Source organism: Gordonia sp. ABSL11-1, assembly GCF_030315685.1.
GTDB lineage: Bacteria > Actinomycetota > Actinomycetes > Mycobacteriales > Mycobacteriaceae > Gordonia.
This window is the reverse complement of record NZ_JASXSI010000017.1, coordinates 1-57,671: the sequence shown is the minus strand read 5'-3', so window position 1 is coordinate 57,671 and position 57,671 is coordinate 1. Positions and strand designations below refer to the sequence as shown.

The following is a 57,671-nucleotide window of genomic DNA, read 5'->3' as shown; positions in this document are numbered from 1 at the left end:
GGGACTGGCCGGCCGGATCGAGGTCCAGGTCGCCTACGCGATCGGCAAGGCCGCCCCGGTCGGTCTGTTCGTCGAGACGTTCGGAACCGAGCGTGTCGACCCTGCGGTCATCGAGAAGGTGATCTCGGAGGAGTTCGACCTGCGCCCACTGGCCATCATCCGCGACCTCGACCTCCTGCGGCCGATCTACGGTCCGACCGCTGCGTACGGTCACTTCGGCCGCACCGACGTCGATCTCCCATGGGAGCGCACCGACCGCGCCGAGAAGCTGCGGGCGGCTGCAGGTCTCTGATCTGCCCGAGCCGACCACCGCTGTGTCCCCCGGGGCTGGTTCCCGTGTGCGTGCGCCGCAGCTCCCCATCGGCAAGGTGCTGCCGATGCTCGGACTGGCGCATCTCGATCGGCCCTTCGATTACCTGATCGACAGCGGTCAGGACGAGGCCGCCGTACCGGGAGTCCGTGTCCGCGTGCGGTTCTCCGGCCGCCTGGTCGACGGGTTCCTGCTCGACCGTGTCCAGGAGAGTGATCACGCCGGGAAGCTCGGCTGGCTCGAACGCGTCGTCTCACCGGAACCCGTCCTCGGCCCGGACCTCGCGGCGCTCTGCCGTGCGGTCGCCGATCGTTACGCCGGCACGATGTCGGATGTCATCCGTCTGGCCGTACCGCCCCGGCATGCGCGCACCGAGAAGGAGCCCCCGCCAGACCGCGACACCACCGAGTCCCCGTCGCCGGATCTGTCCGCGTGGCAGGCGTATCCGGCCTCGGACTCGTTCTTGACGTCGCTGCGGACGGGTCAGCCGCGCGCGGTCTGGCAGGCGACGGCGGGGGAGGATTGGCCCGCGCGGCTGGCCGAACTCGCCGCCACCACGGCTGCTGCCGGGCGCGGATCGATCATCGTGGTCCCGGATCAGCGTGATCTCGATCGCCTCGAACGGGCCTGTGCGCCGCTGCTGGGCGACCGGTGCGTCACCCTCGCCGCCGGACTCGGGCCCACCGCTCGCTACCGACGATGGCTGGCCGCACGCCGGGGCGCCGCCGACGTCGTGCTCGGCACCCGCAGCGCTGTCTTCGCGCCGGTCAACGACCTCGGTCTCATCGTGGTGTGGGACGACGGTGACGACAGCCTGAACGAACCGCGGGCGCCCTATCCGCATCCCCGCGAGGTCGCGGTCCTGCGCTCCCACCTGCAACGCAGCGGTCTCGTGATAGGCGGATTCGCCCGGACGACGGAAGCGCACTCGCTCGTCACCGCCGGGTGGGCCCACGACCTGGTCGCCGCCCGCACGACGGTGCGTGCACGCACCGCGCGCGTGGTCGGGCTCAGTGCCGAGGACCGGCGTGTGGCCGGGGACCCGCTGGCCCGATCCGCTCGGATACCCGGCATCGCCTTCGCGGCCGCGCGGTCGGCGGTGGCTGCGGACACGCCGGTGCTGTTCAGCGTGCCGCGACGCGGCTACATCCCGTCGGTGGCCTGCTCGCGATGTCGAGCCCACGCCCGGTGCCGGGCCTGCCACGGTCCGCTGCAGCTCGATTCCGCCGGTGCGTTGTCGTGCCGATGGTGCGCCCGCCCCGAGACGTCGTTTCGCTGTGCCGAGTGCGGGGGGACCGAGGTCCGTGCGCTCACGACCGGTGCCCGCCGCACCGCCGAGGAACTCGGCCGGGCGTTCGCCGGGGTCCCCATCACCACGTCGGGTGGCTCCACCATCGTCGACGAGATCGAACCCGGCGCACGGGTGGTCGTCGCGACACCGGGTGCCGAGCCACTCGCGCCGGGCGGCTACGGTGCGGCCGTCGTACTCGACACGTGGGCCCAGCTCGATCGCGCCGATCTGCGCGCCGGGGAGGACGCGGTCCGACGATGGATGGCCGTCGGATCCCTGGTACGACCGCACGCCGACGGCGGCGCCCTGGTCATCGTCGCTGACGCCGGACTACTGCCGGTGCAGGCGGTGATCCGCTGGGACCCGGTGGCTTTCGCCGATCAGGAGCTCGCCGAACGGGCACAGCTGGCGTTCCCGCCGGCCGTCACGATGGCATCGGTCGACGGGGCGCCCGCCACGATCACTCACTTCGTGGACGCGGTCGAGCTGCCCGCCGGCGGGGAGAAGCTGGGTCCGGTCCCGTTGCCGCCCGGTGTCCGTCCGCCTGCCGGTTCCGGCGACGCGTTCGGCGACGACGTCGAACGCGTGTTGCTGCGGGTCGACCGCCGCGACGGCCGGAAGCTGGCCGCGGCACTGGTCGCCGCCCAGATCGGTCGCACGACGCATCGCGAGACCGGGCCGATCCGGGTACAGGTGGATCCACCTACGATCGGATGACACGGACAACCGTCGTCCGGGACGAAAGGGTCGCATGAGGGTCGTATTCGCCGGAACCCCGGAGGTCGCGGTGCCGTCGCTGCAGCTGTTGCTGTCGTCTCCACAGCACGACGTCGTCGGGGTCATCTCCCGTCCGGACGTCGCAGCGGGACGTGGGCGGTCGCTGGTCCGCTCGCCGGTCGCGGCCCTCGCCGACGAACACGAGATCGAGGTCATCACCCCGCGCCGACTCTCCGATCCCGGTGTTCTCGACCGGTTGCGGTCGTGGCGCGCGGACTGTGGCGCGGTGGTCGCCTACGGCGGGCTCGTCCCGCCGGGTCTGCTGGACCTGCCCACCCATGGCTGGATCAATCTGCACTTCTCGGTGCTACCGGCCTGGCGAGGCGCCGCCCCGGTGCAGCACGCTATCGCCGCCGGTGACGAGATCACCGGCGCCAGTACGTTCCGGCTGGAGGAGGGACTCGACACCGGGCCGGTCTATGGCGTGATCACCGAGACCATCGGCCCGGGTGACACCAGCGGTGACCTGCTGGCCAGGCTGTCCGACACAGGCGCGCACCTGCTGGTGTCGACCCTCGACGGACTCGAGTCGGGAGATCTGACACCAGTCGCCCAGACCACACACGGTGTCAGTCACGCACCGAAGATCGACGTCGATGAGGCCCGAATCCGGTGGGATCTGCCCGCCCACATCGTCGATCGCCGGGTCCGGGCGCACACCCCGGCGCCCGGAGCGTGGACGACGTTGGACGGGGCCCGCATCAAGGTCGGTCCGGTCACGCCGCTCGCCGGCGACGACCCGCCGGCCGGTGCCGGGTCGGCGGATGTCCGGGCACCGGGCTCCCTCACGGTCGCGAAGAAGTCGGTCGACGTGGTCACCGCCACCCGCCCGGTCCGATTGTCGTGGGTGCAGCCACCCGGCAAGAAGGCGATGCCGGCCGCCGACTGGGCGCGCGGAGCCCGCCTGACCGACGGGACGGTGCTCAGGTGAAACGTTCGTCGAAGACCCGCGACAAGGCCGTCGACGCCGCTCGCGCCGCCGCGCGGGACACGCTGCGCGCCGTGCGTGAACGCGACGCCTACGCGAACCTGGTGCTGCCGAAGATGTTGCGGGACCGGGGAATCACCGGACGCGACGCCGCATTGGCGACCGAGCTGGCCTACGGTACCGCGCGAGCACAGGGATTGCTGGACGCGGTGATCTCGGCGGCGGCCCAGCGGCCCATCGACGAGATCGACGGCGCCGTCCTCGACGTCCTGCGACTCGGTACCTATCAATTGCTGCGCACCCGCATCGGCGCGCACGCCGCGGTCTCCACCTCGGTCGATCTCATCCGTTCCGAGATGGGCATGGGACCGGCAGGATTCGTGAACGCGGTGCTGCGCAAGGTCTCCCAGCGCGACGAAGACCTGTGGATCGACGAACTCGCGCCGCCGATGGCCGAGGACCTGATCGGCAACCTGGCGTTCCGCTACGCACATCCGCGATGGATCGCCGAGGTGTTCGCCGATGCCCTCGGTGGATCCGCCGGCGCGCTGCAGGCCGCGCTCGCCGCCGACGACGAGCGACCCCCGGTCCATCTCGTGGCACGCCCGGGACTGATCACCGCCGAGGAACTCGCGCTGTCGTGTGGCGGTGACGTCGGCCGCTATTCGCCCTATTGCGTCTACCTGCCGGGCGGGGATCCGGGCGACCTCGCCGCGATCCGCGACGGGTATGCCGGCGTCCAGGACGAGGGCAGCCAGTTGGTCGGCCGCGCGCTGACCGTCGCCGATGTGGGTGACGACGGCGGCCGGTGGCTGGACATGTGTGCCGGACCGGGGGGCAAGGCCGCGCTGGTCGCGGCGATCGCCGACATCGACGGCGCACACCTCGACGCCGTCGAGGTCTCCGATCACCGGGCCGAGCTCATCCGGAAGGTCGTGCGGGATCTGCCCGTCGACGTGCTCGTCGCCGACGCTCGATCGGCTGGTCTGGAACCCGGCTACGACCGCATCCTGCTCGATGCTCCCTGCAGCGGACTGGGTTCCCTGCGGCGTCGGCCCGAGGCGCGGTGGCGGCGTGATGCCGGCGACGTGGCCGACCTCGTCGTCCTGCAACGCGAATTACTCACGGAGGCACTGCGACTGGTCCGGCCGGGCGGCGTGGTCATCTACTCGACGTGCTCGCCGCATCCGGCCGAGACCACCGGCGTCGTCGCCGAGGTGCTGGCCGCACATCCGGACTGCGAGCAGATCGACGCGCGAGGTCTCGTCCCCGCAGACGATGTCGGCGACGGTCCGCACGTCCAGCTCTGGCCGCATGTGCACGGCACCGATGCGATGTTCCTGGCGGCCCTGCGGCGCTGAGTGGCCTGCCGCGGGCCCTACAATCTGTGGTCATGCATGCCCCCGGTGCCCCGATGATCGCCCCGTCCATCCTCGCCGCGGACTTCGCCAACCTCGCCGCAGAGGCGCGGGCCGTCGCGGGCCCCGGGGTCGACCGCGCCGACTGGCTGCACGTGGACGTCATGGACGCGCACTTCGTGCCCAACCTGACACTCGGCCTGCCGGTCGTGGAGAGCCTGCTCAAGGCCACCGACATCCCGATCGACTGTCACCTCATGATCGAGGATCCGGGTCGTTGGGCTCCGCCCTACGCCGAGGCCGGGGCCTACAACGTCACGTTCCATGCCGAGGCCACCGACGATCCGACCGCCGTTGCGCGCGACATCAGGGCGGCCGGGTCCAAGGCCGGACTCAGCATCAAGCCGGGTACCCCTCTTGATCCGTACCTCGAGATCCTGCGTGACTTCGACACCCTGCTGATCATGAGTGTCGAACCCGGGTTCGGTGGTCAGAAGTTCATGCCGGAGGTGCTGGCGAAGGCACGAGCCATCCGGACGGTGATCGACAACGATGATCTGCGGCTGCTGGTCGAGATCGACGGCGGCATCAACGCCGACACGATCGAGGAGGCGGCCGAGGCGGGTATCGATTGCTTCGTGGCCGGCTCGGCGGTGTACGGCGCCGAGGACCCGGGTGCGGCCGTCGCGGCCCTGCGTGATCAGGCCGCGGCGGCACGCGCGACCGCCGGCTGAGATCGTGTCCGACGACCGGGCGCCAGACATCGTGCGGGCGATGCACCTGGCGATCGACGAGTCCCGGCACGCCCAGGGGATCAGTTCACCGAATCCGCCGGTCGGTGCAATCATCCTGGCCGCCGACGGCACGATCGTGGGTCGCGGCCACACCCAGCCGCCCGGGGGTCCGCACGCCGAGGTGATCGCGATCATCGATGCCGGACCCGCGACCCGCGGCGCGACAGCCGTGGTGACGCTCGAGCCCTGCGACCACACCGGTCGCACCGGCCCGTGCAGCACGGCCCTGATCGACGCCGGCATCGCGGAAGTGCACTACGCGTCGGACGATCCGAACCCCGCCGCGGCCGGGGGCGCGCAGACGTTGCGCGACGCCGGGGTGGTCGTCGTCGGGGGAGTCGAGTCGGCGGCCGCCGAGGCCGGCCCGCTGCGGGCCTGGCTGTTCCGGCAACGACACGGTCGACCGTTCGTCACCGCGAAACTCGCCGCGACAGTCGACGGGCGGATCGCGGCGCCGGACGGGACGAGTCAGTGGATCACCGGTGTCCCCGCGCGGCGACGCGCCCACCGACAACGCGGCGCACTCGACGCGATCGTCGTCGGGACCGGGACGGTGATCCGCGACGACCCCGCGCTCACGGCCCGGTACGACGACGGCACGTTACGTCCGCACCAGCCGACCCGCGTGGTGATGGGTCTGCGCGACATCCCCTCCGGCGCACGGGTCACCGACGATTCCGCCCCGCTGCGGCATGTTCGCACGCACGACCCGACACAGGTCCTCGACGCCCTCGGCGATGCCCTGTGGGTGCTGGTGGAGGGGGGCCCGGGGATCGTCGGCGCGTTCCTGGACGCCGGTCTCGTCGACGAGGTCGAGGCCTACGTGGCGCCGGTGGTGCTCGGTGCAGGGGCGTCCTCTGTCGACATCGGCGGGGTGCACACGCTGACCGATGCCCGTCGGTTCTCGCTCACCGCGGTCGAAACGCTCGGCGACGACGTGTTGCTGCGTCTGTCCCGCTGACCGGCCCGCCAGGTGCGGCCAGTGACCCAACTCTCATCGCTGAGGACGGCACCCGATGCCGCGACGTGTGCGGGCGTGCTAATTTCGATGGCAGAGTTCTCGGGGCGGGGTGTAATTCCCCACCGGCGGTGATGGTGTTCTCACGACCTGTGAGAGCGTCGAGCCCGCGAGCGCCTGCCTCCCGGCAGGGACAGCAGATCCGGTGTGAATCCGGAGCCGACGGTCATAGTCCGGATGTGAGAGAACCGGGCACCACCGACGGGCGCCCATGTCCCTCACATCGCTGCATGCACCGAGCCAGTGGTGAGGAGAGCGCACCGTGTTCACCGGGATCGTCGAGGAGCTCGGCACGATCGTCCGCCGGGACGATCTGTCCGATGCGGCCCGTCTGACCGTCCGTGGCCCCCTGGTCACCAGTGATGCGAGATTCGGCGACTCGATCGCCGTCAACGGCGTGTGTTTGACCGTCGTGGAGCAGGGCCCCGACGAGTTCACCGTCGACGTGATGGCCGAGACCCTCCGACGAAGCTCTCTCGCCGACCTCACCGCGGGCAGCGCCGTGAACCTCGAACGCGCAATGGCCGCGGGCGGGCGGTTCGGCGGACACATCGTGCAGGGTCATGTGGACGGCGTCGGTCGGGTCGTGTCGATCACACACTCTGAGCACTGGACGGTCGTACGGATCGCGGTACCCGCGGATCTCGCCAGGTACATCGTCGAGAAGGGCTCGATCACCGTCGACGGCGTCTCCCTCACGGTCGCAGCACTCGGCGACGACGCGGACGGCACGTGGTTCGAGATCTCGCTGATCCCGACGACACTGCAGGAGACCAACCTCGGATCCACAATCGTGGGCAACCCGGTGAATCTCGAGGTCGACGTGATCGCCAAGTATGTCGAACGCCTCCATCCCGTTCTGCGGGATCGGGAGGGTGCGAGGGTGGCGGGCGCAGATGACGATGGCGTGCAGGGCACGTCGGAAGTGAAGTGAGGACGATGGCGGTGACGACGACGATGACAGGCGGTGGCGAGATGACCGGACCGGCGGAACCCACGGTGCGAGAGGACGTGCGCTTCGACTCGGTCGAGCGCGCAATCGCCGACATCGCGGCCGGCAAGGCGGTCGTGGTGGTCGACGACGAGGACCGCGAGAACGAGGGCGACCTCATCTTCGCGGCCGAGAAGGCGACCCCTGAGCTCGTGGCGTTCATGGTCCGCTACACCTCGGGCTATCTGTGTGTGCCGCTGGCGGGTGAGGACTGCGATCGGCTCGGTCTGCCGCCCATGTACTCGATGAACCAGGACAAGCACGGGACGGCCTACACCGTCACGGTCGACGCCCGCGAGGGCATCGGCACCGGGATCAGTGCCGCGGACCGCGCCACCACGATGCGCCTGCTCGCCGACCCGCAGAGCAGCGCCGTCGATTTCACGCGGCCCGGCCACGTGGTGCCGTTGCGTGCGAAGGAGGGTGGCGTGCTGCGGCGCCCCGGCCACACCGAGGCCGCGGTGGATCTGTCCCGGCTGGCCGGTCTGGCGCCTGCCGGGGTGATCTGCGAGATCGTCAGTCAGAAGGACGAGGGCTCGATGGCCCAGACCGACGAGCTGCGGGTGTTCGCCGACGATCACGACCTCGCGCTGATCTCGATCGCCGACCTCATCGCCTGGCGTCGACGGCACGAGAAGCACGTCGTCCGCGTCGCCGAGGCGCGGATCCCGACGCGGCACGGCGATTTCCGGGCCGTCGGCTACTCGAGCATCTACGACGACGTCGAGCACGTCGCGCTCGTCAAGGGTGATCTCAGCGGCCCCGACGGTGCGGGCCACGACGTGCTGGTCCGGGTGCACTCGGAGTGTCTCACCGGAGACGTCTTCGGGTCACTGCGATGCGACTGCGGACCGCAGCTGGACGCCGCGATGGAGATGGTGGCCGCCGAGGGACGCGGGGTCGTGCTCTACATGCGCGGGCACGAGGGCCGCGGGATCGGGCTGCTGCACAAGCTGCAGGCCTACCAGCTCCAGGATTCGGGCTCCGACACCGTCGACGCCAACCTGCAACTCGGACTGCCGGCGGATTCGCGTGACTATGGAATCGGGGCGCAGATCCTCGTCGACCTGGGCGTGAGCTCGATGCGGTTGCTCACCAACAATCCGGCCAAGCGCGTCGGGCTCGACGGGTATGGGCTCCAGATCGTCGACCGTGTCCCGATGCCCATCCGGGCCAACGCCGAGAACCTGCGTTACCTGCGGACCAAGCGCGACCGGATGGGACACGACCTCATCGGCCTGGACGACTGGGCCGAGAGCGATCCGGAGGCCGGCCCGGCATGAGCGGACACGGCGAACCGGCCCTCGATCTCCAGGACGCCGGCGGGCTGCGCCTCGCGATCGTCTCGTCGCAGTGGCACACCACGATCTGCACCGCGTTGCTCGACGGCGCCGTCCGCGCGGCCCAGGCGAACGGCGTCACCGATCCGACGGTCGTGCACGTCGCCGGCGCGATCGAGTTGCCCGTCATCGTGCAGGCGCTCGCTCGCAATCATGACGCCGTGGTGGCGCTCGGGGTGGTGATCAAAGGGGAGACACCGCATTTCGAGTATGTCTGCGATGCCGTCACGGCCGGGCTCACCCGGGTCTCACTCGACGAGTCCACACCGGTCGGCAACGGGGTGCTCACCACTCTCACCGAGGAACAGGCACTCGCCCGTGCCGGGTTGCCGGACTCGAAGGAGGACAAGGGAGCGCAGGCGACGACGGCCGCGCTCGCGTCGGCGCTCACCCTGCGTGCGCTCGCGCGGGGCGAACTGCGGTGAGCGTCGACACCGCCGTGGAGTGGGATCTGGTCTACCGGCCCCGTCGTATGCCGCGGGTGGCGGTGGTGGCCGCGATCGTGGTGCTGGCGATCCATGTGACGTTCGGCGCGCTGCTGACGATCTCGGACACCGGTGCCCGCAACATCGGTCTGTCGGACCAGTTGGCGATCGGCCTGATCGGCGTCATCATCACCGGCGCCGTGTTGCTGCTCACGCGCGCCCGGTTGCGGGTCGGGCCGACCGGCGTGGGTGTGCGGAACCTGGTCGGCGAGCGGGTGTTCGAGTGGGACCGGGTCCAGGGCATGACCTACCCCGACAAGGGTTTCTCGGCGCGCCTGCTGCTGCCGGCCGACGAGCACGTCCCCGTCCTCGCGGTGCAGGCATGGGACTCCGATCGCGCCGTCGCGGCGATGACCGCGTTCCGCGAACTCGAGGAGCGCTACCGGCGGTGACCGCCGCTGTCCGGGGCCTCGACTAGCCTGGGATCCGTGGCAGACCCGACTACCTATCGTCCCGCCGCGGGCACGATCCCCACCGATCCAGGGGTCTACAAGTTCCGCGATGCGCACAGCCGGGTCATCTACGTCGGCAAGGCCAAGAACCTCCGGTCGCGGCTGACGTCGTACTTCGCCGACATCGCATCGTTGCACCCGCGGACCCGGCAGATGGTGACGACCGCGGCCGCGGTGGAGTGGACGGTGGTCGGGACCGAGGTCGAGGCCCTGCAACTCGAGTACAACTGGATCAAGGAATTCGATCCACGGTTCAACGTCCGCTACCGCGACGACAAGACCTACCCGGTCCTGGCGGTGACCCTCAACGAGGAGTACCCGCGGTTGTTCGTCTATCGCGGCCCCCGACGACGCGGCGTCCGCTACTTCGGCCCATACGCTCACGCCTGGGCCATTCGCGAGACGGTCGACCTGCTCACGCGGGTCTTTCCCGCACGGACCTGCTCGACCGGGGTGTTCAAACGACACCGCCAGATCGACCGGCCGTGTCTGCTCGGCTACATCGACAAATGTTCGGCACCGTGCGTCGGACGTGTGTCCGCCGACGAACACCGTGAGATCGTCGAGGATTTCTGCGACTTCCTGGCCGGCCGGACCGACCAGATGATCCGCAAACTCGAACGGGAAATGGTTTCGGCGGCAGATGATCTCGATTTCGAGCGGGCGGCCCGCCTGCGCGACGACGTGGGCGCCATGCGGCGCGCGATGGAAAAACAGGCGGTGGTCCTCGGCGACGGCACCGACGCCGATGTGGTGGCGATGGTCGGCGACGACCTCGAGGTGTCCGTCCAGGTGTTCCATGTGCGTGACGGGCGTGTGCGCGGTCAACGCGGCTGGGTCGTCGAGCGCTCGGACGACGGATCGATGGGGGACCAGGTGGCCCAGTTCGTCACCCAGTTCTACGGCGCCCAGGTCGATCTGGACTCCTCGGTGCAGGTCGACGACGGTCGGGTCCGGGGGGAGTCGATCCCGCGCGAGGTGCTCGTGCCGGAACTGCCCGACGATCACGAGGAACTGCAGCACTGGCTCTCCGACCTCCGGGGCAGCCGTGTCGCGGTGCGGGTGCCCCAGCGCGGGGACAAGAAGGCTCTCTTCGACACTGTGGCGCGCAACGCCTCCGAGTCGTTGGCGCAGCACAAGTTACGTCGCGCGGGCGATCTGACGACGCGGTCGGCAGCGCTCACCGAGTTGCACGAGACGCTCGGTCTGGATGCCGCGCCCCTGCGCATCGAGTGCATCGACATCTCGCATGTCCAGGGAACCGATGTCGTGGCGTCGCTGGTGGTGTTCGAGGACGGCCTGCCACGCAAATCCGACTACCGCCACTATGCGATTCGTGAGGCCGCGGGCGAGGGCCGGTCCGACGACGTGGCGTCCATCGGTGAGGTGACCCGCCGCCGATTCCTCCGCCACCGTCAGGACCAGGAGGCCACCGACCGCCCGCCGGTCGATCCGGACTCGGGGAGGCCGCGTAAGTTCGCTTATCCGCCAAACCTCTTCGTCGTCGACGGCGGGGCGCCGCAGGTACACGCCGCGGCGTCGGTGCTCGACGAACTCGGTGTCACCGACGTCGCCGTCATCGGTCTGGCCAAGCGTCTGGAGGAGGTGTGGGTGCCGGGCGACGACGAGCCGGTCATCCTGCCACGCACCAGCGAGGCCCTCTTCCTGCTGCAGCGCATCCGCGACGAGGCCCACCGCTTCGCGATCACCTTCCACCGCAGCAAACGCAGCAAGCGGATGACGGAGTCGGTGCTCGACGGCGTACCGGGCCTCGGCCGCACCCGGCGCACAGCGCTGGTCACCCACTTCGGTTCGGTCGCCCGGTTGCGCGAGGCCACCATCGAGGACATCTCCGGTGTCCCGGGCATCGGAATGGCGACGGCGCGCGCGGTCCGCGCGGCCCTGGCCGAGGATTCCGCCCCGGAACCCGCGGTTGCGGGATCGCCCGCCGAGGTGGAATCCTCCGATCGAGTGGAGGAGACAACCGGTGATCGATAGTCCCGATGCGATGCCCGGCGACGCCCCACCCGACGGGCGGTCGCCGCTGACCGTGTTGTTCGTCGCGGGGATGTCCGGGGCGGGCAGGTCGACGGCGGCCAACGTCCTGGAGGACGACGGCTGGTACGTCGCCGACAACGTCCCGCCGACACTCATCTCGACGATGACCGACCTCGTCCGGGAGAGCGACCCCGAGATCTCGCGGCTGGCCATGGTGATCCGCGCATCCGACGAGACCATCGGACGCCAGCTCGACGACGTCCGCAAGGCATTGGAGGCTTCCGGCGCGCGGACCAAGGTGCTGTTCCTCGATGCCAGCGACCACATCCTGGTCCGGCGCTTCGAGCAGGTCCGCCGACGACATCCGTTGCAGGGCGGCGAGACCCTCGTCGACGGGATCGCACGGGAACGGGCGATCCTCGCACCGATCAAGAGTGCGGCCGACCTCGTCGTCGAGACGTCCGCGCTGACCGCCGCGAAACTCCGGGAGGTCGTCGAGGGCGTCTATCCGCACGAGACGGACAACCGGCTGAGTGTCGCCGTGCAGTCGTTCGGGTTCAAATACGGACTGCCGATCGACTCCGATCTGGTGGCCGACGTCCGCTTCCTGCCGAATCCCCACTGGGTGCCCGAGTTGCGCGAGCAGAACGGTCGCGACGCCCCCGTCCGCGACTACGTTCTCGGGCAGGACGGGGCGACGCGCCTCGTCGAGCTGTATCTCGATCTCGTCGACCTGGTGTCGACGGGATATCTCCGGGAAGGTAAGCGGTACATGACGATCAGCATCGGCTGCACCGGCGGGAAACATCGCAGCGTCGCGATCTCCGAGGAGATCGGACGCCGGCTGCGCACACAGACCTCGTCCGACGGCACCCCCCGATTCGATGTGCGGGTCATCCACCGAGACCTGGGGCGCGAGTGACCGCGGGGGCAGCGGCCGGCGACGGGGTGCCGGGCGAGCGGCCGGCACGCATCGTCGCGCTCGGTGGCGGTCACGGCCTGTACGCGACGCTCACCGCGATGCGGTACCTGAGCCCGGACATCACCGCGGTGGTCACCGTCGCCGACGACGGCGGGTCGTCGGGTCGTCTCCGCGCGGAACTCGGCGTCATCCCTCCTGGAGATCTGCGGATGGCGTTGTCCGCGTTGATGTCCGCGCCGACCGCACTCGAGGAGCGGGCGGAGCGGACGCAGGGACGCCTCGACGACTCACGGCACGAGCTGTGGACCGACACGTTCCAGCATCGCTTCGGTGGTCGCGGTGCCCTGGCGGGCCACCCCATCGGCAACCTGCTCCTCGCCGGCCTCACCGAGGTGACGGGGAGCCCGGTGGCGGCACTCGACGAGCTGATCGACGTGTTCGACATCGACGGACGCGTTCTGCCGATGTCGACGACGCCCCTGGAGATCGAGGCGGACGTGTCCGGCCTCGAGAGCGATCCCCGGATCAGTCGGTGCATCCGCGGTCAGGTGGCCGTGGCGACGACACCCGGAAAGGTCCGTCGGGTGCGTCTGCTCCCGACGGATCCGCCGGCATGTGTGGAGGCGATCGAGGCGATCGGCTCGGCGGACCTGGTGGTCCTGGGCCCGGGCTCGTGGTTCTCCAGCGTCATCCCGCACGTCCTGGTGCCCGCCCAACTGAATGCGTTGCGCGAGACGGACGCCCGCAAGATGCTGTTCGTCAACCTGGCTCCCGAGCCCGGTGAGACGACCGGGTTCTCGGTGGAGCGCCATCTCCACGTCCTGCACGCGCACGCCGATGTCCTCCGGGTGGATGACATCGTCGTCGACGCGGCGTCCGTACCGGCCGGGCGTGAGCGGGATCACCTGATCCGGGCGGCTGCGCTCTTCGGCGCACAACTGCATGTGGGCGACCTCGCGGTTCCCGGGCGGCACGTCCATGACCCGCAGAAAGTCGCCACCCTGGTGAACGAACTGTGCGAAGGTGAATTGAGTGGATACGCTGTCCGAGCGCAAGAATCTCCGGTGAGTCGTGAGCACCACGGGTAACACGATGACGACGACATGGGAATGACGCGGCAACACATGAGCACGGTCGAGGATCGTGCTGCGCCTGCGGCTCGTGGCGACCGGTCTGGTCGAGATGGGCCGGATCGTGATCGGTGGTGACGCGGAGACATGGGGACCCGCTCCTGGTGAGCCATGGCGCGACCCAGGACAGGAGGACCGTGACAGGAGGACAGGGACCGGTGGCGATGACCGCGGCGGTGAAGGATGAGCTCTCGCGGCTGACCGTGACCCAGGTGAGTTGCCGCAAGGCCGAGGTGTCGGCCCTGCTGCGGTTCGCCGGCGGACTGCACATCGTGGCAGGCCGTGTGGTCGTCGAGGCCGAGGTGGACATGGGGAACGTCGCGCGTCGGTTGCGTCGCGAGATCTTCGATCTGTACGGCTACGGCTCGGACGTCCACGTCCTGCGCAGCGGTGGCATCCGCAAGGGTGCGCGCTACATCGTCCGGGTCACCAAGGACGGCGAGGGTCTCGCCCGGCAGACCGGACTTCTCGACCTCCGCGGCCGACCCGTGCGCGGTCTGCCCGCACAGGTCGTCGGCGGCAGCGTTGCCGATGCGGAAGCCGCTTGGCGCGGTGCGTTTCTCGCGCACGGGTCACTCACCGAGCCCGGCCGCTCGTCGGCCCTCGAGGTCAGTTGCCCCGGACCGGAGGCGGCGCTCGCGCTCGTCGGTGCTGCCCGTCGCCTCGGGGTCTCGGCGAAGGCGCGCGAGGTCCGCGGCGCCGACCGCGTCGTCATCCGCGACGGCGAGGCCATCGGCGCGCTGCTGACGAGGATGGGAGCCCATGACACCCGGCTCGTCTGGGAGGAACGGCGGATGCGTCGCGAGGTGCGGGCGACCGCCAACCGGCTGGCCAACTTCGACGACGCCAACCTGCGTCGGTCCGCGCGTGCTGCCGTCGCCGCAGCAGCACGGGTGGAGCGCGCGCTGGACATCCTCGGCGACGAGGTGCCCGATCACCTCGTGGCCGCGGGGCAACTCCGGATCACCCATCGCCAGGCATCGCTCGAGGAACTCGGCCAACTCGCCGATCCGCCGATGACCAAGGACGCCGTCGCGGGTCGTATCCGTCGGCTCCTGTCGATGGCGGACAAGAAGGCCCGGACCGACGGCATCCCGGACACGGAATCGGCGGTCACCTCCGACCTACTCGACGAGGCGTGAGACCTGCGCGTGCAGCGCAGACCGGAAACGCACCCTTTGGATGCCCTTCCGGGGTCCTCCTACTAGGCTGAAGTGGGCCGTGGGCTCGTCCACGACCGTGGACGTGCCACGTTCGGCGGCCGCAGGCCTTGATGATGAATACCGCTAAGGAGCACAACAGTGACTGTTCGCGTAGGCGTTAACGGATTCGGCCGGATCGGCCGCAACTTCTTCCGCGCCATCGAAGCACAAAAGGCTTTGGGAACCACCGACATCGAGATCGTCGCCGTCAATGACCTGACCGACAATGCGACTCTCGCGCACCTGCTCAAGTTCGACTCGATCCTCGGCCGACTGCCGCAGGACGTCAGCCTCGACGGCGACTACATCGTCGTCGGCGACCAGCGGATCAAGGCCCTCGAGGTCAAGGAGGGTCCGGCCGCACTGCCGTGGGGAGACCTCGGCGTCGACGTGGTCGTCGAGTCGACCGGCATCTTCACCGCCCGCGCCAAGGCCCAGGGCCACCTCGACGCCGGCGCCAAGAAGGTGATCATCTCCGCGCCCGCGTCCGACGAGGACATCACGATCGTGATGGGCGTCAACGACGACAAGTACGACGGCAGCCAGAACATCATCTCCAACGCTTCGTGCACCACCAACTGCCTCGGCCCGTTCGCGAAGGTCCTCAATGACGAGTTCGGCATCGTCTCGGGTCTCATGACCACCGTGCACGCCTACACCCAGGACCAGAACCTACAGGACGGCCCACACAAGGATCTGCGTCGCGCCCGCGCCGCCGCCATCAACGTGGTCCCGACCTCCACCGGTGCGGCCAAGGCCATCGGCCTCGTGCTCCCGGAGCTGAAGGGCAAGCTCGACGGTTACGCACTGCGCGTGCCGATCCCGACGGGCTCGGTCACCGACCTGACCGCGATCCTCGACAAGACCGCCACCGCAGACGAGATCAACGCCGCGATGAAGGCCGCCGCCGACGGTCCACTCAAGGGCATCCTCAAGTACTACGACGCCCCGATCGTCTCCAGTGACATCGTCACCGACCCGCATTCGTCGCTGTTCGACGCCGGGCTGACGAAGGTCATCGGCAACCAGGTCAAGGCCGTCTCCTGGTACGACAACGAGTGGGGTTACTCCAACCGTCTCGTCGACCTGACCGGCCTCGTCGGCAAGTCGCTCTGATCGAATCCCCGAACCGCTAGGAGCAACGCCATCATGGGCGTACCCACACTGAAAGACCTTCTCGCCGAAGGAGTTTCGGGGCGGGGAGTGCTGGTCCGGTCGGATTTCAACGTTCCGCTCGACGGATCGACGATCACCGACCCGGGCCGCATCCTGGCCTCCGTACCGACCCTGTCGGCCCTGATCGAGGCGGGCGCGAAGGTGATCATCACCGCGCACCTCGGACGTCCGAAGGGCGAACCGGATCCGAAGTTCTCACTGGCGCCGGTGGCGGCGCGACTGGGCGAGGAACTCGGTCGCAACGTCCAACTCGCCGGGGATGTCGTCGGGAGCGACGCCCTCGCTCGGGCGGAGGGCCTCACCGATGGCGACGTGCTCCTGCTGGAGAACGTTCGCTTCGACCCCCGCGAGACCTCCAAGGACGACGCCGAGCGCGAGTCGCTCGCCGCGGCGCTCGTCGAACTCGTGGGGGAGGACGGGGCCTTCGTCTCCGACGGCTTCGGTGTGGTGCACCGCAAGCAGGCGTCGGTGTACGACGTCGCCAAGCTGCTGCCGCACTTCGCCGGCACCCTGGTCGAGGCCGAGGTGGACGTGTTGTCCAAACTCACCCACGAGGTGTCGCGGCCCTACGCGGTGGTGCTCGGCGGCTCCAAGGTGTCGGACAAGCTCGGCGTGATCGAGGCGCTGGCACCGAAGGTCGACACCCTGGTGATCGGTGGCGGTATGGCGTTCACCTTCCTTGCTGCACAAGGGCATTCGGTGGGGACGTCGTTACTGCAGGAAGGCCAGATCGACGTGTGCAAGAACCTGCTCGAGCAATTCGGGGACGTGATCCGGCTGCCGGTCGACGTCGTCGTGGCCGATGCGTTCGCCGCGGACGCCGAGGCGAAGACCGTTCCGGTCGACGAGATCCCGGACGGCTGGATGGGTCTGGACATCGGTCCGGAGTCGGTCAAGCGGTTCGCCGCGGTGCTCTCTGGCGCAGAGACCATCTTCTGGAACGGCCCGTCGGGTGTCTTCGAGTTCGAGAAGTTCTCCGCGGGCACCCGTGGGGTCGCCGAGGCCATCGCGGCCACCACCAAGGGCGGTGCCTTCACGGTGGTCGGCGGCGGCGATTCGGCCGCCGCGGTGCGTACTCTGGGAATTCCGGATTCCGATTTCTCGCACATCTCGACCGGCGGCGGCGCGTCGCTGGAGTATCTCGAGGGCAAGGAATTGCCCGGACTGAAAGTGCTGGAGAGCTGATGGCGCGCAAACCGCTGATCGCGGGCAACTGGAAGATGAACCTGAATCATCTGGAGGCGATCGCGCTCGTCCAGAAGATCGCGTTCGCGTTGCCGGCGAAGTACTTCGACAAGGTCGATGTCACGGTCATCCCGCCGTTCACCGACATCCGGAGCGTGCAGACCGTCGTCGACGGCGACAAGCTACTGCTCACCTACGGTGCGCAGGACGTGTCGGCCCACGACTCGGGCGCGTACACCGGGGAGATCAGCGGTGCGTTCCTGGCCAAGCTGGGATGCACCTACGTGGTCGTCGGACATTCGGAGCGCCGCACCATGCACGGTGAGACCGACGAGGTCGTGCTCGCCAAGACCAAGGCGGCACTGAAGCACGGTCTGACACCGATCGTGTGCATCGGCGAGGGACTCGACATCCGCGAGGCCGGGGAACACGTCGATCACAACGTCACCCAGCTGAAGGGCTCCCTCGCAGGTCTGTCGGCTGAGGAGATCGGCAAGGTCGTCATCGCGTACGAACCGGTGTGGGCCATCGGCACCGGCCGGGTGGCGAGCGCTGCTGACGCCCAGGAGGTGTGTTCGGCGGTCCGCGGCGCGATCGGGGAGATTGCCGACGCGGCGACCGCGGCGTCGGTACGTGTTCTGTACGGCGGATCGGTGAACGCCAAGAACGTCGGCGACATCGTCGGACAGACTGACGTCGACGGCGCGCTCGTGGGTGGGGCCTCACTGAAGTCCGACGAGTTCGCGAGCCTGTCGGCCATCGCGGCCGGCGGCCCCCTCCCGTGACGATTCACCCGGCTCCCTGAGCCTGGTCGAAGAACGCGTAGACTGTGGCAGGTTGTGCCCGAGGCGGTAGTCGTCCAGACGCCCCGTAGCGGCATGACCTGCCACAGTTGCATGCACCGACGAACAGGACTGACTACACGTGAAGCTCGCACTCGACATCGGATTGGTCATCACCAGTGTGTTGATGGTGGTGCTGGTGTTGCTGCACCGCGGCAAGGGCGGAGGTCTGTCCTCCCTGTTCGGTGGCGGTGTCCAGTCGAGCCTGTCCGGCTCGAGCGTCGTCGAGCGCAACCTCGACCGGCTCACTATCTTCGTCGGACTGATCTGGTTCATCTTCATCATCGGCATCGGGATCGACATCAAGCTCTCCTGAGCCACTCGCCGACCTCTCGGGGCATCATGGGCTGCCGGTGACCCACGCAGGGTGCGTCGCGGACGCCGTCCGGCAGTGCTGACACATCGGGCCGGATCGAGCGCTCGGGCGGTGCAGTTGCGCCTGGATCGGCGGGCGCGTACGACAATCACGGTCGACGGCCCCGAGATGCTACAGCCCGGGTATGCCGGGATACTGGACCCATGAGCGATTCGATCCCGGCCCCGTCCGTCGGTGCCGCTGACTGGCGACCGTCGATCTCCATCGTCGATCACATCACCGTCGACGACGAGGGTCGTGCACTGACCGAACCCTTGCGCGAGGACATCCGGCTCCTCGGCGGCATCCTCGGTGACGTCGTGCGGGAGCATTCGGGGGCCGAGGTGTTCGACCTCGTGGAGAACGCGCGCGTCGCTGCGTTCCGGATCCGTCGCTCCGAGATCGACCGCGATGACCTCGCCGATCTCTTCGCCGACCTCGAGATCGGTGTCGCGCTGCCGGTCATCCGGGCATTCACCAACTTCGGTCTGCTGGCGAACCTCGCAGAGGACATCCATCGTGAGCGTCGCCGAGCGATCCATGTACGCGCCGGGGATCCGCCGCAGGACAGCAGTCTCGCGGCGACGTACGCCAAGCTCGCAGCCGCCGGGCTGTCGGATGCCGAGGTGGGTGACGCGCTGGCGGATGCGGCGGTGGTCCCGGTCATCACCGCCCATCCGACCGAGACACGCCGCCGGACGATCTTCGAGGCGCAGAACCGCATCACCGAGCTGATGCGGTTCCGCGGCCGGACCGAGCTGACTCCCGACGAGGATGCCGAGGTCACCGAGGGTATCCGGCGTCAGATCCTCACCCTGTGGCAGACCGCGCTTATCCGCCTGGAGCGCCTGACCATCCAGGACGAGATCCGGTCGGGCCTGAGGTATTACGATGCCTCGTTCTTCGAGGTGGTCCCGCGGATCAACACCGCGGTGCGGGCGGCCCTGCGCGCCGCGTATCCGGAGGCCGGACTCGCCGACGACCCGATGCTGCGGATGGGTTCATGGATCGGCGGCGACCGTGACGGCAATCCGTATGTGACCGACGAGATCGTCGCGATGGCGACGACGCTCGCCGCCGAGACGGCGGTCGGTCATCACCTGGCCGAACTCGAGAACCTGGCCGAGGAATTGAGCATGTCCTCGCGGCTGATCGACACCTCGGACGCCCTGCTGGAATTGGCCGACGTCACCGCCGACGACCCGGCCGCCGACGAACCGTTCCGGGCGGCACTGCGCCACATCCGATCCCGACTCGCCGCGACCGCCAACCGCATGTTCGACGCCGACTTCCTGTCGTCGAACGACCTGTTCCTCGTCGACGGCCGGACACCGTACGCGGCGGCCGGCGAGCTGCTCGGCGACCTCGACATCATCGACACCGCATTGCGGGACAACCGCGACGACACCATCGCCGACGATCGGCTGCTGCGTCTGCGGGAGAGTGTGCGGACCTTCGGGTTCAATCTGTCCGGGCTCGACATGCGGCAGAACTCCGACATGCACGAGGAAGTGATCGCGGAGTTGCTCGCCTGGGCCGGTGTCCATCCGGACTATGCGTCCCTCGATGAGTCGGAGCGGGTCGAGATACTCACGGCCGAACTGGGTGCGCGGCGCCCGCTGACCCGCCCGGACGCGACACTCAGCGAACTCGCGACGAAGGAGCTGAACATCGTCCGTGCCGCCGCACGCGCGGTCGACACCTTCGGGCCGCAGGCGGTGCCGAACTACGTGATCAGCATGTGTACCTCGGTCAGCGACATGCTCGAACCGATGATCCTGTTGAAGGAAGCCGGTCTGATCGACATCGACGGCGACACCGGCAGGCTGACGTCCACGGTGCGGATCGTGCCCCTGTTCGAGACGATCGAGGACCTGCAGCAGGGCGCCGAGACGTTGCTCGCCGCGCTGGACATCCCGCTCTACCGCGATCTCGTCGACGGGCAGTCCGGCATGCAGGAGGTCATGCTCGGATATTCGGACTCCAACAAGGACGGCGGCTACATGGCCGCCAACTGGGCGCTCTATCGCGGTGAGCTCGATCTCGTCGAGGCCGCGACGAAGGCAGGCATACGACTGCGGCTGTTCCACGGACGCGGCGGGACCGTCGGCCGCGGTGGCGGACCCAGTTACGACGCCATCCTCGCCCAGCCGCCCGGTGCCGTACAGGGTTCGCTACGGATCACCGAGCAGGGCGAGATCATCGCCGCGAAGTACGCCGAACCCGTACTGGCCGAACGCAATCTGGAGACGTTGCTGGCCGCCACCATCGAGTCGTCGCTGCTCGACGTGGAGGGTCTCGGTGACGACTCCGAGGACGCCTACCGGATCATGGACGAGATCGCGGCGCTCGCACGCGCCGCCTACAGCGCTCTGGTCCACGAGACGCCCGGGTTCGTCGAGTACTTCACCACCTCGACGCCGCTGTCGGAGATCGGTGCGCTCAACATCGGCAGCCGACCGGCATCACGCAAGCAGACCGAGAAGATCTCGGATCTGCGAGCGATCCCGTGGGTGCTGTCGTGGACCCAGTCGCGCGTCATGCTCCCTGGCTGGTACGGCACCGGCGCCGCGTTCGAGCAGTGGGTCGGTGACGACGAGCAGCGCCTGGAGACGCTGCGCCGCTACTACGAGGAGTGGCCGTTCTTCCGCACGGTCATGTCCAACATGGCACAGGTGCTCGCCAAGTCCGACATGGGTCTCGCGCATCGCTATGCACAGCTCGTGCCTGACGAAACGTTGCGGGACACCGTGTTCGGGATGATCGTCGAGGAGCACGAACGCACCATCGGGATGTACTCGAGGATCACCGGCACCGACGATCTGCTCTCCGACAACGCCGCGCTCAAACGCTCCGTGTACAACCGCTTCCCGTACCTGGAGCCGCTGAACCTGCTGCAGGTGGAGTTGCTGCGACGATTCCGCGCCGGCGACGACGAACCCCGCGTGCGTCGCGGCATTCAGCTGACCATGAACGGCCTGGCGACCGCCTTGCGGAACTCCGGCTAGCGCCAATGCCGTTCATTTAAGGGTGACTGCCGGGTAATCCGCAGTGCTGCAACGAAACTGACTCGGTCAGGGTCGTGGCCGGCGTGGTCGGCGGCCTCGACCATGAGCGACCGGATCGCGTAGTGACAGCACAGGTGCCCCCAGATCTCTTGCAGTACCAGATCGGGTGATTTCGACCGCAGCACGGTGCGTGGTCCGCGTTGGTGGGTTTTGAGTTCGTCGAAGGCGATCTCGATCTCCCATCGCTCGGTGTAGGCGGCAGCCAGGTCGACCGCACTGACCTCGTCCGGGTCGAGCAGCGTGGTCAGCAGCCGGTACTGCTCAGGATTATCGCGCCCGTCGTCAATGGTGTAGTCGATGACCCGCACCATCATCGGTTCCGCGTGCCGCGCCTGGGCTGAATGTGTCTGCCGCAGCTCGGCGAGCCAGGATCGGTCCGGCAAATCCTTGACATGGCGCGGATTCGGCCCCGTCTGGTCGGTCCGCACCCGCCACAACAGATCTGCGCCGGTAGCTATGGCCTTGCGCCACAATGCATACGAGAACACTCCACGATCGGCGGTGACCAGCATCCCCGGCTGCAAACGAGGTAGAAGGGTGTCGATCAGCACCGCCTCGGACTGAGAGTAGGTGCCCACCGCGGCCGCGAAGATCCCATGCGTGCCACATTCGGCGAGCGCCACCATCCGCGCCATCGGGAACGCCGATCGTTCGCCCTTGCTCACCCCCGGCCGGCCGAAGTACTCGTCGTTGACCTCGGTATCAGCCACGTCCAGGCACGTGCCATCGACGGCGACCAGCCGCCGTCCCGCCAACCACACCCCCGGCGTCGTCGCCGTGCCCAACGGCCGTGCGACCCGCTCGAACAACGCCTTCACCGGCGCCGATCCCAACCGGGTCCGGGCCTGAAAGATCGCCGACTTACTCGGCGGACGATACGTCTCCCGCCACCCCGACGCCCACGACAAACCATCGGTGAGCTGGGACAACACATCCTCATACGAGCCCTCGGCATACAGCGCCATCCCGATCGAGAAGTACGCCATCACCCGCGCGGGCAACGCCCGCGAACGCACCTCGGTCCGACCCGCCTCCGCAACCACCTCATCCACCAGACCCGGCGGAAAAGTCCGCGTCAACACCCCCACCGACACCACATCCGACAACCGACGATCCGACTCAGGCTTCACCCACCCAGCACGAGGCATACATCCAAACTACACCCTTGCAAGCTTAACTGAACGGTATTGCGGCTAGCGCTCGGCTAGCGCCGTCGTCGCAGACCCCGGGATGCGGACCTCGGGACCCCGGGATGCGGACCCCGGGACGCGAGCCCGCGAGCGGGTCACCCGGTGAAGCGATGTGCGGCATTGCCGCTCGCGCCCACCGACACCTCCGGGCAGAGCCGGATCGAGTGATCGTAGTAGCGCTCGTCGAGTGGTAGGTAGGGGATCGGGGATTCGTCGGCGACACCGGCGAGACGATCGGCCAGCCGCTGTTCGACGTCGCCGACCTTGGTGCTGTCGACATCGCGCGCCCGGGTGATGAGATGTGGGCGCAGCGCCTGCATGCCCGTGTACCACAGGGTGCCGTGCAGCGTGGTCCACAGCACGTCCTCGACATCGCCGCTGATACCCCGTGGGCCGAGGCTGCCGGGCCGGTCTCCGGCGGTCACGATCGTCAGCGCGCGTCGGCCGACGAGTCCGCCGTCGCCGTACTTCCGGGCCCGACCGGTGTCGGGATCGATGACGTCATAGGCGAAACCGGCTTCGAAGACCCGGTCGACCCAGCCCTTCATGATCGCGGGCATCCCGTACCACCAGAGCGGGAACTGCAGGACGACGAGATCGGCGTCGAGGAGTTTTCGCTGCTCGACCTCGACGTCGGGGCCGCCCTCGTCGCGCAGGATCGGATCCCAGTCCATCGCATACAGATCCGAGGACTCGACATCCCATCCGTGCGTACGCAACAGGTCACTGCCGAACCGGTACAGGTGATGATTGAGGGACCCCTCGTCGGGGTGCGCCACGACCCAGAGTGCTCGCATGGCCGGTGCAACGCGACCATGGGCGCAGATCATTCCGACGCCACCGTCGTCGCAGGTCAGCCGCAGTGTCGGCGGCGTCAGAGACGCGCGGCGGCACCGCGGTCGAGGAACCAGACGGTCTCGTCGGTTCCGTGGGCGCCGGCGCACGGCCAGTCGGCGGCATGCGCCCCGGTGTGGGCCGCCGACACGGCCTCCGCCTTGTCGTCACCGGCCACGAGGAACCAGACCGCCTTGCTGCGATTGACCACCGGCAGGGTGAGGGTGATCCGACGCGCGGGTGGTTTGGGTGAATCCTCGACGGCGACAACGGTCTTCTCGGTCTCGGCGGTGGCCGAGCTGTGCGGGAAGAGGGAATTGATGTGTCCCTCGCCGCCCATGCCCAACAGGTGGAGATCGAAGTGCGGCACTCGTCCGGCGCCGAATCGTTCGAGGACACCGGCGTAGTCGGCGGCCGCGGCGTCGATGTCGTCGCCGAACTCGCCGTCGGACGGCGCCATCGCATGCACACGTGATGGATCGACCGGGACGTGGTCGAGGAGGGCGTCACGGGCCTGCCCGTAGTTGCGTTCCGGGTCGTCGGCCGGCACGAACCGGTCGTCGCCCCAGAACAGGTCGACCCGGCCCCAGTCGATGTCGCCGCTGTCCTCGGCGAGGGCGCGCAGGATCGCGATACCGTTGCTCCCACCGGTCAGCACGACCGAGGCCACACCGTGGTCCGACTGCGCACGCGTCACCAGATCGACGAACCGCCGCGCGGCGGTCGTCACCAGTTCGCCTTTGTCGTCGAAGACCAGTGTCTCCGGGGTCATCACGCCACCTCTCCGTCGACCTCGATCTCGGTCACCCCGCTCAGCGCCTGTTCGTACACCTCGTCGATGTCGAGCCGCCGCAGTTCCTCGGCGAGTAGAAGCGGCAACTCGCGTCGCGACATCGCCACGCGCCCATCGGGTTTGCCGGGCATGGTGAGCACCGCGTTGTTGTTCTGGTCGACCGCCAGTACGGTGGGGCCGTCCTCGCGGATCAGTCGCACCTCGAAGCTTCCCAGGCGGCGGGTCGTCGGCACCTGCAGCGAGGACCGCAACCATCCGGCGAGCAGATCGACGCCGGGGGAGTCGCCGGGACCGGTCACCTCCACCGCGGTGATGGCCGAGTGCGGCGGTCGGTCGACGGCCGATGCCAACAGTGCCCGCCAGTGGGTGATCTGGGTCCATGCGAGGTCGGAGTCACCCGGCGCATAGGTGGCGAGCCGACGGGCGAGCACCGTCCGCGGATTCGCCGACCGGCTCGCATCGAGGATCCGTCGACGCCCGAGGGTGCCCATCGGATCCCGCGCCGGGTCCTCGGGCGCGTTGCCCGGCCACCAGGTGACCACCGGGGTGTCCGGCAACAGGAACGGGGTGACCACCGATCGCGGATGATTCGCCAGATCTCCCTGCAGGGTGAGCACCACGACCTCGGACGCACCCGCGTCACCACCGACCCGGATCTCGGCGTCGAGCCGCGACTCGGAGTCCCGGGCGCCGCGGCACACCACGATCACGCGACTCGGATGCTCGCTGCTCGCGCCGATCGCGGCCTCGATGGCGCCCTCGGTGGGCTCACCGTGATCCGCACAGACCACGAGCGTCAGGACGCGTCCGAGACTGATCGCACCGCCCGATTCACGGACCTCGACGATCTTCTTGGCCACGACATTGGTGGAGGTGTCCGGGAGTTCGACGATCATCGTGGCTCATCCTGTCGGTTGTTCTCACGCCGTACGGTCATGGTCGCCGCCAACTGCGACCCACCCGCTCCATCATCTCGTCGGCCGAGCCGGGTCCCCAGGTCCCCGACTCGTAGGTGTCCGGCCGACCCCTCTCCGCCCACGCCTCGATCACCGGATCGAGGATGCGCCACGACAATTCGACTTCCTCGTTCACCGGGAACAACGACGGCTCACCCAGCAGCACGTCCAGGATCAGACGCTCATACGCCTCGGGTGACGCCTCGGTGAACGCCGTGCCGTAACTGAAGTCCATGTTGACGTCGCGCACTTCCATGCTCGACGCCGGCACCTTCGACCCGAATCGCAGGGTGATGCCCTCGTCGGGCTGGACCCGGATCACCAAGGCGTTCTGGCTCAGTTCCTCGGTCATGGTCTTGTCGAACGGTAGATGGGGCGCACGTCTGAAGACCAGTGCGATCTCGGTGACCCGCCGGCCGAGACGTTTCCCGGTCCGCAGATAGAACGGCACGCCGGCCCAGCGCCGGGAGTCGACCTCGAGGGCGATCGCGGCATAGGTCTCCGTGGTGGAGTCCTTCGCGAAACCCTCCTCGTCGAGCAGGCCGGACACCTTCTGGCTGCCCTGCCACCCGGGGCCGTACTGGCCACGGGCGGTGTTCTCGTCGAGCGGCAGGATGTTGCGTGTCGCGGCCAGGACCTTGATCTTCTCGGCCTGTAATTGCTTGGGCTCGAAGGAGATCGGCTCCTCCATCGCCACCAGCGCCATCAGTTGGAGCAGGTGGTTCTGGATGACGTCGCGGGCCGCGCCGATGCCGTCGTAGTATCCGGCACGACCGCCCAGCCCGATGTCCTCGGCCATCGTGATCTGGACATGGTCGACGTAGTGGGAACTCCAGAGCGGGTCGAACAACTGGTTCGCGAACCGCAACGCCAGGATGTTCTGCACCGTCTCTTTGCCGAGATAGTGGTCGATGCGGAAGACCGACGACTCGGGGAACACGCTGTTGACGATCGCGTTGAGTTCCTTCGCCGACTCGAGGTCGTGCCCGAAGGGCTTCTCGATGACGACGCGCCGCCAATTGTCCTCGTCCTCGGTGGCCAGACCGCTCCGGTGCAGCTGCTCGCAGACGGTCGGGAAGGCCTTCGGCGGGATCGACAGATAGAAGGCGTGATTCCCGTCGGTGCCGCGTTCCTTGTCGAGGCGGTGCAGGGTTTCCTTCAAGCGGTCGAACGCGTCATCGTCGTCGAACGAGCCCTGCACGAACCGGAAGCCCTCGGCGAGCCGTTCCCATACCTCCTCGCGGAACCCGGTGCGTGCGTGATCTCGCACCGCGTCGTGGACGACGGTGGCGAAGTCCTCGTCGTCCCAGTCCCGGCGGGCGAAGCCCACCAGCGCGAACGACGGCGGCAGCAGGCCCCGGTTCGCGAGGTCGTACACCGCCGGCATCAGCTTCTTGCGTGCGAGATCGCCGGTGACGCCGAAGATGATCAGGCTGCACGGTCCCGCGATGCGCGGCAGTCGCTTGTCGCGGGGATCGCGCAGCGGGTTGGTCCAGTCCGAAGCGGTGCCGGCCACCCGGTCAGCCCTTCGCGGCGGAGAGCTGCTCGGCCGTGGCGTCGAGCAACTCGTTCCACGCATCCTCGAACTTCTGGACACCCTCGTCCTCGAGAACCGCGAAGACATCGGCGACGTCGATGCCCGCCGCGGCGATCTTGTCGAAGATCTCCTGCGATTCGGCGGCGAGTCCGATGATCGAACCGGTGTTGACCCAGCCGTGATCGGCGAACGCATCCATCGTCTTGCCCGGCATGGTGTTCACCGTGTTCGGGGCGACGAGCTCGCTGACGTAGAGCGTGTCGGGGTAGTCGGGATTCTTCACGCCGGTCGAGGCCCACAGCGGGCGCTGCGGCCGGGCGCCCTGTGCCAGCAGGTCCGGGAACCGCGACTCGACCTCGAACACCTCCTGGTAGGCCTGATAGGCCAGGCGGGCGTTCGCCAGGGCGGCCTTGCCCTTCAGGTCGGTGGCTTCCGGCGTGCCGATCGCATCGAGGCGCTTGTCGATCTCGGTGTCCACGCGGGAGACGAAGAACGACGCCACCGAATGGATCGTCGAGAGATCGTGGCCTGCCTGGGCTGCGGCGTCGAGGCCGTCGAGGTAGGCGTCCATGACGCCCTTGTAGCGCTCGACCGAGAAGATCAGGGTCACGTTGACGCTGATGCCTTCGGCGAGGGTGCGCGTGATCGCCGGCAGACCTGCCCGGGTGGCCGGGATCTTGATCAGCAGATTCGGGCGGTCGACGATCTTCCACAGCTCGACCGCTTGGGCGACGGTGCCGTCGGTGTCGTGGGCCAGTCGGGGATCCACCTCGATGGACACACGGCCGTCGACACCGTGGGAGGCCTCGAAGACCGGCGCGAGGACGTCGCAGGCGTTACGGACGTCGTCGGTGGTCACGGTGCGGATGGTGGCATCGACGTCGGCGCCGCGGGCGGCCAGCTCGTTGACCTGGGCGTCGTAGCTGGTGCCCTTGGACAGCGCGGCCTGGAAGATCGACGGGTTGGTGGTGACGCCGACGACCGACTTGGTCTCGGTCAGCCCCTTGAGGTCACCGGAGCCGATGAGGTCTCTCGACAGATCGTCGAGCCACACGGACACACCGGCTTGGGACAGTTCGGCCAATTTCGGATTCTGCGACATGCTTCTATCCCTTCACGTTGGCGATCGAACGCTGTGCTGCGGCAACGGTGGCGTCGGGAGTGATCCCGAACTCCTTGTACAGCGTCTTGTAGTCCGCGGATTCCCCGTAATGCTCGAGCGATACACATTCGCCGAATCCGCCGACGATCTTGTGCCACGACATCGCGATGCCGGCCTCGACGGAGACCCGGGCCTTCACGGTCGGCGGCAGCACCTGGTCGCGGTAGTTCTGGTCCTGGCTGTCGAACCACTCCATACACGGCATCGACACCACCCGGGTACCGATGCCCTGCGTTTCGAGGGTCTCGGCCGCGGCCACCGCGATCTCGACCTCGGAACCGGTGGCGATGAGGATCACGTCGGGTGCGGGAGTCGAGGACTCGACCAGAACGTAGCCACCCTTGGCGACGCCCTCGGCGGAGGTGTTGGCGAGCACGGGGACCTTCTGCCGGGTCAGGCAGAGCCCGACGGGCCCACTGCTGCTGGATTTGCCGAGCACGGTCTTCCAGGCGGCAGCGGTCTCGTTCGCATCGGCCGGGCGGACCACACTCAGGTTCGGGATGGCCCGCAACGCGGACAAATGCTCGATCGGCTGGTGCGTGGGACCGTCCTCGCCGAGACCGATGGAGTCGTGGGTCCACACGTAGATGGGGTCGATGTCCATCAGTGACGCCAGCCGGACGGCGGGACGCATGTAGTCGCTGAACTGGAGGAACGTCCCGCCGTACGCGCGGGTCGGTCCGTGCAGCACGATGCCGGACAGGATGGCGGCCATCGCGTGCTCGCGGACGCCGAAATGCAGTGTGCGACCGTAGGGTTCGGCATTCCAGTCGTCGGTGGTGATCGATGTCGGTCCGAACGAGTCGGCACCCTTGATCGTGGTGTTGTTGCTGCCGGCGAGGTCGGCGGACCCGCCCCACAGCTCCGGCAGCACCGGGCCCACCGCGCTGAGCACGTCGCCGGAGGCCGAACGCGTCGCCACCGAGTCGCCGGTCTTCCACGTCGGTAGCACATCGGCCCATCCGGACGGCAGCCTGTCCTGACTGACCCGGTCGAACAGTTCTTTGCGCTCGGGCTCGCGGGCCACCCACGCGTTGAAATCGGACTCCCACTCTTGATGGGCCTTGCGGCCGCGGTCGACCAGCGCACGCGTGTGTCCGATCACCTCGTCGGTGACCTCGAAGTTCTTGTCCGGATCGAATCCGAGGATCTTCTTCGTGGCGGCGACCTCGTCGTCGCCCAGCGCGGCGCCGTGCGCCGCACCGGTGTTCATCTTCGTCGGTGCCGGGTAGCCGATGATGGTCCGCAGCACGATGATCGACGGCCGGTCGGTGACCTTCTTGGCCTCGGCGACAGCCTTCTCGATGGCCACGACGTCCTCGCCGCCCTCGACGACCTGCACGTGCCAGCCATATGCCTCGTAGCGCTTGGCGGTGTCCTCGGACAGGGCGATCTTCGTGTCGTGCTCGATGGAGATCTTGTTGTCGTCGTAGAACAGGATCAGATTGCCGAGCTGCTGGGTCCCGGCCAGCGACGACGCCTCCGAGGTCACGCCCTCCTCGATGTCGCCGTCCGAGGCCACCGCATAGATGTAGTGGTCGAACGGGCTCTCGCCCCACGCCGGAGACGGATCGAAAAGCCCGCGCTCGCGTCGCGACGCCATCGCCATACCGACGGCCGAGGCGAGTCCCTGGCCGAGCGGCCCGGTGGTGATCTCGACGCCGCGGGTGTGACGGAACTCCGGGTGTCCCGGGGTCGTGGACTTGTAGGTCCGCAGCGCCTCGATGTCGGAGAGTTCGAGGCCGAACCCGCCGAGATACAGCTGGATGTACAGCGTCAGGCTCGAGTGCCCGCACGAGAGGATGAACCGGTCGCGGCCGACCCAGTCGGTGTCGGCGGGATCATGCCGCATCACCCGCTGGAAGAGGGTGTAGGCGAGGGGAGCGAGACTCATCGCGGTGCCGGGATGGCCGCTGCCGCATTTCTGCACGGCGTCCGCGGCCAGGATCCGGACGGTGTCCACGGCTCGGGTGTCCACGTCGGTCCAGTCGTCCGGGTAGGACGGCTTGGTCAGTGCACTGATGTCATCTGTGAGCGCCACGGTCGTGCTGTCTCCTGTACCTGGTCGGTTGCGATGGTTATCGGTTGCGAGGGTGGGCGGAATCTGATCGGCCGATGGTGTGCTTCGGCAGCTACGAGGTCCAGAGTAATCGGCCGCACTTCCAGGCGGCGCGGTGAGTGACGTGAAGGTGGGCGGGACTCGATTCTTCGATCGCCGAACCCACGGTCTACCATGCTGTGTAGTAGCCCGCGGCTGCGTTGCCGCGCCGCCCGGGCAGACGAGGAGCAGCCGTGAGGATTGGGGATCGTGTGAGCGGAGATCTGTCCGCCGCATCCCGTGGTACCCATGGCGAGACGGTTCCGGCAGCCGCGCCGACCGACACGAAATCGTCGGTCCCGTCCCGCGTCCGGGCCACCGTCCTGGCCTACGTCGCACTGACGAAGCCCCGCGTGATCGAGCTGCTCCTGGTGGCGACGATCCCGGTGATGCTGCAGGCCGACCGCGGCCACGTCGACATCGCGCTCATCGCCGCCACCCTGCTCGGTGGTTGGCTCGGCGCCGGCAGCGCGAACACCCTCAACATGGTCGCCGACGCCGACATCGATCAGAAGATGAAGCGCACGGCCCGTCGGCCGCTGGCCCGGCACGCGGTGTCCACCCGCAGCGCACTGATCTTCGGCATCGTGCTCTGGCTCGGATCGTTCGGCGTTCTCTGGTGGGCGGCCAATCTGCTGAGCGCGCTGCTCGTGACGGCGACGATCGCGTTCTACGTCGGCGTCTACACGATGATCCTCAAACGACGTACCTGGCAGAACGTCGTCTGGGGCGGCGCCGCCGGATGCATGCCCACCCTGGTGGGCTGGGCAGCCGTGACCGGGACGATCGGCTGGCAGCCGATCGTGCTGTTCCTGGTGGTCTTCTTCTGGACACCGCCCCACACCTGGGCGCTGGCGATGCGCTACAAGGAGGATTACCGCGCCGCGGGGGTCCCGATGCTGCCGGTCATCGCGACCGAGGAACGTGTGACCCGGCAGATGGTCTTCTACACCTGGGCCACCGTCATCAGCTCACTCGTGCTGATCGCCGGGACCAGCTGGATCTACGCTGCGGTCGCCGTACTGTCCGGCGGATGGTTCGCCAGTCGGGTGCAGAAGCTGTACAAGGAGACCCGCGCCGGTGCCGAGGTGGCGCCGCTGAAGATCTTCCTCCAGTCCAACGAATATCTCGCGATCCTCTTCTGCGGCCTCGCCATCGATGCGGTCGTCAACCTCCCCCTGATCACCAGCTACTTCTGAGTCGCAGCGCTTCTGAACTCGCAGTGCTTCTGTGTCGCAGTGCCGCAGCGCCGTCGGCGTCTGCGGTCCCCTCCGGAACTCGCCGCCCGTGCCCTGAAATCCGCCGACGCTGCCCACGATCTCCCCGACCGGGTCCGGTCGATGTCGATCAGGGTCAGTCGAGTCGCCCCGCGTCAGTCCGGGAGCAGTACGGTGGCGCCGGTGGTGGCGCGGTTCTCGAGATCTTCATGGGCCTGCGCGGCGTCGGAGAGCCGATAACGCTGGCCGACGCGGACGTCGATGTCGCCGTCGGCGATCGCCCCGAGGAACTCACCCGCACGCCACCGCAACTCGTCGGTGCCGGCGATGAAATGCGCCAGGGTGGGTCGCGTCACGGACAGTGACCCGGCCGGGTTGAGACGTTGGAGGTCGAAGGGCGGCACCGGTCCCGAGGCCGCACCGAAGAGCACGATGATCCCGCGGACCGCGGTGGAGGCCAGCGATTGCTCGAAGGTGTCGGCACCGACGCCGTCGTAGACCACCGGCACCCCACGACCGTCGGTCAACGAACGAACCTCTTCGGCCAGCGAGTCGCCGTAGCGCAAGACGTGGTCGGCCCCGGCGGCCGACGACAGATCGGCCTTCTCGTCGGTCGACACCGTCGTGATGACGCGCAGGCCCCGACGCTTGGCGAGCTGGGTCAGGATGAGTCCGACGCCACCCGCGCCGGCGTGGACGAGGACGGTGTCGCCGGGACCGGGATGTGCACTGCCGTCCAGCAGGTAATGCGCGGTGAGACCGCGCAGCATCGCCGAGCCGGCCGCGTCGTCGGGGACGCCGTCGGGCACCGGGACGGCCCGAGACGCGGGGACCGCCACGAGTTCGGCATAGCTTCCCGGGCCGTCGACCCAGCAGACACGTCGGCCGACGTCAATGCCGTCGACGTCGGCGCCGACCGACACGACCTCACCGGCTCCCTCTGAACCGGGGATGTACGGCGGCGTCGACGGATACAGGCCACGTCGCAGATAGGTGTCGATGAAGTTCACGCCGATGGCGGCGGTGCGGACCAGGATCTCGCCGGGCGCCGGGATCGGATCGTCGACGGTGCCGAACTCGAGGACCTCGGGACCACCGTGACGGACCACCTGGATTGCGCGCATGGGTCAGTTCTACCGCATGGCCGACCCGCACCCGTGCACCCGACATCCTATCCACCGATGGCGGCGAGGCCGGTGACACCGACCCCGGTATATTCGAACACCATGAGCGAGCAGCAGGATTCGGAGAACACCGGTACTCCCGTCGCCGAGACCACCGCCGTGACGGCACCGCAGGACGTCGTGGCATCCGTGCGGGGATTCATCTCGCGCGAGGGCGGATCGGCCACAGCGGTCCTGCAGCCGATCGGGGCCGCAGGGGTGCGCATCACCCTCGTCGGGGAGAAGGGCGGGATCCTCGGAGACCGCGTCGTCACCGACATCGCGACGGCCGAAGCGGTCGTCTCAGCCATCGAGGGCCTCGAGACCGCGGAATGGGACCGGGACCTGACCTCAGCGGCGAACGTGTCGCCGTCGCATTACCGCAAGATGGCCGGCTGGGTAGCTCACCAGAAGCGCTTCCCGAAGGCACGCAACAGCGCCATTCTCTGACCGGCGCCGTTCTCTGACCGTCATCCGGTCCTGACCCGGCGGCTCCGGCGGACCGCAGGTGACCGGGCTAGGAGGTCGCGGACGGCTGCTCGGCGACGACGGTCGGCGTCCCGAACTGCAGGATCAACCAGGTCGCGCAGATCAACAGCAAAGCGCTGACGGTCATGTGGATGATCACGAGCACGATCGGCAGACCCGTGTTGTATTGCACGACGCCGACCACGCCCTGGATGGCGAGCAGTCCCAGGAACGTGTAGGCCGTCTTCTGCTCGTCGACGGCGAGCACGTGGGTGAACACCGCGATCGCCACCGCCAGACCGATCAGCACGAACACCGAGTCAGCGTGCAGCTGAGTCGCGTGGTCGGGGGCCAGGCCGTTGCGCGGCGCCTCGGTGTCACCGGCGTGGGGTCCCGAGCCGGTGACCACGGTGCCCAGGTAGATCACCGCCCAGGTGACCAGATATTGCAGCACGGCCAGACCGCGGCCGAGCCGGGTACCGGGGCCGGCCGGGGCGGGTGGTGCGCTGGGCCGCAACCGGAAGACCAGCACGGTGGCGCCGGACACCAGGATCATCGACAACACGAAATGCAGCGAGACGACCCACGGGTTGAGCTTGGTGAGCACGGTGATGCCGCCGATGACGCCCTGGAACGGGATGCCCAGTGCGAGCACGGTGACCAGCCACCGCTCCCGCCGCTGGGCACGGCTGTAGCGGACGACCGCCGTGAACGCCGCGATCGCGATGACGATGAGCACCCAGGTGAGCATCCGGTTACCGAACTCGATGACACCGTGCACACCGAGTGCGCCGTGCGGGACGAAGGAGTCGTCGGTGCAGCGCGGCCACGTCGGGCAGCCGAGTCCGGAACCGGTGAGACGCACGGCGCCGCCGGTCGCCACGATGCCGACGTTGGCGACGAGCAACGCGACCGCCCACCAGTACACGAACCGTGCTGTGGGACGGCCGAATCCGGGAACGCGGTCGAAGCGTCCGCCGCGTGACCGGGGGACGGGCGACTCCGCGGTGTGCACCCCCGACGACGCTGCCGGGGCAGACCCTGCCGTGGATGAGGACTCATTGGACACAGTCATTCGAACCGAAACCACCTCACCGCGAACACGGCTGCGACAGCCGCCCACGCCACCAACACGCAGATTCCGAACACGTCCACCGACCCGTGCGTGGCCTGTCCCAGCGCCTCGGTCAGGGCGCCCGACGGTACGCATCGCGCCGCCCACTGCGCCGCCTCGGGCACATGGTCACCCGTCACGACGAGGCTGCCGACGCCGACCAGCGCGAACCACAGCAGGTTGGCGAGGGCCAGGACGACCTCGGCCTTCAACGTGCCGCCGAGCAGGAGGCCGAGCGCGGAGAACGTGACGGTCCCCAGCGCGATCAGCATGGCGCCCAGGAACAGCCCCACCAGCGAGGGGCGCCATCCGAACGCGAGTCCGATCCCGCCGACGATGACCGCCTGCAGGGCCACCACGATCGTCACGGCGATGGACTTGCCGGCGATGATGCCCCAGCGCGGCAGGGGAGTCGCTCCCAGTCGTTTCAGCGCGCCGTAGCGCCGGTCGAAGCCGAGGGCGATCGCCTGGCCGGTGAACGCTGTCGACATGATCGCTACGGTCATGATCGCCGGCACGAAGGTGGTGGCCCGCTCGGCCGTCGACGACCCGAGACCGGTGTCGACGGGCAGCAGGCACAGGCCGACCAGCAACGTGATCGGGATGAACATGGTGAGCAGCAGCTGCTCCCCGTTGCGCAGCAGGAGCGTCAGCTCCATGCGTGATTGGGCGATCAGGATCGCCGGGAGCGACGCGGCGCGCGGACGGGGCGTGAACGTGCCGGGAGTGAAGCGGTTGGCGGTGGTCATGAACGCAGGGCCCGTCCGGTGAGGTCGAGGAAGACGTCGGAGAGGCTGCGTGTCTCGACCCGGAGGTCGGTGGCCAGGACGTCGATCTTCGCGCACCACGCGGTGACGGTCGCGAGCACCTGAGGTGTCACCGGCCCGTTGTCGACGAGATAACACCCCGGTGCTGTCTCCGTGCACCGGTGCTCCTCGGGCAGGGCGAGCACCAACAGAGACAGATCGAGACCACGGGGGGCTGTGAACCGCAGTTCGTTCTCGGCGCCGCGGCTGGTGAGGTCGGCGGGCGTCCCGGCGGCGACGACACGACCATTGTCGATGATGACGACCCGATCGGCGAGTCCTTCGGCCTCATCCATGAGATGGGTGGTGAGCAGTACGGACACACCGTCAGCGCGGAGGCGTTCGATCAACTCCCACACCATGATCCGGGCATGGGCGTCGAGTCCCGCGGTGGGTTCGTCGAGGAAGACCAGTTCGGGCCGTCCGACGATGGCGCAGGCCAGCGACAGCCGTTGCTGCTGACCACCGGACAGCCGGCGGAACGAGGTGTGTGCGCAGTCGGCGAGTCCGAGCACCTCCAGCAACCAACCCGGGTCGATGGGGTCCGCGCTGTAGGCGGCGCACAGCCGGAGCATCTCCTCGGCCCGCGCCCCCGGATAGGCGCCACCACCCTGCAGCATGACCCCGATGCGCCGACGCAGGACGTCGTTGTCGACGGCCGGATCGTGCCCGAGGACCGACACCGATCCGGCGTCGGCGGTCAGGAACCCCTCGCAGATCTCGACGGTGGTCGTCTTGCCCGCGCCGTTGGGTCCGAGGAGGGCGAGGACCGAACCGGTCGGCAGTTCCAGGTCGAGCCCGTCGACGGCGGTCCGCTCGCCATAGCGTTTGATCAGGCCGGTGACCCGCAGCGCGAGGGCCGACGGATCCGCGGCGGTCACGGTGCGACCATCGACCGGTCGATGATCGGGCCGTCGATCATCTCCGTGGTACCGCTCTCGCATCGTCGTGCCGCGCACACTGGCCAGACTATGCTTTCGTGCCCGTCGGCCAAAAATTGTCGACGGGTCGCCGACGGCGCGTGAGGATGCCGATCAGACCTTCTCCTCGCGCTGCGCCCGGACGCGGCGCGCCCGCAACCATCGGTGCACCGACAGGTCCTCGAAGAAGAGGGCGGTCATCACGGCGACCATGATGACCCCGGCCAGAAGCCCCTGGGCCAGAACGACTCCGCTGGTGTTCGAACTCGTCGGCATCACCACGATCGCGATGATCGCCGAGACCGCGATGGTGGTCAGCCGGAACCACGGGCGGGTCGCCCACGCAGCGAGTGGGATGACCGCCCACAGCAGGTACCACGCCTGGACGAACGGGAAGAAGACGACCACTGTGGCCATTGACACACCCAGCGCGCCGAGCGGATGGAGGCGTCCGCCGAGCGATGCGAGCATCCATCGGACGATGAACACCGCGGCGACCAACTGTCCGAGCGGGCGACCCACCTCGAGGATCGCCTGCGTCTGATCGCCCAGACCGAGCGCGAGCCCGATGCGCCCGGTCGTCACCGACAACAGGGTGGGCATCGACATCCACGACCGCACCACGCCGCCGGTGGACAGGGTGCTCGTCCAGCCGAAGCCGAGTCCGGTGCCGACACAGATCGCGACCATCACCACGACCAGCACGACCGCGAGTACACCGGCCGCAGCGGCCAGCGCCGTGATCGACCGCCGGGATCGCTCCCACCATTGACCGATCGGCGCGTGTCTCAGCGCGGGCAGGTAGGCGCCCCATCGTTGCGCGAGGGCGATGCCGACGAATCCGAGCGCCAGCATCGAGGTCACCTTGATCATCGCCGACGCCGACAACACCGCCGCGCCTGCGACGAGTGTCCACCCCGCCGACGACGGCCAGAACGATCCGGCCCGTCGCAATCGATCACCGCCGTAGATGGCGCGGAAACAGAGTTCGATGCCGACGAGCATCATGCCGAGCATCAGGGCCTCGTTGTGGATGCCCCCGACCAGATGGAGGACGAGCAGCGGGTTCATCGCGCCGAGCCACAGAGCCGCGACCGACGACACGCCGCAGCGTCGCGCGAGCCGGGGCAGGGCCCAGACGATCAGCGCGATGCCCACCAGGGCGAGCAGCCGGTGCAGGAAGATGGCCGCGGTGATGTTGTCGCCGGTCACCGCGGTGATGCCTTTGCCTATCCACAGGAACAGCGGTCCGTACGGCGCGGGGGTGTCTCGCCAGAGGTTGGGGACCGAGCGCGTGAGCACGTCGTCGACGCCCAGACCGCGCACCGGACTCACGACGTACGGATCCATCCCCTTGAAGGCGATGGCGCTCTGCGCCAGGTAGGAGTAGACGTCCTTGGAGAGCAAGGGCGGGGCGACGACGATCGGCGCGATCCACAGCATCAGGGTGCGATCGGCCTGGCGACGGGTCATCCGGCGTTCGGGACTGCGACCTCCGAGCACCTCGACGCTGAACCGGCCGACGGCGAAACGCCCGAGCAGCAGCCACGCGACGACGAGCATGATCGTGCCGCCGATCGACAAGGTCAGCGCGGTACTCCACATGCGCGACGGCAGCGAGAGCACGCGCATTCCGGCGACGGGATTCTGCAGGACCGGGACGGCGCCGGTCCCGAGGGACCCGATGAGCAGCAGCACCGATCCGGTGGCACCGAACAGCTTGATCCGCAGGAGGCGACGGTTCTCGGCGGCGTTGAGAGGCCCGACCTCGCGCTCGTCGTCGTGCAGACGCGCGACGGTCTTGCCGTAGTCACCACGACGTTCGCTGTCGGCGGACGATCGCGCCGGTCCGGCGCCCGGCGTCCGGCTGAGTCCGAGGTAGTCGGCAGCGGGTTGCAGGCGTTCACGCAGCGAGCGGCCCCGACTCCGCGTCACTGTGGTTTCTGGCACGCCGACGACTCTAGTGCCCTGCGGTGACCGGACCGGTGGCGGATGATCGGTGCGGGTTCGCGTCCTCACATGCGTCCCGTGGGTGTCGTCGCCGGTGTCGGGCCGGGATGTCCGACTAAGGGCATCCTTGCTGGCACCCGGGAAGTAATTACGACACACTTGTGTTGTGAAAACCATGAGGAGCGATACAGCGCTGCCCGCAGGCGCGCAGTCCGGCCCCTCCGATGCAGGTGGGGGCCTCGCCGGTCATCACGACGGGCAAACCCGTGCTGCCGTGGTTTCCCTGCTGGTCGAGGACGGTCCGCTGACCGCGACCGAGATCGCCGATCGGCTGGGTATCAGTGCCGCAGGGATCCGACGCCACCTCGATGCGCTGGCCGAGGCCGGTGACGTGGAGACATCGTCATCGGGATTCGGGCGCCGCGGCCGTGGCCGGCCCGCCAAGTGGTTTCAGCTCACCGCGACGGGCCGCGGAAAGTTGCGTCACGCCTACGACGACCTCGCCGGTGCCGCGATGCGCAAACTCCGGTCCGTGGGCGGCGAGGAGGCCGTCGAGGAGTTCGCGCGTGACCGGGTGCAGAAGATCGTCGCCGACGTGATCCCCGCCGAGCGATCGGGATCGGTCGCGGACACCGTCAACGACATCGCGGACGCACTCACGAGTGCGGGTTTCGCGGCCAACACCCGTGAGGTCGGCGCCGGGATGCAGATCTGCCAGCATCACTGCCCGGTCGCCCACGTGGCCACCGAGTTCCCGGAGCTGTGTGAGGCGGAGACCGCGGTGTTCACCGAACTCCTCGGCACGCACGTTCAGCGCCTGGCAACCATCGCCAACGGGGACTGTGCGTGCACCACCCATGTCCCGCTCCATCCACCGCCGGAAGGCGCAAGGGTCCCGCCCGCAGCGGACCCCGCGACGACAGAGAGCGATGCACAGCCCGCATCCGCTCATTCGAAGAAGACGAGTCGAAAGGCCTCGCGATGACAGTCACCGACCCCACCGTGACCGACACCTCTGCGACCGATGCAGGGTCGGCCCCCATGAAGCCGGCGCCGCTGACCCAGGAAGAGACCATCGCTTCCCTGGGCAAGTACGGCTACGGCTGGGCCGACTCCGACGTGGCGGGCGCGAGCGCCCAGCGCGGTCTTTCCGAGGCGGTCGTCACCGACATCTCGGGCAAGAAGAGCGAGCCCGAGTGGATGCTCGAACAGCGACTCAAGGCCCTGCGCATCTTCGATCGCAAGCCGATGCCGCACTGGGGCGCCGAGCTCGACGGCATCGACTTCGACAACATCAAGTACTTCGTCCGCTCGACGGAGAAGCAGGCCGCAACCTGGGACGACCTGCCCGAGGACATCAAGAACACCTACGACAAGCTGGGCATCCCCGAGGCCGAAAAGCAGCGCCTCGTGTCAGGTGTGGCGGCCCAGTACGAGTCCGAGGTCGTTTATCACCAGATCCGTGAGGACCTCGAGGAGCAGGGCGTCATCTTCCTCGACACCGACACCGCGCTCAAGGAGCACCCGGAGATCTTCCAGGAGTACTTCGGGACCGTCATCCCCGCGGGTGACAACAAGTTCTCCGCGCTGAACACCGCCGTGTGGTCGGGTGGCTCGTTCATCTACGTGCCGCCGGGCGTGCACGTCGACATCCCGCTGCAGGCCTACTTCCGGATCAACACCGAGAACATGGGTCAGTTCGAGCGCACGCTGATCATCGTCGACGAAGGTGCCTACGTGCATTACGTCGAGGGCTGCACCGCACCGATCTACAAGACCGACTCGCTGCACTCCGCGGTGGTCGAGATCGTCGTGAAGAAGGGCGGCCGGTGCCGCTACACGACCATCCAGAACTGGTCGAACAACGTCTACAACCTGGTCACCAAGCGTGCCAAGGCCGAGGCCGGCGCCACGATGGAGTGGATCGACGGCAACATCGGGTCCAAGGTCACGATGAAGTACCCGGCTGTGTGGCTGACCGGTGAACACGCCAAGGGCGAGGTCCTCTCGGTCGCCTTCGCAGGCGAGGGGCAGCATCAGGACACCGGCTCGAAGATGGTGCACCTCGCGCCGAACACCTCGAGCAACATCGTGTCGAAGTCCGTCGCCCGCGGTGGCGGTCGCGCGTCGTATCGCGGGTTGATCAAGGTCAACAACGGTGCCCACGGCAGCCGATCGACGGTGAAATGCGATGCGCTGCTGGTGGACACGATCTCCCGGAGTGACACCTACCCGTACGTCGACATTCGCGAGGACGACGTGACCATGGGCCACGAGGCGACGGTGTCGAAGGTCAGTGACGATCAGCTGTTCTACTTGATGAGCCGCGGCCTGACAGAGGACGAGGCGATGGCGATGGTGGTCCGCGGATTCGTGGAGCCGATCGCCAAAGAGCTTCCCATGGAGTACGCGCTGGAACTCAACCGCCTCATCGAACTGCAGATGGAAGGAGCCGTCGGCTGATGGCAGATCCCACGATTCCGGTCACCACACCGGGAGCGGATGCACCGGTCAACGGCGGAGAAGCCGCCCCGGCCAACCGCGGCGAAGCCGCCCCGGTCAACAAAGGGGAGATGTTCACGTCGTTCGACGTGAACGCGTTCGAGGTGCCCAGCCCGCGTGAAGAGGTGTGGCGGTTCACCCCGTTCCGCCGTCTCCGCGGCCTGCACGACGGGTCCGCACAGCGCACCGCCGACCCGACGATCGAGGTGTCCGGCGCGTCCGAGGGCGTGACGGTCGAGACCGTCGGGCGAGAGGACAACCGTCTCGGCGACGGCGGCATTCCCTTCGACCGTGTTGCCGCCCAAGCTTTTTCGGCGTTCAGCGAAGCGACGATCGTCACGGTGGGACGCGAGGTCGAGCTCGGCGAGCCGGTCGTCCTCAAACTGACCGGTCCGGGCGAGGGTGAGGTGGCCTTCGGTCACATCCAGGTCCGTCTCGAGCCGTTCGCCCGCGCGGTGATCGTCCTCGATCAGGACGGCAGCGGTACCTATGCCGAGAACATCGAGTTCGTCGTCGGTGACCAGGCATCGCTCACCGTGGTCAACGTCCACGACTGGGCCGATGACGCGGTGCACGTGGCCGCGCATCACATCCGCGTGGGTCGCGACGCCGTGGTCCGGCACTTCGCGATCAGCCTGGGCGGCAATCTCGTCCGGCTCTCGCCGGTCGTCCACTACGACGGTCCGGGCGGCGACGCCGAGCTCTGGGGACTGTACTTCGCGGACGCGGGACAGCATCTCGAGCAGCGTCTGCTGGTCGACCACAGTCAGCCGCACTGCCGCTCGAACGTGGTGTACAAGGGTGCGCTGCAGGGCGACCCGAGCGGCGATCGCACCCGCGAGGCGCACACGGTCTGGATCGGCGACGTGCTGATCCGTCCGGCCGCCGAGGGCACCGACACCTTCGAGCTCAACCGCAACCTGTTGCTCACCGACAATGCTCGTGCGGACTCGGTCCCGAACCTGGAGATCGAGACCGGCGAGATCGTCGGTGCAGGACATGCCAGCGCCACCGGCCGTTTCGACGACGAGCAGCTGTTCTACCTGCAGGCGCGCGGCATCCCCGAGGACCAGGCCCGACGACTGGTGATCCGCGGCTTCTTCCGCGAGATCATCGCGAAGATCTCCGTGCCGGATCTGCGTGAGCGGCTCGAGGCGGCCATCGAGTCCGAGCTCGAACTCGCCGGCGCCTGACCAGGCGATCCCAGCCGGTCGAGTCGACCACACCGACAACAGAATTCGTTCCACCCGCTGATCGAGGAGGCCACGGCGATGACCACGGCCGTATCGAGATCACACAGCCCAAGGAAGCAATCACTGACATGACCACCCTCGAAATCCGTGACCTCCACGTCGATGTCGCACAAAGCGACGCCGACGCCGAGCCCATCCACATCCTCAAGGGCGTCGACCTGACCGTGTCGTCGGGGGAGACGCACGCCATCATGGGCCCCAACGGGTCCGGCAAGTCGACCCTGTCCTACGCGATCGCCGGCCACCCCAAATACCAGGTGACACAGGGCTCGATCACCCTGGACGGCGAGGACGTCCTCGAGATGAGCGTCGATGAGCGCGCCCGTGCCGGGCTGTTCCTCGCGATGCAGTACCCGGTCGAGGTGCCGGGGGTGTCGATGTCGAACTTCCTGCGGACCGCGGCGACCGCCGTGCGCGGCGAGGCCCCGAAGCTCCGTCACTGGGTGAAGGAGACGAAAGAAGCGATGACGTCACTCGACATCGACCCGTCCTTCGGTGAGCGCAGCGTCAACGAGGGGTTCTCGGGCGGCGAGAAGAAGCGCCACGAGATCCTGCAACTCGATCTGCTCAAGCCCCGCATCGCGATCCTCGACGAGACCGACTCCGGCCTCGACGTCGATGCACTGCGCGTGGTGAGCGGGGGCGTCAACCGCTACAAGGAGCGTGAGCACGGGGGCGTCCTGCTGATCACCCACTACACCCGGATTCTGCGCTACATCCAGCCGGATTTCGTCCACGTGTTCGTCAACGGTCGCATCGTCGAGTCGGCCGGACCCGAGCTCGCCGACGAGCTCGAAGAGAACGGCTATGTCCGTTTCACCGCGGCGGCCGCCGCGGGCTGACCCTGCCGGTGAAGGAGGCATCCTCGTGACCCTGTCACCCGAAACCGTCTCGTCGACAGCACCGTCATCGACGCTGGATGTCGAGCGGTTGCGTGCGGACTTCCCGATTCTGGCGCGCACCGTCCGTGACGACAAACCCTTGGTCTATCTGGACTCAGGGGCGACGTCGCAGCGACCGGTCCAGGTGCTCGACGCCGAGCGGCAGTTCCTGACCACGCGCAACGCCGCGGTGCATCGGGGTGCGCATCAGCTCGCCGAAGAGGCGACCGACGCCTACGAGATCGCCCGGGCGAAGATCGCGAACTTCGTCGGGGCGACCCCGGACACCGTCGTGTTCACCAAGAACGCGACCGAGGCGCTCAACCTCGTCACCTACACGCTCGGCGACGACCGATCGGCACCGGTGCTCGGCGGCAGCCGACTGGGTCCCGGCGACACGGTCGTGATCACCGAACTCGAGCATCACGCGAATCTCGTGCCGTGGCAGGAACTCTGCCGCCGCACCGGCGCCACACTGCGGTGGTACGGGGTCACCGACGACGGACGCATCGACCTGGACTCGCTCGACCTCGACCACACCGTCAAGGTCGTGTCGTTCACCCATCAGTCGAACGTGACCGGTGCCGTCGCCGACGTCCCCGAGTTGGTCCGGCGCGCACGTGCGGTCGGGGCGATCGTGGTGCTCGACGCCTGCCAGTCGGTTCCGCACATGTCGGTCGACCTCGCCGATCTCGACGTCGATTTCGCGGCGTTCTCCGGGCACAAGATGTTCGGGCCGTCGGGCGTCGGCGTCCTGTACGGCAAGGCGGCCCTGCTGGAGGCGTTGCCGCCGTTCATCACCGGCGGCTCGATGATCGAGACCGTGTCGATGGAGGTGTCGACCTACGCACCGCCGCCGCAGCGGTTCGAGGCGGGAGTCCCGATGACGTCGCAGGTGGTGGGGCTCGGCGCGGCCGTCGACTACCTCGAGGCGTTCGGGATGGACGCCATCGCCGCACACGAGCACACGTTGACCGCCTACGCGTTGGAGCGGTTGCGCGGGATCGAGGGCGTCCGGATCATCGGTCCGGCCACCCCGGAATCGCGTGGTGGCGCTGTCTCGTTCGTGGTCGACGGCATCCATGCCCACGATCTCGGACAGATTCTCGACGACGACGGTGTCGCGATCCGCGTCGGCCACCATTGCGCCTGGCCGCTGCACAAGCGATTCGGCCTGGCCGCAACCGCCCGCGCATCGTTTGCCGCCTACAACACCCAGCCGGAGATCGATGTACTGGCGGACGCGATCGTGCGTGCCCAGACGTTCTTCGGGGTGAGGTGAGCACGATGCGGATGGAGCAGATGTATCAGGAAGTGATCCTGGACCACTACAAACACCCGCACGGCCGCGGACTGCGCGACCCGTTCGGTGCCGAGGTCCATCACGTCAACCCGACCTGCGGTGACGAGGTGACGCTGCGGGTCGCCCTCTCGGCCGACGGTTCGACCGTCGAGGACATCTCCTATGACGGTCAGGGCTGTTCGATCTCGCAGGCGTCGACATCGGTGCTGCACGATCAGCTCGTCGGCCAATCGGTCGACGACGCACTCGCCACTCTGGACTCGTTCAGCGCGATGATGACATCGCGGGGCGCGGACACCGGTGACGAGGACGTCATCGGCGACGGCATCGCCTTCGCCGGCGTGAGCAAGTACCCGGCACGCGTGAAGTGCGCGCTGTTGGGATGGATGGCCTTCAAGGACGCGTTGGCCCGAACAGTGGACGGCACCCCATCCACGGAATCGTCAGGAGCACAGTCAGCATGAGCGACGAAACCACCACCACCACATCGGCGGCCACCGCCCCACCCGAGGCCCCGGCCACCTCGCTGCCACAGCTCGAGGACGTCGAGGAGGCGATGCGCGATGTCGTCGATCCCGAGCTCGGGATCAACGTCGTCGATCTCGGCCTCGTCTACGGCATCGACATCACCGACGACGCCGTCGCGAAGATCGACATGACCCTCACGTCCGCGGCCTGCCCGCTGACCGATGTCATCGAGGACCAGTCACGGGCAGCGCTGGTCAACAGCGGTCTGTGCACGGACATGGAGATCAACTGGGTGTGGATGCCACCGTGGGGCCCGGACAAGATCACCGACGACGGCCGGGAACAGTTGCGGGCGCTGGGCTTCACCGTCTGATCTGGTCCCCTTGATGACCGGCACATCCGACGACCGATCGTCCGGTGAGGGCCGGTTCCGTCGTGTCCGCCGCTGGCAGCCACCGCGTCACGAGTCGCGCGTCGAGAAGATGATCCGCGAGGCGACTGAGCGCGGCGAGTTCGACAATCTGCCCGGTATGGGCAAGCCGCTCGACCTGAGTGACGCCGACGACCCCGACTGGTGGGTGAAACGCAAGATCCGCGACGAGAACCTCGACTCGTCGGCGCTGCTGCCGATGCCGCTGCAATTGCGCAGGGAGGCGCAGGATTTCCCGGACTCGCTGGTCTCGATCGCCGACGAGGATGCGGTCCGCGAGATCCTCACGGACTTCAATCGTCGTGTGCGCGAAGCTCATCTGGGTTCACGGGCCGGATTGCCGACCCTGATCACCGCGCACACCGTCGACGTCGACGACCTGATCGACAGGTGGCGGGAGCTGCGCCGCTCGCGCGGTTGACACCTGCGCCGACGACGCGACCACGGTCGCGCAGACAGGTAAACCCGTTGCACGGATCAGTAGTGTTTGCCCTGTGATGATGACACTCGAGGTGCGCGGCGACGGTGACATGCCGGCCACGGATCTCGGCTACCTGCTGCACAAGCACCCGGACCGGATGCAGACCTTCGACACCTCGCAGGGCGCCGCTCGCGTCTTCTATCCCCGGGCCGGCGTGCCCGAGTGCCGTGTCGCCTTGCACGTCGACGGCGAGGGCGTCCGTTCCCGCGACGAGGCGCAGCGTCATGTCAGCACGATCCCGTATGCCGCGTCGTCCCGGTTCGTCGTCGCAATCGGTAAGGTGTTCGGTGACGCCCTCGCCGGTCGGTGCGCGCACCCCGAACTGGTCGAGCATTCCTGGGAGATCGCCATCAGCGTGCCGTCGGTGCCCATCGGGGGACCGGTGGGACCCGAGGAGCTCTTCAGGCCGTTGGGGTGGGACGTCGAGGTCTCCCGGCAGCCACTGCGGCCCGCAGGGTGGGGCGACTCGCCGTACGCAGGAGTCTCGTTGCAGGGGCGGCACACGGTCCGTGACGCGCTGCGCCACGTCTGCGTACTGCTGCCCGTGATCGCCGACGACAAGCACTATTTCGTCGACGAGCTCGAGATCGACAAGCTCGAACGTCTCGGTGACGGCTGGTTGTCCACACACCCGCACCGAGACCGCATCATCAGCGGCTATGTCAAGCGAGTGCGTCCACTGGTCGATCTCGCCGTCGAGCGGCTCACCGGCTCTGACCCGACCGAGGCCGATCCGACCGGTCCGGAGCCGGCCGATCGGCGGGGCGCCGAGACACCGGGAACCGTGGGGCAGGCCGGCTCGGTGGTCGCCGCCCGCCGGGAGAGCTTGGCCCGCAGACGACTTGAGGCGGTCGCGGAGTCCGTGCGTGCGGCACATGGACGATCGGTCCTCGACCTCGGATGCGGCGAGGGGCGCCTTCTCGATGCGCTCGCAGCCGACGGCACTCACACGCGCCTGGCAGGCGTCGACGTATCCGTGACGGCGCTGCACCGCGCCACCGAACGGCTCGGGCGCCGACGCGATGTCGACTTGTGGCAGTCGTCGTTGATGTACGCCGACTCCCGCTGCCGCGGGTTCGACGTCGCCGTCCTGATGGAGGTCATCGAGCACATCGATCAGACGCGGTTGCCGGTGGCCGCCGCCTCGGTCTTCGACGGCATGGCCCCGCGGACGGTCGTCGTGACCACGCCGAACCGCGAACACAACGCCCGCTACGGCCTCGGCGACGACGAGTTCCGGCACCCGGATCACCGATTCGAGTTCACCCGTGCGGAATTCGCGCGCTGGTGCGATGACGTCGCCGCAGAGTACCGCTACACCGTGGCGCTCGGCGAGATCGGTGATCCCGACGCCGAGGCCGGTGCGCCGACCCAGAGCGCCGTGTTCACACGGATCGACGAGGTGAGCCGATGACCACACCGACACCCACACACCCGACCACCGATGAACCGACGACGATCGAACTGCCCGATCTGTGTCTGGTCGTCCTCGTCGGTGCGTCCGGGTCCGGGAAATCCACTTTCGCCCGCAACCACTTCCGCGATACGGAGGTGTTGTCGTCGGACACGTTTCGGGGGCTCGTCGCCGATGACCCGACCGACCAGGGTGCCACGGCGGACGCGTTCGGCGCGCTGTTCGACGTCGCCGGGCGGCGGTTGCGCCGCGGACTGCTGACCGTCGTCGATGCCACGTCGGTCCGAACCGAGGACCGACGCAAGCTGCTCGAACTGGCGAAGGAGTACGACGTGTTCGCCGTCGCCGTGGTTCTCGACGTCGAACTCGATGTGCTCAAGCGACGGTCGGCGGCACGTACGGACGTCGACGACGCGGTGATCGTCCGTCAGCACCGGCTGTTACGTCAAGGCGGAAAGAACCTGCGCAAGGAGGGTTTTCGCTTTGTCCACAGGCTGATCGGTGCGGCCGCGGCCGAGAAGGTGAATGTCTCACGGACACGGTTGTTCAACGACCTCACCGACCAGCACGGCCCGTTCGACATCATCGGAGACGTGCACGGCTGTCGTGCCGAACTCGAGACCCTGTTGCGCGCCCTGGGATGGACGGTCACGTCGTCGCCGGACGGCGAGGTCGGTGTGCTCGACCACCCGGAGGGCCGGCGAGCGGTGTTCGTCGGAGATCTGGTCGATCGTGGACCGGACACGCCCGGGGTGCTGCGGCTCGTCATGTCGATGGTGACCGAGGGTCAGGCGATCTGCGTCCGCGGCAATCACGAGGAGAAGCTGCTCCGCGCCTTGCGGCAGCGCACGGGTGGTCGCCGCGCCGACAAGCCGGTCCAGCTCACCCACGGCCTGGCCGAATCGGTGCAGCAACTCGACGGCTGCACGGCCGGATTCCGCAATGCGGTCATCGAATTCCTCGACGGGCTCGTCTCCCACTATGTCCTCGACGAGGGGCGCCTCGTGGTCTCGCATGCCGGGCTGCCCCAGCGCTACCACGGCCGCACGTCCGGTCGTGTCCGCAACCTGGCCATGTACGGCGAGACCACCGGCGACCAGGACCGGTGGGGTTATCCGATCCGCGTCGACTGGGCGCGCGACTACCGGGGTGACGCACGGGTGGTCTACGGACACACGCCCGTTCCTTCGGCCGAGTGGACCAACAACACGCTGTGCCTCGACACCGGCTGTGTCTTCGGGGGGCGCCTCACCGCGCTGCGGTACCCGGAAGGAGAGCTCGTCGATGTCCCGGCGGGCCGGACCTATTGGTCGTCGGAGCGTCCGATGGGATATGGGGACTCGGCCGCCGACGCCCGCGTCCGGGCCGCGCTGAACCTCGATGACGTCATCGGAAAGCGCATCGTCACCACACGTTTCGGACCGCCGGTGACGGTTCGGGAGGAGAACGCAGCCGCCGCCCTCGAGGTGATGTCGCGGTACGCCGTGGATCCCCGCTGGTTGCGGTATCTGCCGCCGACGATGAGTCCGGCCGGCAGCGTCGATCCCGACCTGCTGGAGGACCCGCAATCCGCATTCGCGACCTACGCAGAACTCGGCGTGACCGAGGTGATCTGCGAGGAGAAGCACATGGGATCACGGGCGGTCGTGGTGGTGACGCGCGACGACGACGACGCCCGCCTCGGGTTCGGCGTGTACGACGGGGGACTCGGCGCGATCTACACACGAACGGGCCGTCCGTTCTTCGAGCCGGCGACGACCGCCGCCCTGCTCGCCCGGATCCGGGCCGCGGCGCGGGATGTGTTCGACGACCTGGGGTGTCGTCGACTGATCCTGGACGCCGAGCTCTTGCCGTGGAACATCAAGGGCGAGGGCCTGATCCGCGATCAGTTCGCGTCGGTACCGGCAGCCGCCGAGCCGGAGCTGGCGTTGTTGACGTCCGAGTTGCGCGACGCCGCCGAGCGGGGGCTCGATGTCGCGGAGCAGATCGCGGTGACGACCCGCCACAGCACCGACGTGTCGGCATTCGCCGACGCCCTGCTCCGCTACGTCCGTCCGGGTGCCGGCGTCGACGACATCCGTATCGCGACCTTCGAGGTGCTCGCGGCCGGAGCCGAGGGCGCCGACGAGACGTTCGAGAATCGTCCGCACACCTGGCATCTCGAGACCGCAGACCGTCTGGCGGGTGCGGATCCGGAGCTCTTCACCACCACGCGGCGACGCGTCGTCGACACCGGATCGGAGCGCTCGCGTGCCGACGGCGCCGCGTGGTGGGCGGAGATGACGGCGGATGGGGGAGAGGGCATGGTCGTCAAACCGATCGGCAACCTCGTACGCGACGCACGCAACCGGGTGGTGGTCCCCGGGCTGAAGGTGCGGGGGGCCGAGTACCTGCGGCTCATCTACGGGCCGTCGTATCTCGGCGACCTGCACCGGCTGCGTTCGCGAGACCTGCGGCACAAGCGCTCGATGGCCATGCGTGAGTATCAGCTCGCGCGGGAGGCGCTTGCGCGCCACCGCGAGGGAGCGCCGTTGTGGCGAATCCACGAATGTGTATTCGCGATCCTCGCGTGCGAGTCCGAACCGGTCGATTCGCGGCTCTGAGTTTCAGCTCTCACCCACACCGGACGGATCGGCCCGGACATCAGTCCTGGACGTCACAGCGGAGATGGTTACCGTGGAGGTGTACCAATCAACGCGACAGTCGGAAGAGGTGCGCGATGACCGTGAACGACCCGATCCCGTCCGCCGACGACGCAGACCTCATCGAGCAGTCGATCGAGGTCGACGACGATGCCGAGGACTATCCGGCCACCGACCGCGATGTCGTCGCCGACGAGTCCGACGCGTTCGCACCGGTGACCCTGGACCAGCGCCACTGACCGGCTCCCTTACGGAGCGATGGTCCCCGACCGCGTCAACGCCCGGAAAGCACGGCGCGGGCGAGGGTACGCCGGGTCCGGTGGTCCGCCCGCGCGAACAGGGTGAGCATCGCCGCGACGGATCCGGGCAGATCCGTCCGCCCCGACAGGTACGCGCGCTGACGCGCGACCGGCAGACGCGCAAAGGTGTCGAAGAACGCCCGGGTCTGGTCGGCGTCGAGGGCCAGCAGCGCGTGCAGTCCCGCCGTGCGCAGCCGATGCACGCCACGGGCTCCCGAAGGCCACAGGTCGTCGGCGGGCGCCCGGCCACCGGCAATGGCATCGGCGACGATGCCCGCCGCGGTGAATGACATGCCGATGCTGTAGCCGGTAGCCGGATGAAGCAGGCCGCCTCGTGCTCCGAACGGCAGCGGGGTGCGCCGCCACGGGGAATCGATGCCCTCGAGCGAGAACGAGACGGATTCGGTGTCGAGCGCATCCTCGGTGAGCCCGCCCAGGCGGGCCTCCAGGCGCGCGCGCAGTCGCGCGATGGTCAGGGGCGGGTCCCCGGCGAGGCACGTCTCCTCCAACAGCACCCGCTCGTCGTCGAGTGGGATCGCGTAGAGGAACGACGGCACGGCCGAGTCGTCGAGCGTGGCGTCGTCGGTGTTGTCGATGGGTGTCCAGTCCATCAGAACCGCCTCGGCCGCACCGAGGACGGGACGTGCCCGCTCCCGGGTGACCACCACGCCGAACGCGGTCTGGCGTGGTCCCTGGCCGGACGTGCCGCGGGCGTCGACGACGGTGGACGCCCGGACGATGCCGGAGTCGGTGATCAGGTGGTCCGGTGCGATCCGGGTCGCCCGTTCGGCGACGACGCGGGCCCCGTCGACGGTCAGGGCGCGTTGCAGCTCCGCATTGTCGATCACGCTGTAGCCCCGGGCGATCCGGACTGTGTCCGGAGTGCGGATCTCGACGGAATCGACCTGGGCCGACGCCGCGTCGGCCGGTAGCCACGTCGGCAACTCGTCGGTCCAACAGGCGTAGGTCGGGCGCCAGGGCGCGCCCGGGTGGGGATCGACGATCGTGACGGTCAGCCCCCGGAGGACCAGGTGGTGGGCCAGTGCGCGACCCGCAGGTCCCGCACCGACCACGGCCACGTCGGTGATCGCGGCGGTCACATCGAGCCGGTGGAGAGCGTCCCGCCGTCGACGGCCAGCGTCTGTCCCGTGATCCATCCGGACTCGGCGGAGGCGAGGAACGCGGCGGCCCGTGCGATGTCGTCGGGTTCGCCGAGACGACCCAGTGGATAGGACTTGAGTGCGCGGGCCTCGTTGTCGCCGGCGATCAGGTCCTGGGCGAACTGTGTCCGCACGATGGCCGGGGCGATGGCGTTCACGCGGATGTTCGCCGGTCCGAGTTCCCACGCCAGTTCGGCGGTCAGCCGGATCATCGCCGCCTTCGACGCGCCGTAGGCCGCGATCACGCCGGTGGAGCGGATGCCGGCGACCGACGAGATGTTGACGACGGCGCCTCCGTTCTCGCGCATGCCGGCGTGGAATGCCTGCTGGATGAAGCCGAGCGCGGCCACGACGTTGGTGTCGAGTAGCTTGCGGAACCCACCCAGGTCGGCGTCCATCAGTGGACCGAACAGCGGGTTGATTCCGGTGTTGTTGATCAGGATGTCGACTCCGCCTCCCTGCGCGACCGTCGCGGCGACCGCCTCGGCGCGGTGAGTTTCGTCACCGGTGTTGCCCGGGCAAGCGGACACGGTCGCGCCCGGGACGGCGGCGCGGATCGACTCCGCAGCGGCCTCGAGCGGCTCGGGTTTGCGGCTGGTGACGACCACCGCGGCGCCGCGTCGGGCCAGTTCGGTGGCGATGGCCAGGCCGATGCCGCGGCTCGCGCCGGTCACGAGTGCGGACTTGCCGGTGAGATCTGAGGACAGCTGTGTGGGTGTGGGTTCGGTCACTCCCCACACGGTAGCGGCAGTGCCATCGGTCGGTGGCGTCCTCGGGTGGAAAACCGGTGGCGGGACGTGGGTAGACTGATTCGTCGTGATCACCGCGACCGACCTGGAAGTTCGAGCGGGTGCTCGGACCCTGTTGTCGGCGCCCCGCTCCGCCCTCCGCATCCAACCCGGCGACCGGATCGGTCTCGTCGGCCGTAACGGTGCCGGGAAGACGACGACCCTCCGGATTCTCGCCGGTGAGACCGAGCCGTACGCCGGCGCCATCATGCGCAGCGGTGAACTCGGCTATCTCCCGCAGGATCCGAAGGAGGGGGACCTCGACGTCCTGGCCAAGGATCGCGTGTTGTCGGCGCGCGGTCTCGACTCGATCCTGCACCAGATGGAGAAGCAGCAGGCGTTGATGGCCGAGGCCGCCGACGACCAGATCCGCGACAGGGCGGTCTCGAAGTACGGTCGGCTCGAGGAGCGGTTCTCCGCCCTCGGCGGTTACGTGGCGGAATCGGAGGCTGCCCGGATCTGCAACAGCCTCGGTCTGCCCGACCGGGTGCTCGGGCAGCCGCTGCGCACCCTGTCCGGGGGTCAGCGCCGGCGTATCGAGTTGGCACGCATCCTGTTCGCCGCCTCTGACGGTTCAGGGAAATCCGACACCACACTTCTCCTGGACGAGCCTACCAACCACCTCGACGCCGACTCCATCACCTGGCTGCGCGGATTCCTGCAGAACCATGAGGGCGGGCTCGTGGTGATCAGCCACGACGTCGAGCTGCTCGCGGATGTCGTCAATCGGGTGTGGTTCCTCGATGCGGTCCGCGGTGAGGCCGACGTCTACAACATGGGCTGGAAGCGTTACCTCGACGCCCGTGCGACCGACGAGCAGCGTCGCAAGCGCGAACGGGCCAACGCGGAGAAGAAGGCCAGTGCACTGCGGACCCAGGCGGCGAAACTGGGTGCGAAGGCGACGAAGGCCACCGCGGCACAGAACATGCTCAAACGAGCCGACCGCATGCTCGATGCGCTCGACGAGGAGCGGGTGGCCGACCGCACCGCACGCATCCGGTTCCCCGAGCCGGCATCGTGCGGCAAGACCCCGCTGATGGCCAGTGGGCTCACCAAGAACTACGGGTCGCTGGAGATCTTCACCGGTGTCGACCTCGCGATCGACAAGGGCAGCCGTGTCGTGGTGCTCGGTCTCAACGGCGCCGGCAAGACCACATTGCTCAAACTGCTCGCCGGCGTCGAGAAACCGGACGCGGGGACCATGGATCCGGGTTATGGGCTCAAGATCGGCTACTTCGCTCAAGAACACGACACACTCGACGACATGGCCTCGGTGTGGGAGAACATCCGTCATGCCGCGCCGGATGCAGGGGAACAGGATCTGCGAGGCCTGTTGGGCGCGTTCATGTTCAGCGGCGCGCAACTCGAGCAGCCGGCCGGCACTCTCTCGGGCGGTGAGAAGACGCGCCTCACACTCGCCGGGCTGGTGTCGTCGGCGGCGAATGTCCTGCTGCTCGACGAGCCTACGAACAACCTCGACCCGATCTCGCGAGAGCAGGTCCTCGACGCGCTCCGCAGCTACACGGGCGCCGTCGTGCTGGTGACCCACGATCCCGGGGCCGCTGCCGCGCTCGATCCGCAGCGCGTGATCCTGCTGCCCGACGGCACCGAGGATCACTGGTCCGACGAATACCAGGAACTCATCGAACTCGCCTGAGTCATGGCGTATCCCGATCTGATCAGGCTCGGGCTCACACGAGGAGCGCCGCTGTCCGCACCGCGGCGACGATGTGATCGGTGGTGCGTCGGTCGCCGACGGTGACGCGGCAGCCATGGTTGCCGAACTCCCGCGTGATGACGCCGGCCGTGCGCAGCGTGTGCCCGATCGCGATGCCGTCGGGGCCGGGGAGATAGACGAAGTTCGCCTCCCCGGGCAGGACGTGGCAACCCATCGATCCCAACATCGTTGCCAGCCGATCGCGTTCGGTGCGCGTCGACCGGGTGCGCTGCGCCAGTTCCCGTTGCGCCGCCAGCGCGATCGGGACTGCGACATGGGCCGCTGCTCCGACGGAGAACGGAACCTCGTGCGCGCGGGCCGCTGCGATCGTCGCCCTCGAACCCAGCGCGTAACCCACACGGAGACCGGCAAGGCCGTAGGCCTTCGAGAAGGTGCGCACGACGACCAGATTCGGGTGATCGCGGATCATCGACCGGATGTCCGGCGGATCCGTGCAGTACTCGACATAGGCCTGATCCAGGATCACCGTCACCTCTGGCGCCACCGCGCGGAGGAGTGTGCGCAGCGCGGTCTCGCCGACGACGGCCCCGGTCGGGTTGTGCGGCGAGCACACGATCAGGGCGGCCGTCCGCGGTCCCGATCGCTCGGCGAGTGCGTCGAGGTCGGGTCGTCCGTCCGCGGTGAGCGGGGTGGGATCGAGCCGCAGTCCGAGCATGTCCGCGATCATGCCGAAGCCGTCGAACGTCGGTACCGGCGTTGCGATCCGCACATCGGTCACGCCCCTGCGGCGGGCGCGTAGCGCGCAGTCGGCGAGGATCGCGACGGCGACCGCGGTGGCGCCGGCGCCCACGGTGACCTGATCGTCGGTGACGCCGAGGTGATGGGCGACGGCGCGGCGCACGGCGTCGGGCCGCATCGGGGGATACCGATGCTCGGCGCCCACGTGATCGCGTAGCGCCGCGATCACCGACGGCAGCGGTGGGTGAGCGGATTCGTTGAGATCGCAACGGATCTCGCCGACCGGTCCGTGCGCGTGTGCCGGGGACCCCAGCAGGGCGGTCATGTACGCGCGTTCCAGCGGATCGCTCCGGCGGCGGCGAAATCGCCCGCGTGGGCGAACGCCGACATCATGATGAGGTCACCGGGCCGGACCCGTCCTGCCTCGACGGCCGCATCGAGCGTCATCGGGATACCGACTGCGAACAGGTTGCCGCACTCGTCGAACGTGTCGGGATGACGGTCGTGGGGCAGTTCGAGGGCGTCACGCCAGTTCCGCAGGAAGATGCGGTTCGGTTGATTCGTGACGAAGAGATCGAGGTCGCCGGGAGGGACTCCGATGCGGTGTGCCAGCTCGAGTGCCACCTCGGGCACCATTCGATTGCCCCGCGCGAGGACCTTGGCGATCTTCGCCTCGGTGAATCCGACGTGGATCTGGCCCGGCCCTGCCTCCCAGTACTTCCGCTCGGGCTCGGCGACGGCCGTCATGTCCGCGGAATACTGCCCGAAGGAGCGGCATTCGGTGCCCAACACCGGGTTCCCGTGCTCGCCGACGGTGATGGTCGCCACGGCCGCGCCGTCGCCCGGGACGGCCGCCTGGGCCTTGGTGCGGACCTGTTCCTGCGTGAAGATCTGCCCGGCGCTGTTCTGGGCGAGGCCGATCAGGGCCTTGCGTCCGCCGTTCGCGCGGAGCAGGGCGCCGGCGATCTCGATCATGTGCACGAAGGCCGCGCATCCGCCGTTGTGGACGTCGAGGACCGTCGTCGGTCGCAGACCGAGCCGGTGCGCCACCTCGCCCACGCACCCGCGCACGGGCACCTCGGGGAGCTGACTGTGCGTCAGGATGACGTCGACGTCGTCGAGGTAGCCGTCTCCGTGGCGCTCCGTGAGGTGGCGGGCGGCCTCGACGATCATGTCCGCGGAGGTCTCGTCCTCGGCGGCGTGGTGGCGGAACGCGGGGGCACGGAACATGATGTTGTCGGCGAGCTCGTCGGCTTCGGCGAACTGCGCGAAGTACTCGGCGGGAACACGATTCACCGGCCGATACGTGGCGAGGTCCGCCAGGGCGATCGGCGTCGAGGTGGTCGGGGTTGCGGTGGTCGGGGTCATGAACGCATCCATTCGGGAGTCAGGGGGAGATCGTTGCGATGCCGGTACTCGGCGATCGCGGTCAGGTTGTCGAGTTCGATCTGGTGCCCGGCGGCGAACATGTCCCAGAGGTCGCCGACCCATTCGGTCCGTCCCTCGGGTGCGGTATCGGGGTAGGGGTTGTCGTCGTAGAACGGGTGTCGACAGTTCGTCCACAGCACCACCGACCCGGGACGGTCGAGCACCGTGCGGGCGTCGACGACGCGCATCAGGTAGATCATCCACAGGTGCGTGCCCTGATCCCAGGCGCAGTGGTAGTCGACCGTCATGGCGTCAGCGTTGGCGATCGTGCGGACATAGATCTCGGTGTCGTCGTTGAGCCGATCATGTCCGACCCACAGGCCGGGTTCAGCGGTGGTCGCGAAATCTCTTGTGCTGTACGTCCATTCTTCCAGCGAGCGCGTGTCTGCGAGCCAGTCGTACAGGGCGCGGGGCGGCGCGTCGACGTAACCCTGCACGGTGCAGAAGTCGCCATAGATCTGATGGTGGGGATAGACCGAGCGGACCCGGTCCACGAGCATGGGTGTGCTGGCCGCGCGCGAATGGGTCTCGACGCGGACGACGCCCTCGAGCGACGTCGCCGCTGGCCCGAGGTCGGAGAGTGCGGAGGTGTCCGTGGTCATGCTGTTCCTCTCGGCAGGAAGGGTGCGAAGGGGGCTATCTCGTCAGGGTCTGTGTCGACCACGATGCAGTTCGGGCCGGGCCGGGACAGCAGATCCGCCGCGGCCGCGCGGAGTGTGTCGACATCGGTGGCGCGCCGGACCACCAGATCGGGGAACATGGCGTCGAGTCCGGCGGCGATGTCGGTGTGCAGGAATCGGTTCACGCTTCTCCCAACGATTCCCGTCGGTGCCGTGGGCGAGGATGCGGTGTCCGGGAAGTAGAGGTTCTCGCGGGTGACGCACATACCGTGAGCATCGTTGTTCAGCACGATCAGGGTCACGGGAGCGTCGTGCTCGATGGCGGTGTGCAGTTCCATCCCGTGCATGAAGAACGACCCGTCGCCGGCGATCACCACGGTGCGGTCGGGACCACCGCCGCCGGAGGCCCCGCCGATCGCGGCGCCGATTCCCGCTGCGATCGCGAACCCCATCCCGCCCATGCCGAGAGCGACGACGAACCGGCCGGATCCGAACGGGAGATGGTGGATGGCCGCGGCTCCGGTGTCGCCGGCGTCGGCGAACACAGCACACCCCGTGGGGAGTACCTCGCCGATGGCCGTGACGACCTCGCGCAGCGTCGGCAGGACGGGGGATCGCGAGGGTGAGGTCGCATCGGGTAGGTACCGGATGTCGCGCGGGTGGGCTCCCCGCGGGCCGGGGAGGCGATCGTGCAGGGCCTGTGTCAGCGCCACCAGCGCGCGATCGAGCGCGAGGGTCTCGATGTGGTCGGCGATACCGGGTGCCCGGGGTGCGACTGCACCGACATGGAACACACATGTCGTGGCCAGCGTCTCGTCGAGTCCGGCACGATCTGTGAGCGACATACGGCAGCCGAGGACGAGGCACACGGTCGCCTCCTGGACGGCCGCGTGTGCCGACGGGTGTCCCATCACCCCGGTCACCCCGGCACACCCCGGACCGGCGACGTCGCGGCCGCCCGGCGACACGACGACCGAGGCACCGAGCAGATCGGCGAGATGTCCGATGGTCCCGGACGATCCGAGGCGTGACGCCTCCTCGCCGGCCCAGATGCACACGGGCTCGCCGCGGCGAACCGCGTGGGCCAACCGGTCGGCGAGACCGGCGATGACGTCGGTCGGTGGCCCGCCGCGCTCGGGCGCGGTGACGGATCCGACCGGTCCAACGGCAATCCGTGCCGCTTGCACGTCCTTCGGGATCACGAGTGCTGCCGGGAGGTTGCGTGACAACGTCTCCAGCGCGTCGTCGACGGCGTCGTCGAGGCGGGCCGGGTCGTCGACGACGGAGCACGATCCGACGACGCCGGACAGTACTGTGGTCAGGTCGATGGTGTCGGGTGGACACAGCATGTCCTGGAAGCCGCCCCGACCGACGGTCGGCCGTGCTGCCGTGCCGATGACGGCGACTACCGGCACCCGGCTGTCGTACGCCTCACCCAGCGCCGGGATCACGTTGAGCGCGCCGCCGCCGGAGGTCGTGAGGACAGCAGTCGGGACCCCGTGGATCCGAGCGAGTCCGTCGGCCATCGCGCCCGCGCCGAACTCGTGTTTGGTGACGACCGGGCGCACGCACGGGTTGCGGACCGCAGCGTCGAACACATCCTCGATGTTGGCCCCGTGCACGCCGAACACGGTGGTGATCCGTGCGTGCAGAAGGCGTGCAACGAGGCGGGGGGGGGGGGGGGGGGGGGGGGGGGGGGGCGGGGCGGGGCGCCCCCCCCCCCCCCCCCCCCCCCCCACCCCCCCCCACCCCCCCC

The 57,671-nt window shown here is 68.3% G+C and carries 51 protein-coding genes and 1 riboswitch (1 of these 52 running past the window's edge); of the genes, 33 read left to right on the top strand and 18 right to left on the bottom strand.

Translation table 11 applies throughout. The annotated features are described in order from the left end of the window. The 19 genes from metK to ppc all read left to right on the top strand — a co-directional run. Positions 1–292, top strand: partial view of a methionine adenosyltransferase gene (gene metK / locus QSJ19_RS18340; protein WP_286322405.1) — the 3' portion only. It extends 920 nt beyond the left edge of the window; only the last 292 of its 1,212 coding nucleotides appear in the window; its start codon lies beyond the left edge, outside the window; it ends in the stop codon at positions 290–292. 85 nt (positions 293–377) lie between these two features. Next, positions 378–2,318, top strand: a complete 1,941-nt coding sequence (locus tag QSJ19_RS18335) for a primosomal protein N' (RefSeq protein ID WP_286322481.1) — start codon at positions 378–380, stop codon at positions 2,316–2,318. Positions 2,319–2,352: 34 nt separating this feature from the next. Next, positions 2,353–3,309 carry a methionyl-tRNA formyltransferase gene (gene fmt, locus QSJ19_RS18330; RefSeq protein WP_286322404.1) on the top strand — a complete coding sequence of 319 codons (957 nt, stop codon included), beginning with the start codon at positions 2,353–2,355 and terminating at the stop codon, positions 3,307–3,309. Continuing rightward, complete coding sequence (locus QSJ19_RS18325; RefSeq protein ID WP_286322403.1) at positions 3,306–4,667, top strand: RsmB/NOP family class I SAM-dependent RNA methyltransferase; 1,362 nt, start codon at positions 3,306–3,308, stop codon at positions 4,665–4,667. Before fmt ends, QSJ19_RS18325 begins: the two co-directional genes overlap by 4 nt. Positions 4,668–4,720: 53 nt before the next feature. Then, positions 4,721–5,398 (top strand): ribulose-phosphate 3-epimerase, encoded by a 678-nt coding sequence (gene rpe, locus QSJ19_RS18320; RefSeq protein WP_286322480.1) that lies wholly within the window; start codon positions 4,721–4,723, stop codon positions 5,396–5,398. 40 nt (positions 5,399–5,438) lie between these two features. After that, positions 5,439–6,419, top strand: a complete 981-nt coding sequence (ribD, locus tag QSJ19_RS18315) for a bifunctional diaminohydroxyphosphoribosylaminopyrimidine deaminase/5-amino-6-(5-phosphoribosylamino)uracil reductase RibD (RefSeq protein ID WP_286322479.1) — start codon at positions 5,439–5,441, stop codon at positions 6,417–6,419. A gap of 91 nt (positions 6,420–6,510) precedes the next feature. Further along, a riboswitch (FMN riboswitch) is annotated at positions 6,511–6,669 on the top strand. 69 nt (positions 6,670–6,738) lie between these two features. Continuing rightward, positions 6,739–7,410 (top strand): riboflavin synthase, encoded by a 672-nt coding sequence (locus tag QSJ19_RS18310; RefSeq protein ID WP_286322402.1) that lies wholly within the window; start codon positions 6,739–6,741, stop codon positions 7,408–7,410. A gap of 41 nt (positions 7,411–7,451) precedes the next feature. Continuing rightward, on the top strand, positions 7,452–8,750 hold the full coding sequence (locus tag QSJ19_RS18305; protein ID WP_286322478.1) for a bifunctional 3,4-dihydroxy-2-butanone-4-phosphate synthase/GTP cyclohydrolase II: 1,299 nt from the start codon (positions 7,452–7,454) through the stop codon (positions 8,748–8,750). After that, positions 8,747–9,232, top strand: coding sequence for a 6,7-dimethyl-8-ribityllumazine synthase (ribH, locus tag QSJ19_RS18300; protein ID WP_286322401.1), 486 nt, complete (start codon positions 8,747–8,749; stop codon positions 9,230–9,232). The genes QSJ19_RS18305 and ribH overlap by 4 nt, the downstream gene beginning before the upstream one ends. A 47-nt stretch (positions 9,233–9,279) precedes the next feature. Then, entirely contained in the window at positions 9,280–9,684 is a 405-nt protein-coding gene (locus tag QSJ19_RS18295) for a PH domain-containing protein (protein WP_286322477.1), read from the top strand. A gap of 36 nt (positions 9,685–9,720) precedes the next feature. Then, entirely contained in the window at positions 9,721–11,742 is a 2,022-nt protein-coding gene (gene uvrC / locus QSJ19_RS18290; RefSeq protein ID WP_286322400.1) for an excinuclease ABC subunit UvrC, read from the top strand. 10 nt (positions 11,743–11,752) lie between these two features. Further along, positions 11,753–12,664 (top strand): RNase adapter RapZ, encoded by a 912-nt coding sequence (gene rapZ, locus QSJ19_RS18285; protein ID WP_286322476.1) that lies wholly within the window; start codon positions 11,753–11,755, stop codon positions 12,662–12,664. A 98-nt stretch (positions 12,665–12,762) separates the two neighbouring features. After that, complete coding sequence (locus QSJ19_RS18280; RefSeq protein WP_502876241.1) at positions 12,763–13,752, top strand: gluconeogenesis factor YvcK family protein; 990 nt, start codon at positions 12,763–12,765, stop codon at positions 13,750–13,752. A gap of 206 nt (positions 13,753–13,958) precedes the next feature. Further along, the gene (whiA, locus tag QSJ19_RS18275) at positions 13,959–14,936 is read left to right on the top strand and encodes a DNA-binding protein WhiA (protein WP_286322475.1); all 978 of its coding nucleotides are present in this window, start codon (positions 13,959–13,961) and stop codon (positions 14,934–14,936) included. 159 nt (positions 14,937–15,095) lie between these two features. Then, positions 15,096–16,112, top strand: coding sequence for a type I glyceraldehyde-3-phosphate dehydrogenase (gene gap, locus QSJ19_RS18270; RefSeq protein WP_286322398.1), 1,017 nt, complete (start codon positions 15,096–15,098; stop codon positions 16,110–16,112). A 33-nt stretch (positions 16,113–16,145) separates the two neighbouring features. Then, on the top strand, positions 16,146–17,357 hold the full coding sequence (locus QSJ19_RS18265; RefSeq protein WP_286322397.1) for a phosphoglycerate kinase: 1,212 nt from the start codon (positions 16,146–16,148) through the stop codon (positions 17,355–17,357). After that, the gene (tpiA, locus tag QSJ19_RS18260) at positions 17,354–18,142 is read left to right on the top strand and encodes a triose-phosphate isomerase (RefSeq protein ID WP_286322474.1); all 789 of its coding nucleotides are present in this window, start codon (positions 17,354–17,356) and stop codon (positions 18,140–18,142) included. Before QSJ19_RS18265 ends, tpiA begins: the two co-directional genes overlap by 4 nt. 139 nt (positions 18,143–18,281) lie before the next feature. Further along, on the top strand, positions 18,282–18,515 hold the full coding sequence (secG, locus tag QSJ19_RS18255) for a preprotein translocase subunit SecG (RefSeq protein ID WP_187582325.1): 234 nt from the start codon (positions 18,282–18,284) through the stop codon (positions 18,513–18,515). A 203-nt stretch (positions 18,516–18,718) separates the two neighbouring features. After that, the gene (gene ppc, locus QSJ19_RS18250; RefSeq protein WP_286322396.1) at positions 18,719–21,562 is read left to right on the top strand and encodes a phosphoenolpyruvate carboxylase; all 2,844 of its coding nucleotides are present in this window, start codon (positions 18,719–18,721) and stop codon (positions 21,560–21,562) included. Here the strand turns inward: ppc and QSJ19_RS18245 are convergent. The 7 genes from QSJ19_RS18245 to tkt form a co-directional block, all read right to left on the bottom strand. Beyond that, positions 21,559–22,770, bottom strand: coding sequence for an IS4 family transposase (locus QSJ19_RS18245; RefSeq protein ID WP_286322395.1), 1,212 nt, complete (start codon positions 22,768–22,770; stop codon positions 21,559–21,561). The two genes, ppc and QSJ19_RS18245, sit on opposite strands and share 4 nt — an antisense overlap. A gap of 137 nt (positions 22,771–22,907) precedes the next feature. After that, positions 22,908–23,609 carry an NAD(P)H-dependent oxidoreductase gene (locus tag QSJ19_RS18240; protein WP_286322394.1) on the bottom strand — a complete coding sequence of 234 codons (702 nt, stop codon included), beginning with the start codon at positions 23,607–23,609 and terminating at the stop codon, positions 22,908–22,910. A 77-nt stretch (positions 23,610–23,686) separates the two neighbouring features. Continuing rightward, complete coding sequence (gene pgl, locus QSJ19_RS18235; protein WP_286322393.1) at positions 23,687–24,418, bottom strand: 6-phosphogluconolactonase; 732 nt, start codon at positions 24,416–24,418, stop codon at positions 23,687–23,689. After that, entirely contained in the window at positions 24,418–25,335 is a 918-nt protein-coding gene (locus QSJ19_RS18230; RefSeq protein ID WP_286322392.1) for a glucose-6-phosphate dehydrogenase assembly protein OpcA, read from the bottom strand. The genes pgl and QSJ19_RS18230 overlap by 1 nt, the downstream gene beginning before the upstream one ends. Before the next feature lie 37 nt (positions 25,336–25,372). Continuing rightward, a complete protein-coding gene (gene zwf, locus QSJ19_RS18225; protein WP_286322391.1) occupies positions 25,373–26,911 on the bottom strand; it encodes a glucose-6-phosphate dehydrogenase in 1,539 nt (512 codons plus the stop codon). A gap of 4 nt (positions 26,912–26,915) precedes the next feature. Further along, entirely contained in the window at positions 26,916–28,034 is a 1,119-nt protein-coding gene (gene tal, locus QSJ19_RS18220) for a transaldolase (RefSeq protein WP_286322390.1), read from the bottom strand. 4 nt (positions 28,035–28,038) lie between these two features. Next, complete coding sequence (gene tkt, locus QSJ19_RS18215) at positions 28,039–30,135, bottom strand: transketolase (RefSeq protein WP_286322389.1); 2,097 nt, start codon at positions 30,133–30,135, stop codon at positions 28,039–28,041. Positions 30,136–30,404: 269 nt separating this feature from the next. On the opposite strand from tkt, the gene QSJ19_RS18210 reads away from it, so the two are divergent. Continuing rightward, positions 30,405–31,391: a heme o synthase gene (locus QSJ19_RS18210; protein WP_502876238.1), complete on the top strand. Its 987-nt coding sequence runs from the start codon at positions 30,405–30,407 to the stop codon at positions 31,389–31,391. A gap of 173 nt (positions 31,392–31,564) precedes the next feature. Here the strand turns inward: QSJ19_RS18210 and QSJ19_RS18205 are convergent, their stop codons facing one another. Beyond that, positions 31,565–32,533 carry a quinone oxidoreductase family protein gene (locus QSJ19_RS18205; RefSeq protein ID WP_286322387.1) on the bottom strand — a complete coding sequence of 323 codons (969 nt, stop codon included), beginning with the start codon at positions 32,531–32,533 and terminating at the stop codon, positions 31,565–31,567. Between the two features lie 102 nt (positions 32,534–32,635). Between QSJ19_RS18205 and QSJ19_RS18200 the strand changes: the two genes are divergently transcribed. Continuing rightward, positions 32,636–33,022: a hypothetical protein gene (locus QSJ19_RS18200; RefSeq protein ID WP_286322386.1), complete on the top strand. Its 387-nt coding sequence runs from the start codon at positions 32,636–32,638 to the stop codon at positions 33,020–33,022. 67 nt (positions 33,023–33,089) lie between these two features. On the opposite strand, the gene QSJ19_RS18195 is transcribed toward QSJ19_RS18200, so the two are convergent. The 4 genes from QSJ19_RS18195 to mptB all read right to left on the bottom strand — a co-directional run bounded on the left by QSJ19_RS18195 (position 33,090) and on the right by mptB (position 37,830). Continuing rightward, positions 33,090–34,115, bottom strand: coding sequence for a COX15/CtaA family protein (locus tag QSJ19_RS18195; protein ID WP_286322385.1), 1,026 nt, complete (start codon positions 34,113–34,115; stop codon positions 33,090–33,092). Further along, positions 34,112–34,903 (bottom strand): ABC transporter permease, encoded by a 792-nt coding sequence (locus QSJ19_RS18190; protein ID WP_286322384.1) that lies wholly within the window; start codon positions 34,901–34,903, stop codon positions 34,112–34,114. Before QSJ19_RS18190 ends, QSJ19_RS18195 begins: the two co-directional genes overlap by 4 nt. Then, entirely contained in the window at positions 34,900–35,919 is a 1,020-nt protein-coding gene (locus QSJ19_RS18185) for an ABC transporter ATP-binding protein (RefSeq protein WP_502876237.1), read from the bottom strand. Before QSJ19_RS18185 ends, QSJ19_RS18190 begins: the two co-directional genes overlap by 4 nt. A 75-nt stretch (positions 35,920–35,994) precedes the next feature. Further along, on the bottom strand, positions 35,995–37,830 hold the full coding sequence (gene mptB, locus QSJ19_RS18180) for a polyprenol phosphomannose-dependent alpha 1,6 mannosyltransferase MptB (RefSeq protein WP_502876236.1): 1,836 nt from the start codon (positions 37,828–37,830) through the stop codon (positions 35,995–35,997). Positions 37,831–38,005: 175 nt separating this feature from the next. Here mptB and QSJ19_RS18175 point away from each other — a divergent pair, with 175 nt between their 5' ends. From QSJ19_RS18175 to QSJ19_RS18125, 11 genes are all read left to right on the top strand, one after another. Beyond that, a complete protein-coding gene (locus QSJ19_RS18175; RefSeq protein ID WP_286322382.1) occupies positions 38,006–38,815 on the top strand; it encodes a helix-turn-helix transcriptional regulator in 810 nt (269 codons plus the stop codon). Continuing rightward, complete coding sequence (gene sufB / locus QSJ19_RS18170) at positions 38,812–40,293, top strand: Fe-S cluster assembly protein SufB (RefSeq protein WP_502876234.1); 1,482 nt, start codon at positions 38,812–38,814, stop codon at positions 40,291–40,293. The genes QSJ19_RS18175 and sufB overlap by 4 nt, the downstream gene beginning before the upstream one ends. Next, on the top strand, positions 40,293–41,525 hold the full coding sequence (sufD, locus tag QSJ19_RS18165; protein ID WP_286322381.1) for a Fe-S cluster assembly protein SufD: 1,233 nt from the start codon (positions 40,293–40,295) through the stop codon (positions 41,523–41,525). The genes sufB and sufD overlap by 1 nt, the downstream gene beginning before the upstream one ends. 128 nt (positions 41,526–41,653) lie before the next feature. Then, entirely contained in the window at positions 41,654–42,427 is a 774-nt protein-coding gene (sufC, locus tag QSJ19_RS18160) for a Fe-S cluster assembly ATPase SufC (RefSeq protein ID WP_286322380.1), read from the top strand. A gap of 25 nt (positions 42,428–42,452) precedes the next feature. Then, on the top strand, positions 42,453–43,748 hold the full coding sequence (locus QSJ19_RS18155) for a cysteine desulfurase (protein ID WP_286322379.1): 1,296 nt from the start codon (positions 42,453–42,455) through the stop codon (positions 43,746–43,748). A 5-nt stretch (positions 43,749–43,753) separates the two neighbouring features. Next, a complete protein-coding gene (sufU, locus tag QSJ19_RS18150) occupies positions 43,754–44,233 on the top strand; it encodes a Fe-S cluster assembly sulfur transfer protein SufU (protein ID WP_286322378.1) in 480 nt (159 codons plus the stop codon). After that, complete coding sequence (locus QSJ19_RS18145) at positions 44,230–44,610, top strand: metal-sulfur cluster assembly factor (RefSeq protein WP_286322377.1); 381 nt, start codon at positions 44,230–44,232, stop codon at positions 44,608–44,610. Before sufU ends, QSJ19_RS18145 begins: the two co-directional genes overlap by 4 nt. A gap of 13 nt (positions 44,611–44,623) precedes the next feature. Continuing rightward, on the top strand, positions 44,624–45,088 hold the full coding sequence (locus tag QSJ19_RS18140; protein WP_286322376.1) for a DnaJ family domain-containing protein: 465 nt from the start codon (positions 44,624–44,626) through the stop codon (positions 45,086–45,088). A gap of 76 nt (positions 45,089–45,164) precedes the next feature. Then, positions 45,165–46,562, top strand: a complete 1,398-nt coding sequence (locus QSJ19_RS18135; RefSeq protein ID WP_286322470.1) for a 3' terminal RNA ribose 2'-O-methyltransferase Hen1 — start codon at positions 45,165–45,167, stop codon at positions 46,560–46,562. Then, positions 46,559–49,165: a polynucleotide kinase-phosphatase gene (locus QSJ19_RS18130; RefSeq protein ID WP_286322375.1), complete on the top strand. Its 2,607-nt coding sequence runs from the start codon at positions 46,559–46,561 to the stop codon at positions 49,163–49,165. Before QSJ19_RS18135 ends, QSJ19_RS18130 begins: the two co-directional genes overlap by 4 nt. A gap of 116 nt (positions 49,166–49,281) precedes the next feature. Next, positions 49,282–49,443 carry a hypothetical protein gene (locus QSJ19_RS18125; protein ID WP_286322374.1) on the top strand — a complete coding sequence of 54 codons (162 nt, stop codon included), beginning with the start codon at positions 49,282–49,284 and terminating at the stop codon, positions 49,441–49,443. A 35-nt stretch (positions 49,444–49,478) separates the two neighbouring features. On the opposite strand, the gene QSJ19_RS18120 is transcribed toward QSJ19_RS18125, so the two are convergent. Together QSJ19_RS18120 and QSJ19_RS18115 are read right to left on the bottom strand one after the other, a co-directional pair. Next, a complete protein-coding gene (locus tag QSJ19_RS18120; RefSeq protein WP_286322373.1) occupies positions 49,479–50,603 on the bottom strand; it encodes a lycopene cyclase family protein in 1,125 nt (374 codons plus the stop codon). Further along, positions 50,600–51,403, bottom strand: a complete 804-nt coding sequence (locus tag QSJ19_RS18115; protein ID WP_502876233.1) for an SDR family oxidoreductase — start codon at positions 51,401–51,403, stop codon at positions 50,600–50,602. The genes QSJ19_RS18120 and QSJ19_RS18115 overlap by 4 nt, the downstream gene beginning before the upstream one ends. Before the next feature lie 76 nt (positions 51,404–51,479). Between QSJ19_RS18115 and QSJ19_RS18110 the strand changes: the two genes are divergently transcribed. Further along, positions 51,480–53,108 (top strand): ABC-F family ATP-binding cassette domain-containing protein, encoded by a 1,629-nt coding sequence (locus QSJ19_RS18110; protein ID WP_286322371.1) that lies wholly within the window; start codon positions 51,480–51,482, stop codon positions 53,106–53,108. Positions 53,109–53,142: 34 nt separating this feature from the next. Here QSJ19_RS18110 and QSJ19_RS18105 read toward each other — a convergent pair whose 3' ends face one another. From QSJ19_RS18105 to QSJ19_RS18090, 4 genes are read right to left on the bottom strand one after another with little or no spacing between them, the layout of a single operon-like run. After that, the gene (locus QSJ19_RS18105) at positions 53,143–54,192 is read right to left on the bottom strand and encodes a pyridoxal phosphate-dependent aminotransferase (RefSeq protein ID WP_286322370.1); all 1,050 of its coding nucleotides are present in this window, start codon (positions 54,190–54,192) and stop codon (positions 53,143–53,145) included. Continuing rightward, the gene (locus QSJ19_RS18100) at positions 54,189–55,235 is read right to left on the bottom strand and encodes a 3-oxoacyl-ACP synthase III family protein (protein WP_286322369.1); all 1,047 of its coding nucleotides are present in this window, start codon (positions 55,233–55,235) and stop codon (positions 54,189–54,191) included. Before QSJ19_RS18100 ends, QSJ19_RS18105 begins: the two co-directional genes overlap by 4 nt. Continuing rightward, positions 55,232–55,897, bottom strand: coding sequence for an SRPBCC family protein (locus QSJ19_RS18095; RefSeq protein WP_286322368.1), 666 nt, complete (start codon positions 55,895–55,897; stop codon positions 55,232–55,234). Before QSJ19_RS18095 ends, QSJ19_RS18100 begins: the two co-directional genes overlap by 4 nt. Beyond that, entirely contained in the window at positions 55,894–57,654 is a 1,761-nt protein-coding gene (locus tag QSJ19_RS18090; RefSeq protein WP_502876230.1) for a thiamine pyrophosphate-binding protein, read from the bottom strand. Before QSJ19_RS18090 ends, QSJ19_RS18095 begins: the two co-directional genes overlap by 4 nt. Positions 57,655–57,671: the final 17 nt, after the last annotated feature.

What these genes read in the sequence shown, in the direction of transcription:
- QSJ19_RS18205 (WP_286322387.1), bottom strand. Translation starts at nt 32,533, where the DNA reads ATGCGCGCAATCCAGGTGGTCCGTCACGGTGGTCCCGAGGTCCTCGAG.
- ppc (WP_286322396.1), top strand. Translation starts at nt 18,719, where the DNA reads ATGAGCGATTCGATCCCGGCCCCGTCCGTCGGTGCCGCTGACTGGCGA.
- QSJ19_RS18295 (WP_286322477.1), top strand. Translation starts at nt 9,280, where the DNA reads ATGCCGCGGGTGGCGGTGGTGGCCGCGATCGTGGTGCTGGCGATCCAT.
- QSJ19_RS18230 (WP_286322392.1), bottom strand. Translation starts at nt 25,335, where the DNA reads ATGATCGTCGAACTCCCGGACACCTCCACCAATGTCGTGGCCAAGAAG.
- QSJ19_RS18335 (WP_286322481.1), top strand. Translation starts at nt 378, where the DNA reads ATGCTCGGACTGGCGCATCTCGATCGGCCCTTCGATTACCTGATCGAC.
- sufB (WP_502876234.1), top strand. Translation starts at nt 38,812, where the DNA reads ATGACAGTCACCGACCCCACCGTGACCGACACCTCTGCGACCGATGCA.
- QSJ19_RS18190 (WP_286322384.1), bottom strand. Translation starts at nt 34,903, where the DNA reads ATGACCACCGCCAACCGCTTCACTCCCGGCACGTTCACGCCCCGTCCG.
- QSJ19_RS18245 (WP_286322395.1), bottom strand. Translation starts at nt 22,770, where the DNA reads ATGCCTCGTGCTGGGTGGGTGAAGCCTGAGTCGGATCGTCGGTTGTCG.
- QSJ19_RS18140 (WP_286322376.1), top strand. Translation starts at nt 44,624, where the DNA reads ATGACCGGCACATCCGACGACCGATCGTCCGGTGAGGGCCGGTTCCGT.
- QSJ19_RS18130 (WP_286322375.1), top strand. Translation starts at nt 46,559, where the DNA reads ATGACCACACCGACACCCACACACCCGACCACCGATGAACCGACGACG.
- pgl (WP_286322393.1), bottom strand. Translation starts at nt 24,418, where the DNA reads ATGACCCCGGAGACACTGGTCTTCGACGACAAAGGCGAACTGGTGACG.
- QSJ19_RS18305 (WP_286322478.1), top strand. Translation starts at nt 7,452, where the DNA reads ATGACCGGACCGGCGGAACCCACGGTGCGAGAGGACGTGCGCTTCGAC.
- QSJ19_RS18135 (WP_286322470.1), top strand. Translation starts at nt 45,165, where the DNA reads ATGATGACACTCGAGGTGCGCGGCGACGGTGACATGCCGGCCACGGAT.
- QSJ19_RS18195 (WP_286322385.1), bottom strand. Translation starts at nt 34,115, where the DNA reads ATGACTGTGTCCAATGAGTCCTCATCCACGGCAGGGTCTGCCCCGGCA.
- QSJ19_RS18105 (WP_286322370.1), bottom strand. Translation starts at nt 54,192, where the DNA reads ATGACCGCCCTGCTGGGGTCCCCGGCACACGCGCACGGACCGGTCGGC.
- whiA (WP_286322475.1), top strand. Translation starts at nt 13,959, where the DNA reads ATGACCGCGGCGGTGAAGGATGAGCTCTCGCGGCTGACCGTGACCCAG.
- rapZ (WP_286322476.1), top strand. Translation starts at nt 11,753, where the DNA reads ATGCCCGGCGACGCCCCACCCGACGGGCGGTCGCCGCTGACCGTGTTG.
- QSJ19_RS18125 (WP_286322374.1), top strand. Translation starts at nt 49,282, where the DNA reads ATGACCGTGAACGACCCGATCCCGTCCGCCGACGACGCAGACCTCATC.
- tal (WP_286322390.1), bottom strand. Translation starts at nt 28,034, where the DNA reads ATGTCGCAGAATCCGAAATTGGCCGAACTGTCCCAAGCCGGTGTGTCC.
- QSJ19_RS18265 (WP_286322397.1), top strand. Translation starts at nt 16,146, where the DNA reads ATGGGCGTACCCACACTGAAAGACCTTCTCGCCGAAGGAGTTTCGGGG.
- QSJ19_RS18095 (WP_286322368.1), bottom strand. Translation starts at nt 55,897, where the DNA reads ATGACCACGGACACCTCCGCACTCTCCGACCTCGGGCCAGCGGCGACG.
- QSJ19_RS18100 (WP_286322369.1), bottom strand. Translation starts at nt 55,235, where the DNA reads ATGACCCCGACCACCGCAACCCCGACCACCTCGACGCCGATCGCCCTG.
- QSJ19_RS18175 (WP_286322382.1), top strand. Translation starts at nt 38,006, where the DNA reads ATGAGGAGCGATACAGCGCTGCCCGCAGGCGCGCAGTCCGGCCCCTCC.
- sufU (WP_286322378.1), top strand. Translation starts at nt 43,754, where the DNA reads ATGCGGATGGAGCAGATGTATCAGGAAGTGATCCTGGACCACTACAAA.
- QSJ19_RS18280 (WP_502876241.1), top strand. Translation starts at nt 12,763, where the DNA reads ATGCGGTACCTGAGCCCGGACATCACCGCGGTGGTCACCGTCGCCGAC.
- QSJ19_RS18145 (WP_286322377.1), top strand. Translation starts at nt 44,230, where the DNA reads ATGAGCGACGAAACCACCACCACCACATCGGCGGCCACCGCCCCACCC.
- QSJ19_RS18240 (WP_286322394.1), bottom strand. Translation starts at nt 23,609, where the DNA reads ATGCGAGCACTCTGGGTCGTGGCGCACCCCGACGAGGGGTCCCTCAAT.
- ribD (WP_286322479.1), top strand. Translation starts at nt 5,439, where the DNA reads ATGCACCTGGCGATCGACGAGTCCCGGCACGCCCAGGGGATCAGTTCA.
- sufC (WP_286322380.1), top strand. Translation starts at nt 41,654, where the DNA reads ATGACCACCCTCGAAATCCGTGACCTCCACGTCGATGTCGCACAAAGC.
- sufD (WP_286322381.1), top strand. Translation starts at nt 40,293, where the DNA reads ATGGCAGATCCCACGATTCCGGTCACCACACCGGGAGCGGATGCACCG.
- rpe (WP_286322480.1), top strand. Translation starts at nt 4,721, where the DNA reads ATGATCGCCCCGTCCATCCTCGCCGCGGACTTCGCCAACCTCGCCGCA.
- ribH (WP_286322401.1), top strand. Translation starts at nt 8,747, where the DNA reads ATGAGCGGACACGGCGAACCGGCCCTCGATCTCCAGGACGCCGGCGGG.
- fmt (WP_286322404.1), top strand. Translation starts at nt 2,353, where the DNA reads ATGAGGGTCGTATTCGCCGGAACCCCGGAGGTCGCGGTGCCGTCGCTG.
- QSJ19_RS18200 (WP_286322386.1), top strand. Translation starts at nt 32,636, where the DNA reads ATGAGCGAGCAGCAGGATTCGGAGAACACCGGTACTCCCGTCGCCGAG.